Source organism: Clostridium lamae, assembly GCF_033043255.1.
In the GTDB taxonomy this organism is placed as follows: domain Bacteria; phylum Bacillota; class Clostridia; order Clostridiales; family Clostridiaceae; genus Clostridium; species Clostridium lamae.
In genome coordinates this window covers 1-44,204 of the sequence record NZ_JASCQJ010000029.1, presented here as the reverse complement: position 1 = coordinate 44,204, position 44,204 = coordinate 1, and the positions used below count along the sequence as shown (strand labels likewise).

Sequence of the window (44,204 nt, the reverse complement as noted above, 5' to 3'; positions counted from 1 at the left end):
GCGTATTCTTATTTATCCTTAATATTTTCTCTTATTAAGAAATAATTAGTAGTTAATTTGAATTAATTAAAAGAAGAACATAATATCGTAACTTATTGAATTACAATATTATGTTCTTTCTTTGATTAAATTGTAATAAAGAAACTATGATTTCAATAAAAAATATTCAAATTATTTAATATGATAGCGATGCCAAAGTTCCGTTTGTAATAATACTAGTACCACTAGTTAAACTTTTCTCTATAACTTCTCCATTAAAAGGATTAATTGTTAAACTTATTGTTCCACTTAGAATAGAAATGTTATTAAATCCAGGTGATTCAGTAAATATAAAGCTTCCTTCTTCAATATTATTAACAGTTATAGTATTTCCAACTTGAGAAACACTGCCAAATAAACCTTGTATATTTATATTACCGTGAACGATGTTTAAGGTTAGAGGAATACCTGCATTAATAGTAAAAAATGCACCATTAGATATAAAGGTAGCAGGTCCTACTAGAGTTACATTATCAATTCCACCAACAATATCTGTTAAATAGAGGCTACGAAATAAGCTATCAGTAACAGTAGCTTGTACAATATAGGTACATTTATCTGAACAAATGTCCTCATCACAAACAAATAATGAGAGAATATCTGCTCCATTATTTGCAGCTGGGTATGATAATATCCAAGGTGGTCCAATTGAAATAGCATTAGAGTTATTATTAAAAAGCTTAAATACTTGAAAGCTTATAGTTCCAATAAAATTATTATTGATTATATTACAAACAAATTCTAATAATCTTCTATTTATATTATCTACATTAATAGAAGAAATAACATAAGAGGTTCCAACTTCAGTACCATTAGGTATTAGTGCTGAACCTGTATATCCATGTTCTATATTAATATTATTAACAGTACATATGGGATTCAACTCATCTTTAAGTCCACCATATGATAATGAATTCATAAAAAGTCCTCCATTTTAAATATAGCATATAATAAACATAGCTATATTTCTAATAATTACTAATATATTATATTATGGTAATTATATTAAGTTACTATATGTTGAGTATAATAATGTATTGTTCATATAAATTGACTAATTTATAAATAATTTCTTTAGTTTCATTAAATAAAAAGTTGTACCAGCTTTATTATCTGATACAACTTTTTACAATTATAATGCTTAATTATTATATAATTATTGAATCTCTTTAATAATCTTTTCTATTTTCTCAATCTCTTTTTTAGGATTATCCCACCAGTTTTTGCTCCATATTCTAGTTATTTTCCATCCTCTAGATTCAAGATATCTTTGTCTATAAATATCTCTTTCTCTTGCAGATTTTGAGCTATGGAAAGCAGCTCCATCACATTCTATTCCTAAAATATATTGTGATTTTCTTTCATCATAAATAGCTAAGTCAATTCTATAGCCAGATACCCCAACTTGTTTATGAACATTATAGCCTTTTTCAGTTAATGCATCATAAACTTCTGCTTCAAAATCACTATCAAAGCTTTTACTATCATCATATATAATCTCTGTATCTAAAACAGTATTTAATATAGCTTCTGCTTCAGTAGTATTTCCATTTGATACAGCTCTTACATATTGCAAATACTTCTTAAATAATTTTGGTCCTTTATTTTTACTTGAGTCCACATTAAACTCTTCAGGCTCTATTGATGTTACTACATAAATCTTTTGTTTAGCTCTACTTATAGCAACATTTAATCTATTTTCTCCACCATCTTGAGATAATGATCCAAAGTTAACTGATACTCTTCCTTTTTCATTTTTAGCATAGGCTATACTAAAAATTATGATATCTCTTTCATCACCTTGTACGTTTTCTATATTCTTAACGAATAAACTAACATCTTCATCATTTTCGATTCTGTCAATTTCCTTAGTATATAACTCTCTAAACTCTTCATCATGCTGAGCCTTATCATCTAGCATCTTTTCTATACAGGATTTTTGATTTATATTGAAGGTTATTATACCAATAGTTTCATTGTTTTTTCTATTCTTTAAAATACTTTCAACTAATTCTGCAATTTTCTTTGCTTCTTCTTCATTAGATTTATTTTCCCATTTTCCATCAACCATAATTCTTTCTATAGCCTTATAATCATGTGATGTATTTAAATTAGGAGCTATTTTTAATCTTCCACCATAAAAAGCATAATTTGAAAAGTTTATTAACTCTAAATATCTTGATCTATAATGATAAGTTAAATAAACACTATCATAATTTACTTTTGCTAAATCTAATAAGCTTTCTTCTTCTAATGCTGCAGAGGATTCCTCTTCTATATCTTCATCTTCTTCATCTATATATCTATTTTTAAATAATCCATTTGGTCTAAGTTGTTTATCATCTCCAGCTACTACAACTTGTTTTCCTCTAAAAATTGAAGGTATAGCACTTTCTATATACATTTGAGAAGCTTCATCAAATATTACAATATCAAATAAGCCTTTTGTTAATGGTAAAACTTCTGATACAGTTTCTGGACTTAATAAAAAGCATGGGAAAACATCTAAAATCATATTGCTATAAGTTTCAAAGTATTTTCTTATAGGCCATAATGCTCTCTTTTTATTAGCTTGCCTTTTAAACTCTTTAAATCCAGAAAGATTGTTTATAGCTAATATCTTTCCATTCCATTTACTTAAAATTAACTTTCTAACATTTTGTCTCTTATTCTCCATCTCATTATTTATTAAAGATATATTTTCTTCAAAAGAAGTCAATAACTTTAAAGCTTCTGAAACATTTATATCCTTTTCTAGATCAAGTATATGGTTTAGTGTAGTAAACTCCAATAAGTTACTAATTCGCTCTTTCATTAAATTTATATCTTCACTAAGAGAATAATTTAATATTTTTAGTTTCAAATCATTTAAATTCTTTATTAATATTAAATCATTTTTATACTTTTCACTTAAATCTAAAGCCTCATTTATCTCATTAATATAACTATTTAAGTCATTTCCATTTAAAAGCTTTGTTATAAATAAATCATAAACTTTTTCATTTAAAGAAGTCTTTATAATCTCCATATCTTTAAACAAATTATTTATATTTTTAGTTATAGTTTTAACTTCATTTATAAGGGCTTCCTTACTAGCTTCAAATTTATTATTATTTTCTATTTCTATCTTCTTATTTTTTGAATAATTAATCCAATAAGATATACTCCACCATCTATTATCATTTAATTTATTTAATAAATGACCATTTTTTAAACTATTAATATTAACTGCTATAGCTTCAGCTTTTTTATCATTTAAATAATAATCATTTAACTTATATTCATCCATTAATTGATTATATAAGTCCATGTCTTCTGTATATTTTTCAATAATACTTTTTGAAGATAGATTTATGCCTTGAAGATTATGAGCAAGCTCTTCTTTATCAATAAAATTCATTTTTATATCTATATCATCAATAAATTCATTTTTACTCTTAAGACTTGTATATGTTATAAAGCTTTGGATAATATCATCATTTATTTGTGATATATTTTCCTTAAGATTAAAGTAAGTTTCATTATTAAAATCATTTTTCTTCCTAAATCTAAGATATTCTTCATATCTTGGATCTTCTTTTGATGTAATATGCTTAGTTTCTTCATACATTTCTTGAAGAGATAATCCAAACTCTCTTTTACTATATAAAACATTTGCTATTTTTTCTAAATCTAATATCTTATTATCTATATAATTGGAGTTGTTTAATATATTGTTTTCAAAATCTTCATTTGATATTTCTACATTTTCTAGTGAATTAGCTACTAATGAGTAAAACTTCTTTTTATCAGAATTTATATCATGAATTAAAATAGCTTTCTTATTTAATATTCCTAATCTATTATAAATAACATCTAGTGCTGCTTTCTTTTGAGAAACCATTAAAACTCTTTTATCCTTAGATAAGGCATCACCTATTATATTTACTATAGTTTCAGATTTTCCTGTACCTGGTGGCCCATAGATAACTAAATTATTAGATTTATTAACCATGTTAACAGCACTTTCTTGGCTATAATCAAGTTTAGAAATTAAATTAATATCTCTTTCCTTAAAAACTAATTTTGAATCTTCTTCACTTAATCTATCACCTTCATAATTAGTATTTAATAATCTTTCAAGTATATCTATTTCAATATCACTTTTAAGTAATTCATCATAATCATTATAAATAGAATTAGCTATAGAGAATTGTCCTATAATCATATTGTTAGTAACTTTTAAATATCCTAAATCATACTTTGGTAATGTTGTATTTGTATATTCTATAAATTTTTCAATTTCAGAATCTTTATAATCAATATATACCTTTTCCTCTTCTAACTTTTTTAATATATCTTCAATAAAGTTCTCATCTAATTTATCATACTCAGTTTCTATATTATCTAAGTTAACTCCATTAAACTTAAAGATTGCAAGTAATAAAACTTTATTTAAAAATATATTGCTTTCACTAATATTTTCAATATCGAAGGCATCACCTTTCCTATTAAATCTTATTGGGAAAAGAAATAAAGGTGATTTTATAAAAGTATCATCTTTAAGTTTACCTTCAATAAATGGATATCCTATGTATAATTCATATCTACCTGTTTCTTTATAGACATCATTAATTTCCTTATCTAGAGATTTTAATGAAACTAAATAAGAAACTATTTTATTCTTAGTATTTTCTAATTCACTTAGACGTTTTTCTTCCTTTTCATTTAGGTTTTCTTTAACTACTTTTAGTTTTGCTTCTTTTTCATTCTCTTCAATTTCTAGATTTTCAATATCTTCTGTTTCTTTTATTAACTCTTCTTTGATAGATCTTTGTATTTCTCTTCTTTTCTCATTATAAAAACTAGTATAGTCAGGTAAAAGCTTTAATTTATTTTCCTTATTTGAAATTATATATTCTTTTACTTCATTACAAATATCTTTATTAATAGTTGTAATGTTATGTATATCAAAGGCTCTCTTTTTAGGTAATTTTTTAGTAACTAAAGCTCTATTTCTACCATTTAAATTTATTAATCTATCTTTGTACTTTTCTAAAATTTCATTCAAAACTTTCACTCCTAAATAATGCTTAATGTATTAGAAATTTATTATATCACTAAAAATCAATCTATACTTTTACTTATATGAATAATAGATTATTTTATACAAGTATTTTTTATTCTTACATAAATGAAAAGAACAAATACCAATCGTACTGCCCCTTGTCTAAAGGTAAAAAAATATAACTGTAGAAGTATAAAGCTACTATCTATAATTACCAAGTAATTATAGATAGTAGCTTTTTTTAACCAATATACGAAGTATCATAATTCATTAAAAAGTCTATGCTTTTAGTTTCATATTTTTTATCAAAAACTTCTGTATAACTAGTAACAATTAATTGATCTGCATCGATATTAAATTGCACATCACCTTTTTCTTTAAACAATCCAAAAACATCTAATTCATCATATGAACTAATATATTTGTAATTTAATTTTCTAAAAAATAGATAATTTAATAATTCTTCTTTTGTTGAACATTCATTTGTAATTATCTCTAAATCATAAATATTTATTACAAGTGGTATTATAGGTATATCTTTATTAATCGTAATATAATCATATATATCAAATGGTACAAATCCAAAATTTTCTGCTGTTATACAAAAAATAAAGTAATATTTAGTTTGAGCTAATTCTACTTCTATATCTTCATTAATTAATTCTTTTATAAATATGTTTCCTTTTTGCAACCATTTGATTGACCTAATTGCTTGTTTATAGGCTATATTTATAGCTTGATTTATATCTTTTTTTAATGAATCAAAATCTCCTCTTAGTGTAGGTAGAGTTAGTATTTTACTTTTGCATTCGCAAAATATAGAAATATTTCTATCTTGAACTGTTACATCTGATTCATAAGTTTTCTTTTTAACAGGATACTTTAAAGAATGATAAATAGAATCATCATCAAAAAACTTTTTTAAATATTTCATAGTTAATGATTCAACAATATCTCCTCTATGTTTTTTATAAGCTTCTATTGTAGGCTTATCAAATATCTTTTTTGCAATAAAAGTATAGTGAAATAATTTAGGAAGATTCATTATGTTACTTTTTAGTATTGGTAAGTAAATAAAAGAGCCGAAATCAACTATAGGTTTTTCATATAAAGGATTAAATGTATTTATTTTATATTCTTTTACAGAATTATCTCCAATTTTAATACCTAAAATATTTATTATATTATCAATTTCTTCTTTGTTAAAATTATTATAGAGCTCATTTTTAGATACTCTGTATATATAGTTATTAGATACATTAAATTTTCTTTTAATAAAGTAAAATGGATTGAGTTTATTTTTTAATTCACGAAGTGCATTATTACAATATTTTATATATATATAGATAAATAATTTTTCTACACATGTATAAGTAAAACCAAGCTTGTCTTTAAATTCATTATCAAATGATGAATAAAGCATATTAGAAAAAGTAATTAATTGATATGTATATGCATCTCCTCTAGAATATATATGTTTCAATTTCATATTTAAAGTTTTTAAATGTTTTTGTTTAACATTGTCTGATGCATCTTTCAATTTTAAAGTTTCTTTTAAATTTTCATCAATAGGGGTTGTAAGTAATTTCTCACCAATCTTATATAAAGTATTACTTGAAAAAGTTCTATTGCAATTATTTTTATTATAACGAAGTAAATTTGAGCATAAAGCTTCTGCCATAGGTATTATTCTATCCTTATATTTCATTTTAGGATACATTTGCATATCAATTATAGATGACATTATATCCTCCGTATTAAATTTTGAAAAAAAATATTCTAATTCCATGTTTAACTCTCCATTACTAGTATTAATAATATTATTTACATACTAATTTCCCCAATAAAATAGTATTATCATTGTTAATCTTTTTATTTTCATCTTCTAAAGATTGTATTCTTAGTTTAAGATACTTTATCACTCTATCTTTAGACGTTTCTTTAAAAGTTTAATTTTTTGGTATTACTTTCATTTTTTTATTCTGTTTATTTATAGCTTTATTTATTGGTTCTAACAGTTCAGCCTTATAAGTATATAAAAAGGTTTTACTAACACCTGCTCTACGGTATATTTCAGCTTTTAAGATAAGATTATTTAATGCGTCATCTAATAACTCTAATTCTTTTGATACAGATAAAACTGCTTGTTTATTATATCACTTTCTTGCTTTTTTAGTCTAATAATTTCTCATGTATTAGGATTTTTGTTACGCATTATTTTACCCACTTACATAAAAGTTCTTTGAGGCTTCAAAGATTTCGCCTTCATTAATTATCTCCAAAGCAACTGTATAAACTCTAACTATTATATCAAATTCTTCTGCTTTTTCATTTGGTCTCATTCGTAAAGCATTATCATTGTTTTCGCTGTCTATAGTGTCTTTAACATCCTGTAAGTACCTCGGATATATCTTTTTCTTAACACAAGTCTTACAAAGACATATGAGGACAAGAAGGCCTTTTACATGGATGTTCACAACAACCATCACAAGTTCAAATACTCCTATAATTTTATTCTTAACCCACTTATTATCATATAAATTTTCTTCTAATAAGCTATTCTTTATATCAGTAGCATCAGATTTACTTAGTTTTTCTTTAAATTCTTTCTTCAATCTTTGTTGATAAATATTAATATATTTTTCTGTCATCACAACAGAAGAATGGCCTGAAAATTCTTTAACAGCATAAATATCTGCACCTGCATCAATCATTTCTGTTGCTACTGTATGCCTAAATTGGTGGGCTGAAATTTTATGTATACTACCATCCATATTTAATAAAGGTATCTTCTTACAAACCCTAGGAAGTATAATATCATTATTGAACTTAGTATATGAATACTATCAATAATTACTTTGCTATTAGTATCTAAAAGTTCTTTATTAAAGTGTGTGTTTACTTATCTAAATAAATATTTATATCCATCTGGTGTAGACGGTAAGTCTTTAGCTCTTTGCATCTGTCTTAAAATTGCTCTTTCAACTATATTATCACCTTTTGAGTCTCTTAAATGTTATATTGGTATTCTTAAATCCTTTGGGATTTAAGCAATACGGTGGTCTAAATAGATCATAGGATCTCCATCCAAATCATCTTGTACACATTCATTGATTTTATTTTTATGTTCAGCAATTAAGTGACAAATGTCTTCGAATCTTCTTCCTGTATATCTAATTACAATTATTAAATCCAAATATTTCGTATCAATAATAGGAGTGTTTTTATTTTATTCTAATAATTGTAAAATACTATTTTCTATATAATCATCTAATTGATTTTCAATGCTTGATGGAATAGGTCTTAGCAAAGCTTCTTCAACTTACTTTAGTGTTTTATTGTATTTAAACACAATATTTAAAATTATTAGACCACTATAAATTAAATCTAGTAAAATTTAAAACTTTTTTAGTTTAATATAGCTTTTATGTGTCTTTTAGGATTCTTATTAAAATCATTTTTGTCTATTGTTTCAATAGACTTACCATCTATTATTTTTATTATATTCTCTTCTATTATTAACTGTTTATTTTCTAACTTTAAGAACTTAATTACTTGTTTATTTTCTTTATGATAATTTTCTACTTCTATTTCTTTAAATATTCTTTTTAGTTCCCTCCATATTCTAAGTTCTTCTTTATCTTTAATAAATAACTCTGATACTGTATCAGCAGATCTTAAAAGGTATTCAGTAGTATATATTATTTTCATTACATTATTACCTTTTACTTTAATTTTATTATTTAATCTTAACCACTCATCAACAATAAATTTATAGTAAAGTTCTTCTGAATTGTCAGGTATTTCTGTAATGTCATTTCTTTTTAGCTCTTTTATTTCTTTAACTTTTCCATAATACTTTATTCCTGCTTCTTTAGTTCCAAAATGATTTATTGATTGTGCTATTGCTATATATTCTATTTTATTATCAATTATATTAATATTCTTTTTCTTTGTATGATAAAAATTATATTTTAAATTTATATCAAGTTGTTCTTTATTTTTTAATGATCCAACTAATACGTTTCTCTTAGCATATTGATCTTCATTTATATAATTTTCTTCTCCTATTGTTTTGATTGATCTTTCAAATGTAGAATATGAGGATTCATTTATTAATTCATCTAAAAACTCAGTCATGAGAGTTGTTGTAGAAGGTAAAAATGGTATTGCTCCTATATTTACTTCCTCTATACTTTTATAAAATTTATGTTCTCTAAATTCCTCTTCATTTTTATATGGAAATAATACAAAAGCTCCAAATATACAATTTTCATTTTTATAATCTATTTTATTTCTATATAAAATAGAATCCCTATATCTATGCATTGTATTAATGTCCTCTTCCTTTGGACCTACTTCACCATATTTACCTATATATTCATCTGTCGTGTCAATTTTATATTTAGCATCAAATATAAACTCATAAGATTTTTCACAGTTATCTTTATTAATAGATAGAACATTATCTGGCTTTTGGGCTACAGTTTTAGAAGTCATTATTGAATTATATGAAACTTTAAATTTTTCACCTGTATTAGGATTTTCATAAAGTAAATTTGATGTTATTCCTTTCTTTAGTGATACATATATTCCATCTCTATTTATATTTATTAAATCAGTTGATATAAGATTATACTTTTTCTTTAATAATGAATTAATCTTTATAAAGCACCAATACTCATATAATAAAGATAAGTCCTTCATTGATAATGAAAATATATTTGAATTTATTGTTAATCCTTTTTGAAGCATCAAATAATATTTAAATATGTCTCTATACCCACTAGCTATCGTTAAAACCAAAGACATAGATGCTTCATTAAATTCTTCTTTTATATCTCTTAATAAGGATGTATTAATTTTTGTACTTATTTTTCTTTTAAATAGATTTAATCTTTCTATAACTACACTATCCAAGCTTGTATTAATATTCTTGTAGCATTTAATAAAATTATCAATCTTGTTAATAATTTTAATAAGAATAAATTTTATAAATCTATTTTCCTTTGTATTAGTGGTAATTATTTTTTTAGTTTGAAGTGCTTCTGTAGGTATATATCTACCATTTACTTTTCTAATTGATTGAGGCCTCTTTTCTAGCCACTTAACAGTATCATTAGATACATTCTTTAATGATTGATAATTACAAACTCTATTTTCTTTATATAACTGATGATGAGGATTCATTATTATAATATCTATAGCTTTAATTAACTTATCAAAAACATAATTAAGAATGCTATAGAATTCTGTATTGCTAGAACTAACTTTATTATTTATTTCTGCTCCAAGGTAAGTTCTAGCTAAAAATCCATAAGATAAGTTATAAATTTCTTCACTTACATCTCTTAAAATTTCTTGATAATCTTCTTTATAGCATATTTTGCTTGGATAAACTTCTAAAGTACATTTAAATTCTTTTCTTCCATTAACTTTAATAATAATATCACTAAATCCAATATCCCCTTTAAAATTAATGATACCACTTAAGTTTTTACTTCCTCTTCTAGTTTGAGTTACCTTATTTCGAATATTTATATTTTCATGGTAGAATTCTACATCAGCTCCATTTTTACTTTCAACAATAACTTCATAATTACTATATTCTTTTAAATGTACATTTTTATTAAATTCAGTATTAATAATATTTCCATAGCTATCAATTTTAACTTCTGCCTCATTATTATAATTAATTACATCACTACTACTTTTTATGATAAAGCATACATTATCACTTTCAATAAAAATGATTTCTCTATTGCCAGAAGCTTGTGAATCCATCTCTTATGAACCTCCTTATCATATAGATAAGCTTCTTATTAGTTAATTTATAGCTACTATTTTCAACTGAATTCTCCATAGCTTTAATAACATTATTATCTAAATAATCATTATTTCTAAAATTATAATTATTAAATAATGAGAATAGTTCTTTTAATACATCTAATGTTTCATCACTACTTCCGCTAATCTTTGGAAGAATTTTTTGTGTAACACAATAATCAAAAGCTTCCTCATATGTCATTAAATTATCTCTTAATGAATAAATCATATAAAATACTATTTCATCTCTAACTCTATAACCAAAGTGCTGATTGTGACTCTCTAAAACATTATTAATATCAATTAAGTCATTTATAACTTTAGCTGCAATATCCTTATATAGTTTACATTGTGATATCTTAATAAACTCCGACTTTAATAGGTCATTATGATAAACCTTCGAAATAGGTTTTTCTATTGATTCTTCATCATCAAAGGAATAATCTAAATTCACTTCATTAAACTCAATTGTATTTGCCCTATCTAAAACCTTTTTGCTAAATGGAAAAGTAGTTTCATCCATATTAACTGTACCGATAATATATAAATTTTGAGGGATATAAACATCACCATATTTACTAATAGCAGCAGCATCTCTACCAATTTGTTCTTTGCTTAATAGATTATTAGTAATAATCTCATTATCATCATTAAATCTTCTTGTTTCAATTAATGATAAAATATCACTAAAATAATATTCAACTCTAGCTAAATTCATTTCATCTAAACAAATAAAGTATGGTACCTCTGGATTCAGCATGGCTTTATAAGCAATCTTAGAAATAATTCCTGGATTAAACTTTCCTTCAATATCTCTATAGCCTAATATATCTGTTGAATCTGACCAATCTGGCTTAACAGGAATTAAGTTGAATCTTCCATTCGATATAGTAGCACCTAAAGCATTTGCAAATAATTCAACAAGTTTGCTTTTTCCCGTACCCGATATACCTGATAAAATTATAAAAGGCTTTGTTTTCAAAGAAACATAAATATTATTAATTAATTCTAAATCATATATAAATCCATTACTTTTAATATAGTTATATATATCTTTAACTAATTCCGAAACAATAAAATTATTTATTACTTCATTATCTTTATCATAATTTTCATTTTCATCTACTATTTGTAATTCTTCATCTTCTATTCCATCTATCATTTCTCTATTAACCAATTTTAGAATAAAAGTATTTAACTCATCCCCCTTGTAAAAATCTATATATTCTTTATATTCATCTGGAATATCTTTAGGTTTTTTATTTTCTTCCTTTAAATAGTTCATTATATATCTATAACTTACCTCTAATTTAGTTCTTAAAAGTTCTAACAACGCTTTCTCAGAGTATTTTAATTGTATTGTAACTCCAGACCTCCCTTTAGATGCAGGCCATACTACTTGTCCTCTATATATTTTATCATTTATTATCAACTTTACTTTAATACTCTTCCCTTTATGTAATTCTTCCGATAAATTACTTAAAAAGACCTCATGATATCTTAATGGAATAGTCGTTCCCATATAAAAACTACTATAGTCCGTTCTCTTTCTGCCTAAGAAAGTACTATCATTAATATCAATATCACACCAAGAGTCTGATGAATTGTTATCTTTATCATTACTTATACTATCATCTTTATCATCAATATCTTCTGTTTTAGTACTAGGTGAAACTTTTCTTCCTACAATAATATTGTCATATAAGTTAACAGGATCAATAACTTCTGAATATCCCTTAGTATCTAATTCATTAATTAGTGTATTTAAGAAGTTTCTCTTTTTTTTAGCATTATCATTCACTGTAGATGAAAACTCTAATAATTCCTTAAGTGAATATTTAGTTTCGTTTCTTACCTCATATAAATCCATTAAAGGCTTATATTCTAATAATTTATTATCATTGAATATATAGAATCCAATAATATTTTTTAATTCTGAATTATCTATTTTTACTACTATATCGCTATCTTTTAGTTTTAAACTTTTATTTTCTGTTACTATGAAAATTCTACGCTCGCTGTCTTTAAAACTAACTTTTTCTATTTCTTCTAATGGTTTAACATAATCTACCTTATGAAATCCATAACCCTGTGTTTGTTTCTTAATTTTATTTAATAAATTAATATCCAAATTAAAATGTTTATATTTAATAAATGTATCTAAATTTAATGGTGGATTAAACTGTTTCACTTCATCAAATAATGCTACATTCTCATTCTCTCCATTAATGATTTTCTCACCATATCCAGTCATCTTCCATAAACAAGATATTACTTTATATCTAATTGGGAAAACATAATCACCTATAGACAGTCCATTATACCATCTACTTCCTTCAGCTCCACCAATACAGCACTTTTCTTTAATTTGATCAAATTGTCCATTTTCAAAGCTTGAACTAAACTTTCCTATAAATATACTCATATATATACCGTCCCCATATTAAAATTTATAAATATATTATACCAAAATATATAAAGTGAAAAAGCATATTTCACTTTATTATTTCCATTTCTATATCCTATTACTTCATTAGATAATCATATTTTTGAGTAATAATTAAATTCTTAAGAATAGAATTAATTCTTTATTAGTATATATAAACCAATCAATTTATTAGGAGTTAATATGTATTTGTCTTTTAATGAAATAAAGCAGAGATCAATAGATTTTTCTAACAAATGGGCAGATGCTTGTAGTGAAATTTCGGATGCTAAAAGCTTTTGGGATGACTTTTTTACAGTCTTCGGAATATCAAGAAAAAGAATTGCTTCTTTTGAATATCCTATTAGAAATAACAATAAATTAGGATATATAGATTTATTCTGGAAAGGTACATTAGTAGTAGAACATAAATCAAAAGGAAAAAGTTTAGATAAAGCTTATTCACAAGCATTATCTTATTTTTCTGGTTTAAATGATGAAGATTTACCTAAATATGTTATTGTTTCTGATTTTACTACATTTAGGGTATATAATCTTGAAAGAGATTCAACTTATTTTCAATTTGCTCTTACAGATCTATATAAAAACATTCATATTTTCTCTTTTATAACTGGATATAAAAAAATAGAATTTAAAGAAGAAGAAGATATAAATATAAATGCTGGAAAATTACTAGGGAAGCTTTATCGATATCTTAAAGAATATAATTCAGATACTAGCTCCCTAAGTATATTGCTTATAAGAATATTATTTTGCCTGTTTGCAGACCATACAGGTATTTGGCAAAAAAATCATTTTCAGTATTATATACTTCAAAATACAAAAATTGATGGAAGTGATCTTGGAGCTCACTTATTTATTATATTTGATATTTTAAACATAGATTTCGAGTTTAGACCTAATAACCTTAGTGAAGATTTAAGTTATTTCCCATATATTAATGGTGGTTTATTTAAAGATAAATTCAATATAATATTTTTTGATAAAAATGCACGAGATATTTTAATTGAATGTTGTAAGTTTAACTGGAGTGAAATATCTCCAGTGATTTTCGGAACTATATTCCAGAATGCAATGGATAGTGAAACTCGTGATAAATTAGGAATCCACTACACTTCTGAGAAAGATATTCTAAAATTACTAGATCCCTTATTTTTAACAGATTTAAGAATCAAATATAACTCATACAAATATAACAAGCAAAAACTTGAAATTTTACTTAAAGAAATACAAAACATTAAAATACTTGATCCTGCTTGCGGTTGTGGAAATTTTTTAATACTTTCATATAGACAATTAAGACTACTACAAACTGATATTCTTAAATCTATAGCATTAATTAACGGGAAATATTGTAATGAACCATACCTTCAACTTAACTTAAAAGTAATATCATATATATTAGATGTTGATTCTATGTTCGGATTTGAAATTGATGGATTAGCATCGAGAATAGCTCAAGTTGCACTATGGTTAGTTGATCATCAATTAAATACTACTATGTCACTTGAGTTTAATGAAAATTGTGTGAGATTACCACTAAAAAAGTCTCCCAATATATATAATATTAATGCTTTAAGAATTAATTGGAGTGACTATGTAGATATTAATTACATTACTTATATTGTAGGTAATCCCCCTTATATACCAGCTAATAATAGAAGTAATGAGCAAAAAAAAGACATGGATATTGTGTTCAAAGGTACAAGTTTTAGAAATTATGGAAAATTAGATTATGTATGTTCATGGTTTTGTAAAACAGCTGAACTTATCAAATATACTTCAATTAAAGCTGCTTTTATATCTACTAATTCTATTACGCAAGGAGAACAAGTTGAATATTTATGGAAGCCATTAATAAATGATGGTTTAATTATAAATTTTGCTCACAGAACCTTTGCATGGAAAAATGGATTAAGTAATGATGCTTCAGTTTTTGTTGTGATAATCGGATTTTCGTTTATGAATAATAATAATAAAGTCATTTATGAATACGATACTCCTAACGCATCTCCTCATATATTTTTTACAAAAAATATTAATCCATACCTCTTAGATAAACCTAATATAATTGTTAATTCAAGAAGAACTCCATTATCTTCTCTTACTCCTAAAGCAATTAAAGGAAGTATGCCAAATGATAAAGGGCACTTATTACTTTCAAATGATGAAAAAATATCACTATGTAATAAATTTCCTGGCATTGAAGAGTTTATAAAACCTTATTTAGGTGCATATGATATTCTAAATAATACTCAAAGATGGTGCTTATGGCTAAAAGATTATTCTATTGAAGAATTTATAAAATATAGATTTATTAAAGAACGAATTTCATTAGTTATTGATTATAGACGAGATTTATATAGGAAATCAGAAAAAGCAAATATTAAAAGAGCTCTTGAAGTTCCTTATTTATTTGAAACTACTAAACAACCGACATCTAATTACATTATTATACCAAGAGTTAGTTCAGAAAAGAGAAAGTATATTCCTATGAAAATATGTTCTAAAGAAGAAATTGTTAGTGACTCTTGTATAGCTGTATATACTGACGATAAGTATATCTTAGGAGTACTTATGTCTTCTATGCATATGGCATGGGTTCGAAATTACTGTGGGCGTTTAAAAAATGACTATAGATATTCTATTACTTTATGCTATAATACTTTTCCATTTATATTTCCTTCAGAAAATGAGAAAGTTAAAATTATTACATTAGTTGATGAAATGCTGAAAATACGTTCTAATTATCCAAAACTTTCTCTTGCTGAACTTTATAACCCTCTATATAGTCCAAAAGATTTAATTGAAATTCATAAAAAAATAGATATAGCTATTGAAAAACTTTATTTTAATAAAAGGTTTAATTCTGACGAGAAAAGAGTAGATATATTATTAGAACATTATTTTACATTATATAATTAACCTAAAAATAAAATAACATTCCTTTATAGATATGATTTGATTTAATATCTCAAATTTATCTATAAAGGAATATATTATAAAGTATATTTAGCTTCTATAGTTTATCAATAACACTAAATCCTTGATTCACAGCTATTTGATATATTGGTGCTATACTTAACTTTAATTTTTCTGAAAACCCCTCTTTTCCTTTATACTTATAAAAATCTAATGGATTTTCCAATCTTAAAATATCTACATACGGTTCTAAATCTTTTTTTCTATTATTATCACACAAAAAAGAAAAAGCTTCATACTGTATATCACAAAAATCATCTATATAATTTTCATATCTTAAAAGTTTATCATTTTTTCTACTATTTATATTTTTAAAAGTAGGTACTAAGTTCCACATTTCATCATGCATTACAAAGCTCCAAGGAATAAAATGATCTATACTCAAAACACCTAGTTCAGCGTAATTTTGCTTTGAAAACTCTCTTCCTGTATAAATTTCGTTAATTTTTCTATCCTCAATAATGTTTGTCCATATTTTTGAAGCTCTAGTTAAGTTTCGCTCTATTGGTGGATCTAACTTAAATATAATTGCCGGTACATTTGGATTTCTTTTTTGTAAAAAACAACTTAACCTATAATATATCCAAGATTTTATTACTTTGTAATTGCCTTTCATATAGATTGCCCAATCTTCATCTACAATTATTTTATCATCATTTCCTTTTATGATCTTATATAATACTCCAGGTTCACTTAAGGATAAATCTATTATTTTTTTAACTCTTTTTGACCCAGAAGTTCCTTTTATTTTGTTATCAAAAAAAGGTGTTAAGAGCATATAAGGTACATTATAGGTTAATTCTTTCATTTGCTTATTTAGAATTTTATCATCACTTTCACAAATAAAATTTAGTAATTCAGAACCGTTAATATTAGCTGATTTTTTATAGACGCTTGCTATGTAGTCTATGGATTTTATTAAATTATCAAATTGTCCAAAGTATAGTTTATATTGTAGAGTAGGATACCATGCCCCTGTTATCATTCGTGCAACTAATTTTTTAAATGTTATCTCAAGATTACCTAAATTTACTTCTTCTAGAATTCCTAATAGCCAATACATTTTATAGCTTGCAACTACTCTACTATCTTCTAATAACCTTGCAAATATTTTTGTATCTACATAAGTAGAATTAGGTAAATTATATGAAATTACTCCATTATTAATGATAATATCTTTTTCTATTATAATCTTTTCATCAATTAAATCATTTTGTATATCTCTTGTGTACATAAATTCCCTCTCCATTTGAATTTACTTTACGTTCACTAAAACTATTCCTTCTTTAAATCCACCACGTTTTTGTAGCTTTTCATTTCTTTTATTTAGTAACTCTTCTTCACTATATCCAAGTTCATTAGCTAATCCAAATAAAACTTCCATAACATCTGCTAGTTCTTCTAGGTTTTTATCTTCCATATATTCATTCACTTCTTCTAATAATTTCTTTTCTAGAAGCCCTTGTTTATCTACTCCTTTTACTATTTCTATTTCACATTCTTTACCACTTTCTTTTATTATATCTGGTATTCTATCTCTTACTAATTTATTGTATAATTTCATTTACTTAGTCCTTCCTATTCAGCTTAAAATTATGTCTATATTAATTTATTATATATAAAAAACCTATCTTTATAATAGACTTTACTCTTAAACTATAACATCCTTCTATTTTTATAAATATGTAAAACATATTAAAGTTTATTATTTCTAATATTCTGCACATGATTTTTTCTTATGTTTTTATCAGTAATATTATTCTTCTCTAATATCATACTATAATAATTAATATCTTCTTTTGTCAGAAAAACATCACTTTTACAGTATATTAAATAACTTTTTAAATCTCTCATCTTAATTATTGGTGTTTTAACTTCTAGTCTTTTTAATTCACATCTATTACTGAATACTATTAAAGAATGACAAATATCTTTTTTATATGGCAAATATGATTCTATAGCTTTAATGTGACCATAATTTTGTCTTATAGGATTAAAAAACTTACTTTTCTTATTATATATTGTTTGAGTCCAATATTTAGATCTTTCATTTCCAAAGATCCAACCACTATAGTTTTTAGTTTCTATTACAAATATTCCTTTTGGACTTATTAAGATATTATCAATTTGACTTGTGCCAAAGACACTCTTTAGTACTATATCTCTCAGCACCATTGAACCAGGAATTTCTCTTAAAATTGAATCCACGTACTTCTCGCCTTTGTTTCCCTTAATTTTGCTACTATTAGCATTTAAAAATACTAATACTACTATAATTATAATTAAATACTCCATTAACTTATCTCCTCAAAACAATTTGTTTATTCCTATATATTATACCATTTTATTACAACTGATAATACATGCTTTGTAACTTTGTTACAGTTTGATTTACATTATTATCATAAAATGGTGAATGTGACAAAATCTATAATATTAGGAGAATTATTATGCCTAAACAAACAATTAATGTCGCAAAAAAAGGTGCTGTTTATGCACCTTTCTATAATACTATTCTATTCAGTTTCATTATCATCGACTATTTTATATAGAATAACAATTCATTATAATCTATTCCATATTCATCAAAAATAATTCTTAATGTTTGGAGCTTAGATTCTGTACTTAAATTCTTTTCTATATAAACATTAGTTGCTATTTTATATGGATTTCTAAAGCCTTTAGGAACATTTGAAAATCTTTTATTTAAGTATTCTTGACTGAATTCCTTTTTAGTTAATCTAATAAATGGCATTGGATTTATTTCATATAATATTGAACAAACATTTTCATACAATTCTGTCCAGCTCTTAACCTTTATGTTTTCATCCCTAAACACAAATTTATCAACTTTTGTATTTGTAAAGTCATCTTCATCTTCTAAACTAAAAATACTGTTATTTCCATCTTGGAAACTAAAGTTACTTATAGGATATTCCCATATGTTAGTTGCTATTTTAAATAATTGATTAGCTCTAACATTTATTGTTTCTTCGTTCCATTCATTTATTTCTGTTAAGTACTTATTTAGCTTTAATCTACTATCTTTAAATCCCTTTTCCATGTCTCTTTTTTCAAGGAATGGTTTATTTCCTAAATTAGAATTATAACCTGTTAAAGTTAAATTCCCTATTGTTCCTATATATTTCGAATGGATATCAACATAATTTTCTCCTAATGAACTTTTCCATGAAGGACTTAATGATTGAGGCATAATATGCTCAATGCTTAACTTTTTATCATTAATTAGATTTTCTATATCTACTTTTTCATTGTTATCATAGTTTTCTAACTGTTCTAGCAGATAAACTTTATTTTTACTTTTCCAGCTATAAACATCACATTCTATAAAATTCAATTTAAACTCTTCTTCATTAGGGAATCTTTGAGATGCTTTTTTGTTAGCTAATATGTATTTGAATATCTCTAAATAATTCTCTTTATAGTTTGTAACTCTTTTTATCTCTTTACCTAAATTCATAAATACTTTATTTAAAGCATTTGTAGGTGCTTTACATATTATTCTTCTAAAAATATAAGATTCTATTGTTTTAAGAATTTCAATTAACTCTGACTTATTTATTTCATTATTATTATAGTCATCAATAACTTCTAATAAGAACGGATAAGATACTGTAACTTCTAATTTATTAATATTTTTAATTACTATATTAGCTTCTTTTATATCTGTATTACTTGTTATAAGTGATTTATAATATGTTGAAAATTTTAGCATATCCTTTAAACAATCTTCTATATCAGTTTTATTATCTTCAATATATCTCTTAAAACTAACATATATCTTATTGATATTAGGAATTTTATTTTCCTTCATAGTTAAATAATCTCTTATAAACTGTGTTACAGCATAATTAGTATTTTTCTCAACCTTATTCCAATAGTTATTGTATAGTTCTTCCTGCTTTTTAGATGGTTGATTCATTAAAATAAAATTTCTTACTTTATCTGCATCTGTTAAATCTAAACCAGTTGAATTAAGGCTTTCAAATATAAGTTGAGGATCATCTTCCCCATTTTTAAGTTCAATTTCTACTATTATTAGTCTTTCTATAGCTGAATAAAGTTCATCAATAGTAATTTCTCCATCAATTATTCTTTCATAGAAATATTGATAATTTAAGGTTATATTTGACTCTTCTATTAACTCTTCCTTATTAAAAAGTTTTTCAAAGGCATTTCTATCTTCTTTAATTGGCTTTAGTTTAATCTTCAATTCCTCATTACAATATTGATTTATTAAATACTGATTTAATATTTTTTCCTTAATTATAGTATTTGAGCTTAATCTTCCACTAGCTAATAAATTATAAATTGCAAGTAATAATAATGATATTGTAGTAGTTCTTTGCTGTCCATCAATTATTAAGTATTCTCTATTTCTAGCATCATCATTGTATATTGAAACTATAGTGCCAAAAAAATGTGTTTTATATTTATTTCTAATCATACTAACTAAATCATCATATAATTGTTTACATTGTTCCTTTTTCCAATCATAGTTTCTCTGATAGACTGGTATAACGAAATTAGTATCAGATGATTCTAAAAACCTTATTAAGTATTTTTCATTTGCTTTCATTTTCTATTCCCCTTTATATACCTATTAATAACTATCTATTATAATAGATAGTTGTACTAAACTAAAAAAGCATAATTTTATAATTGCTTATATATATATTATATCATAATGACATTAAATATAATAATTAATGGATAATAACACCTATTAATTCCCCTAACTACTTATATTTTAATAAAATTTAATAATCCCATCTTCTTGAACTTCATATTGAAATCCTGCATTACTTAATGTTTCTTTAACATCTTTGATATATAAATCATCTAAAGTCTTTTTCTGCCCAATAAGATTGTTTAGATATTCAGAAGCTTCCTTATTTTGATTATTAAGTACAGAATAATACTCAACACAAGTTTTTGTTATGTTAATATGCTCATCAAGCTTATTTTTTAATGTTGCGTATTCCTCTCCTTTAAATTGATTTAAATTATAATCTTTTAATTTTGTTAAATCATTTTCCAAATTAGTTTTTGTTATCTTTGAAAAGTCTTTATTTGAATATGTATTAATCATACTATTTAAAATTTCATCACTTTCTGTTACTATGCTATTAGCTGTATATAAAAAGTTATTCATAATTTCAACTTTATTATTACTTTTAGGTAAAATTGACTTAAAAACATTAGATGACTCTATGTTACTGGATTCTTTTCTTATATCTTTAGAAATCATAACACTTAAAACAAAAATCCCTAATACTATACCAACTATAGCTGCTCCAAAACCACTTAATGAGCTTGTTTTTTTATTTTTGTATCTTTCATTATCAAATTTATGTTTATCATTTGCTTTAACCATTTTTTTATCAATATAACTGTAAATATACTCATCATCTTTAGGCATAATACATCTCCCTATATTAACTAAATATGTATTTATTATACCATTTTGTTAAATATATTCCAATAAAATCACAACCCAATTTTACGTTAGTAAAGAATAACTATAGGCTATAACTTTTTACAATAAATAAGAACATATACATCCTTAACAGAAAATATATGTTCTTTGATATATGGTTCTATTATTTCTTCTTTAATTTTATCATTTGAAATACTTTTTCTAAATTCCTATTCTAAAGTAAAGGATGCAAAACTTGCGCTGCCTTGACCTGTATAAGTGAAATATAATGCTTGAATTCCATCAGGTATTACAATATCAGCTGAATATTCCTTCCATACATTTGAAAAAACAATGGATATTTTCCCAAGAGCTGGACCATTCCAGGATGTTTTTACTTCAAAGTCACCAGAAGCATATCCACGGGTTTTAATCTTAACTTTCTTGATACCTTTACAATCAAAATACTTAAAACCAGCTGTAGCAGAATCTTTCATATTAGCAATATATCCAATTTCTTCATCACCATCTTTTCCATCTTGAGTTATCTTAGGAAATTGGTTATTCATCCATGCTGAAGTAAAATCAGTATATAGTGATTCTTCTTTACAAAATAGGTTACAAGCTAAATAAGTAGGATATTCTCCACGTCCCTCCAATGGTCCATCATTGGCACCACAAGAAGTCAGTTCTACCTGTGGAATTCTTCCATCAGGCAAAATTTCAATTTTCTCCATGCAACCCTGTCTGCTGTAATTAGTTCCATTTGTATGTCTATGATAGAAAATATACCATTGTCCATTAATTTCAATTATGCTTCCATGATTATTGCCACCGTAAAACATTGGTTTTTCAGCAGGCTTGTAAGAGCTTATATGAAGGTCGCTATTACTTATAATGACTCCTCCATATTTAAAGTCCTTAGTTGGATATTTACTGGTAGCATAACATAACTCGTGCATTGAGATAGAAGAATATATAAAGTAATAAGTATCTCCATGCTTTCTAATTGATGGAGCTTCAAAAAATTCAAAACCTTCAAATCCAGTGCCTTTACCATAAGGCTCACTTGGTACAATAATTACCGGCTCTTCAATAATTGTCAGCATATCTGGCCCAAGTACTGTTGCCATAGCTCCACTTCTTGATTTGTCACCTCTTGAGCAAAAGCCAGTATATAAATAAGTCCTGTCTCCCTCTCTAAGTACCCCTGGATCAAATTGAGGTTCGTCTCCCTTCCTATTTCCAAGGTATGTCCCATCAGAGTATTGAACATATCCATAAAATTCATATTTACCAGCTGGTGTATCACATACTGCAACAGAAACAATAGAACGCTTGCTATCAACATAATATAAATAATATCTACCGTCAGTTCCTACTGCAACATCTGGAGCATATAGACAGCTATCACGGTCTTCATTATTTTCAACATCAGTAGCTTTTAAGATAACACCTTCATAACGCCAATCTGCAAGATTATCAACAGGTGCAGACCAGCACACATAATCATTTAAACAATATGCATATCCATTAAAACGATCATGAGATCCATATACATATACTCTGTTATCAAAAACATATGGTTCTCCATCAGGGATATATTCCCATGATGGCAGATAAGGATTAAAGCCTTGTTTTTTCATTTTTTACTCTCCTTTTGTGTTATATATTTGTTAGGCATCTATAAAATTCCTGAACTTTTTATTTTACTATTTTAAAGGCACTGAACTATGCAATAATAGGTATAGCGGATTATAAGAATTTATTTGAATGAAAACTCAAATTTTTGCTTACCTGTTACTTGGAATGGTCCAGGAACTGCCCTTTTACCACGTGAATTCCCAAAGAAGTCTGTATTAAAACAATATGGTGTTCCATCAGGCTTTTCAAAAAGCTGCTCTGTCTGGAATCCATAACCGAGTATATTTGTGGTGATAATATCAGCAGCATTTTCAATAAGCATTTCAGGGTTTGTTATCTCAATAATGACCAATTTCTCTTCCCTGTCAATCTTATATTCAACTCCTGAATTTTCGTATAACTTAGAACCCTTTTCCTTTTTATAGGCAAGTGCTCTATTGAAGTAAACATTATTTTCAATATATACCGCAAGTGGATCTGGATTTGAAAGGCTTGCATACGCTGGCTTTTCTTCTTCCTCCTTATTATCATCTTCCTTTTCATTCTGTTTTTGAGGCTGACCACCAGATGCCAACATTCTTCGAAGTTTATCCCACGGCTTCATATCGTCTGGGCCTGGGCAATTATTATAAACAGCCGTTCCTACAGGATATGTTAAAACCGGGCAAGCAAATGGAGTTATCTCTTCTGGTTTTAAAATATTATTACCAAAAAATGCTTCAAAATAAGGTTCGTCTGAGCGTGTATCACCATTTTCTCTAAGGAAAATATTGTTATAACAACGGTCGTCCCCACCTGTAAATCTAGTCATACCAGCAATAGAGGTGCTGTGTGGAACGTGATAAGGTGTATGCCTGTTCAATTCATTGCCTATGGATATTGTTCCTGCAAGGAGATTATGAACAAGGGCGCAGCTATGACTAAGTGTTTTGAAGGCATGACCAGAAAGTAAAATATTATGGTCTATCATTGTTGGACCATGGCTCACTTCAATTAATATATCTTCGCTGTCATTTCCAAACATAATATTATTAGAAATACGGCTTCCTTGAGCTTGCCAATCTAGCCAAACTCCCCTAAAGGAATCGTGAATCATATTGTTTCTAATAATTGTATCAATAGCTGCATGGAGTTTGATTCCTCCAACCTCTGCACCGTGAAATTCTCTTTTATATCTTATGTTGTAGATATGATTATTTTCAATTAGGCTGAAAACACATCCAAGATGTCCCACAATACCCGCTTGTCCACAATTATATATAATATTATTACGAACAATATGGCTACCTATATTGTCCTTATTCCAACCATTGTTCAGGGCTCTAAAGATAACTTCTTGTTCTCTTTGATGACCCATTTTAGTGTGAATATTAGACCATTCGTTTTGACCAGTACTTTCTTCTTTTCCAAGGCTTATTCCACTACAGCGAGATTCACTTATAATATTATTTTCAATTATCCAGCCCTTGCTCCAGTGAGGTCCAATTAATCCTTCTTGTAAAGCCGTTGGAGGTGCCCACTGAGTAGCAGCTTGTCTCATTGTAAATCCACGAACTGTTATGTAGTTACGTCCTGGATTGACAGGCCAAAAGCAGAAACGGCGCACATTTATCTCAACATTTCCTTTTGTCGGGTCTTCTCCTTGGAAATTTGCATAGATAGTGGTATTGTAGTCGTCTACATCAGCATACCAAGTATATATGGACAATTCCGGTTCTAGTGATGTTTCAGACTTTTTAGGATTACGTACTGTCTCAATAGAAGTTGCCTCATACATAGAGTGTCCATCAAGATAAACATCTCCTAAGTGAAAAACTCTATCACTTTTAAATAACCAATCTCCAAATAAAACTTCATTAAATGGATTGAAATCACCAAAAAACTTATTATCAATAACCGTTTTCCATATGTCTCCGCTTCTTTCCCATTCAGTAATAACCTCAGCACCAGTAATAATAACATTTTCGCCTTCAGCTGCCTGATATGTTATTCTTTGTGATGAAGTTCCACCACTTTTAGGGCTTACCCATTCCCTATAAATTCCCTCGTGGACAGTAATTATGTCACCTGGTTTTGCAACATAAGCTGCCTTGCCAATAGTTAAAAAGGGTTCATTCTCTGTTCCAGGATTTAAATTACTGCCTGTCTTTTTAACGTGATAATTCATGCTTCTAACCTCCTACTCAATTTATATAACTCTATCTTATATCAGTTGAGAGAAAAAACAATGTATTATATTATAATGTACTATATTATCCACCTTATTAAAGCTTAGTTTAAGATTTATTACTATGTTTTTATAAATTATTAGAAAATAAAAAGACCAAGTTATAAGCTTGGCCTAAAATTATTGTATATTTATTTTTAAATTGTGTTATAATATTAGTAAGGAAAAGGTCAAGTGTTACATTTGACCTATGGCTTATGATATGTTTAAAGAAAAAGTAGCTTTACTTTGCGAGTGTGGGCTACTTTTTTCTTTTTGTATCTTTATCCTCAGTTACAGATAATTCAGCTGTAACACCATCTATACTCTTATCAACTTTCGTTGAGAATTTCTTTCCAAATACAATAGAAACTATAGCAACTATAGTTATACTAATTATAAGCAAAGCCTGTATAAAATCTGACATAGATATCACCTTCTTTCTGTCTATAAATTGCCATAAGCAATTAGTAACACTCGACCTAAGAAAGAAGGATAACTTACCATAAGTTTCCTTACTTTACTATTATACCATATTTTTTATTCTATATTTCCTTTGTAAAGATTTTTTTCTTCAATATTAATTTTAAAGTTCTTTTCATGGATCTTAATTATTTTTTCTTCTCTATCATCAACTAAAGAAAATACTTCTCCTGTTTCTCCTGCTCTTCCAACTCTTCCTGCTCTATGTAAATAATCATTAGAATCTTCTGGTATATCTAGGTTAATAACATGAGTTACACCTTTTATATCTAGGCCTCTAGCTGCTACATCAGATGCAATTAACACTTGGATATTACCTTTTCTAAAGTTTTCTAATGCTCTTTTTCTATCTTCCATTTTATTATTACCACCAATAGCTGCTACCTTTATTTTACTAGCTGTTAGATTTTCAACTGCTGTATTTGTAGTATAACTATCATTATTGAATACTAAAATTCTTTCTGCTTTTGTTGCATTTATAAGCTTTCTTAATGTTTCAATCTTTTTTCTACTTTCAGTTTTTATGTAGTTATGATTTATATTTTCATTAACTTTATTATTTTTAACTGATATAACATTTATATCTTCTTTTAAAGTCTTAGCAATATCTAAAGTCTTACCATTTAATGTGGCTGAAAACATCATAACTTGAGTTTGCTTTTGAGTAGCTTTTATTATGTCTTTTACAACAGGAAGATTATTTTTATCTAAAAGCTTATCTACTTCATCAATTATAATAGTTTTTATAGTATGTGCTGATACTTTCTTTTTGCCTATTAATTCTAATATTCTTCCAGCAGACCCAACTATAATATGAGGTTTTGCTTTTAAACTATCTATTTGCCTTTTAATATTAGCACTACCTATTAAAGATGTAGATGTAATATCTAAAGCAGCTCCTTTTTTTAATTCATTAATTGTGTTATTTATTTGAATGGCTAATTCATGAGTTGGAGCTAGTATTATGCATTGCATTTCTTTTTTACTTGTATCAATCTTTTCTATTGTTGGTAAAAGGTAAGCTAAAGTTTTACCAGTACCTGTTTCAGATTGTCCAATTATATTTTCTCCATTAAGAGCTACAGGAATAATTTCTTTTTGAATTTCAGTAGGCTCTTTTATTCCCATAGTATTTAATCCATTGATAAGTTTTTCGTTTATTTTAAGATTTTCAAAATTCATTTGTATATCAACCTCTTTCATTAAGCTAATGCTTATTAAACTGTATCAGTAGTTTGAAATAATGTCAAAATATATAATAGTTTTTTTAGCTTTTTGTGTAATATTTTCTAAAGTAATTATAAACATATTATATTTTAAAGCTTACAATTTTAAGATTTTTTCAACAAATTTATTATTTTATTGACAATATTCTGCTAATTTTCTTTTGTTTTTAATAAATTTGTGATAAAATGTTCGAAATACATAATAACTTTATTATAAACTACATTTTAATATTTAAGTTATATAGTATAGCTCATATTTCAAAAAATATAATTGGGGGGCTGTAAAATTGAAAAATTTATTTAAAAAATGGAATGAACTAAGTATTGTTAAAAGAATACTACTCGGTTTAATTGTTGGTGTTATCCTAGCTTTAACTGTTCCTGAAAAAGGAAAAGCTATTGTTATCTTTGGGGATTTATTTGTTGGTGCTTTAAAAGCTATTGCACCTATTCTTGTATTTTTCTTAGTTATGTCTGCTATATCTCATCATAAAAGTGGACATAAAAGTAATATGAAATCTATTGTTCTACTTTATTTGCTTGGAACATTTATGGGTGGATTTATCGGAGTTTTAGCAAGCTTTATTTTTCCGGTGAATTTAACATTAGTAGCAGGAGTAGAAAGTATCACACCTCCTGGTGGAATTGTAGAAGTTCTAAAAAACCTGCTTCTTAATATTGTAGATAATCCAGTAAAAGCATTGTTTAATGCTAACTATATTGGTATATTATCTTGGGCTATAGTTCTTGGAATGGCTTTAAAAAATGCTAAGGAAGAAACTAAAACAATGATAGAAAATTTTTCAGATGCCTTATCTAAAATGGTTGGATGGGTAATTGAATTTGCACCACTAGGAATCATGGGACTTGTATTTGATGCCATTGCAACTAATGGTGTTCAAGCTTTCGTAAGCTATGGGAAATTACTTATTGTTTTAGTTGGATGTATGATATTTGTAGCACTTATTGTAAATCCAATTATAGTATATTTTAATATCCGTCAAAATCCTTATCCACTTGTTTTTAAATGTTTAAAAGAAAGTGGAATTACAGCCTTCTTTACACGTAGTTCAGCTGCAAATATTCCTGTAAATATGGATCTTTGTGAAAGATTAGGACTAGATAAAGATACTTATTCTGTATCAATTCCACTAGGAGCAACTGTAAATATGTCTGGTGCATCTGTTACAATTTCTGTATTAACACTAGCTGCTGCTCATACTCTTGGAATTCAAGTGGATATACCTACAGCATTTATACTTAGTATATTAGCAACAATAGCTGCTTGTGGTGCATCAGGAGTATCTGGTGGGTCTTTATTATTAATACCTTTAGCTTGTAGTTTATTTGGAATACCAAATGATATTGCTATGCAAGTAGTAGGTGTTGGTTTTATAATAGGTGTTTTACAAGATTCTTGCGAGACTGCACTTAATTCTTCAACAGATGCTCTCTTTACAGCAACTGCTGAATTCGCAAGAAGACGTAAAGAGGGCCAAAAAATAGTTGTACCTAAAAATTAGATTATTATATTAATTTAAAAACATATTGAACATTATTATAAAAAAGTCATGTATCAGAAGCTTTGCTAGTGATACATGACTTTACTAATAATTAATTTAAATACTTACCAAATAATTAAATAGGTAATATCTTTTAATTTTCTTTATAAAATATCTATTATTTCTTTCTTAGATTTAGCATTCAAAATACTTTTTCTAAATTCTTCATGCATTAACTTCCTTGAAAGGTTAGCTAATGCTCTTAAATGCAAATCATTTTGTTCATCATTAACAGCAATCATAAATACCATATTTACATCTTGTCCATCTATTAATTACCTCCCTGACTTCTATTTCTTTTATATATTTATTTACCTCACTTAAAGTTCCAATCCCTCTTGATTCAGCTACATTTCCACCAGTTGCTGAAGATTTCTTTAAAGCATACTCAATATTGTCTCCTTTTAACCACTCACTTAAAAATGCTGCTAAGGCAGAATCTCCTGCACAAGCAGAACTTACAAGGTTTACATTAGGTGCTGTACAGTAATATACCTTATCTCCATTATAAAAATACATTCCCTTTTCACCTAAGGTTAAAAGAATATTTTGTGCACCTTCTTCTTTTAAATGTTTTAATACTTTCATAACATCTTTCTCATTATTTATATCTAGTCCAAATATTTCTTTTACTTCTTCATTATTTGGCTTAATTAATAAAGGTTCATATTTTAATAAATACTTTAATTTTCTTGAACTTATGTCTAAAATTACTTTTATATTTCTTTTATTGCATATTTTTAATAATTCATCATAGTAATCTTCATTTATACTTTGAGGTAAACTTCCACTTATAATTAAGTAACTACAGTCCATAGAGTTTTCTATATAATTTAATAAATCATTTTGAGTTTCTTTTGGGACAAAGGGTCCTCTATTTACATATTTAAATTCCTTTTTATCTTCAGTATCTATAAAAACATTTATCCTAGTTACTTCATCAATCCAGAAAGCCTTAACTGATATGTTGATTTTTTGAAGTTCTTCAACAATATATTTACCTGTAAAACCTCCAAAAAAACCTAAAGCCTTACTTTCTACTCCATAATGCTTTAATACAAGAGATACATTTATTCCTTTTCCATTAGGGGAATATTCTATATTTCTTGTCCTATTAACTTTAAATGGTTCATAACTTTCTGCTGTATAATTCATATCAATTGCCGGATTAGTTGTTAATGTATATATCATTCTTATCTCCTCCGCTTATATTAAGGTTTTAGTAATATTTTCAACTATTCTGCTAGTACTTTTATTTCCTTATACTTATTTAAGTCTATATAAAGTTCTTCCTTATAAGGATTACGATTTGTTTTTTTAGCTTTATAAATCATGTATATTGCAACTAAAATATTAGAAATAAGTGCTAATAAACTAACAACAAATAGATAACTTTCATTATAGGTAGACGAAACAGCAAATTTACCTTTATCAATAAAAGCTGGAAAGGTTTGAGCAAACATACACCATAATGCTAAGGTTTGAGCACGATGTTGAAGCCATGCACCTTTTCCTATAGTGAATGCACATAATGTGGGTGCAAGCAATAATGCAAAGCCACAATACCATGAATGTCCTGGTAAAGCATTATAAGTATAAGCAAAATTCCATAAGTCATAAGCTATTATCCAAAACCATAGCATATCTGGCCAAAGCATGTCCTTACTTTTATCTTTAGCAGTTTTTTTACGAATACTTATACCTACCCATCCAGTAATAGTTATAATATTTAAAATTCCTGCAATTGCATTCATATAATTCCAAGGACCGCCTAATACATACATAGAGCCATCTTCTAAAATCCCTCCACCAGAATATTGAAGCGCAACTTGTATATCACGTATAACTGCTTCTAATATATTAATTGCAAGAATTAATGGTGGAAAACATAAAGCTATTTTATTATCTGCTAATCTCCATTCTTTACCTGTTCTTTTATTTCTTCCATGTAGATGCCTTATACACCAAAATCCAATACACCCTGTGCTACTGCTGAATATACTTTAGCTAAATGAAACCAATCTGTATAAGTAGTATCACTTAATACAGTAAACCATAAAATAGAAAGTGTAATTGGCAATATAACAAAACATAATAATCCACCAATTTTTGAACGTCTTGAGAATTCATTTAATATAAATAGAATTAGAAATACAGCAATCCAAATACCCCATACTGAAAAGAAGGAAGCTCCTTCTTCATAGTTAAAACTAAACATAACTTTCCCCCCAGTTATAATTTTTAACTTTCTAATAACATACTATTTCCTTTATATAACATTCTTTTCCACTTAATATCTCACAGTTTTTACTTTTGCAACTTGTACATATACCTTTGCTTAAAATTACATTAAAGACTTTATTACACTCCCTACATAATGCATTAGCTGGTAGTATTTCAATTTCTAACTTTGAACCTTCTAGTATAGTTCCTTCAATTGAAGCAGGATATAAAATTTTCATGTATTTAGGAATCATTGAAGAGAGTTCTCCTATTTGCAAAACTAAAGTCTCTATTTTTTGAACATTATTGACTTTTGCAAATTTCTCTACACTCTTAACAACTTCAATTAATACTCCAATTTCATGCATATAAACGCTCCTCCATTTACATCTTAATTTGCTTTAAATATATTTAAAGCTTTTTTAATAGCTATTTTACCTTTACGTTTAAGTACCTGCTTAACAATTACTGGCTTTAAGTTTTCAAAAGCTACACCTTCACCATCATATTTTCTCACTAGCGAAATAGCATCAAACTTACACCTTGTTACACATGACCCACAACCTACACATAGAAACTCATCTACAACAGTAGCACCACAGCTAAGACAACGTTCTGTTTCCTTTTTTATTTGTTCTTCTGTAAAGGTTCCTCGTAAATCTTTAAATGTTTCTTTTGATTCTTTTATATTTCCATGACTAGCTCTTTGTCTTGGAAGATTATCATATCCCAAAAGTTCTATATTCTCTTTATCTAATGAGTGATATTCTTTTCTATCACGGCCTATAATTAAACTTTGTCCTGGATGAACATAACGATGAATTGAAATTGCTCCTTCTTTTCCTGCTGCAATAGCATCAATAGCAAATCTTGGACCTGTAAAAGCATCACCGCCAGCAAATACATCTGGTTCTCCTGTTTGATAGGTAAAAGGATCTGCCTTTATTGTGTTATTTGGGTTAATCTCTATATTACTATCTATAATTAAATTTCCCCAATCAATAGACTGACCTACTGAAAGTAATACTGTATCTGCCTTTACAAATATTACATCTTCTTCATCATAGGATGGATTGAATTTTTCATTTTTATCAAATACTGATGTACACTTTTTAAATTCTATACCAATAACCTTTTCATCTTTCGTAACAATTCGTCTTGGTCCCCATGAATTATTTATAGAAATTCCTTCTTCTAATGTTTCTTTAATTTCCCCATTAAGAGCTGGCATTTCCTCTCTTGTTTCAAGACAGAATATACTAACTTTTTCTGATCCTAATCTTTCAGCAGTTCTTGCAACATCTATAGCAACATTGCCTCCTCCTATAACAACTACATTTCCATTAAGTTTTATATCTTCACCTAAATTCACACTTCGTAAAAAGTCTACTCCTGCTATTACTCCTTTAGCATTTTCTCCTTCAATTCCTATATTTCTACCAGATTGAGCCCCAATAGCTATATAGAAAGCTTCATATCCTTGTTCTCTTAAAGCTTTTAAAGTTATATCTTTCCCTACTTCAATTCCAGTCCTAAAATTAACACCTAATTCTCTTAGAATTTCAATTTCTGCATTTACTACATCTTTTTCTAACCTAAATGATGGAATACCAAGTGTTAACATTCCACCAAGTACATTTTGTTTTTCAAAGACTGTTACCTTATATCCCTCTATAGCTAAGAAAAATGCACAAGAAAGACCTGAAGGTCCTGCTCCTATAATAGCTATTTTTTTATTATAATCATGTTTAATTTTAGGAATATATCTATTTTCTTTATTTAAATCTTGATCTGCAATAAATTTTTTAATCTCATCTATAGCTATAGGATCATCAATATCTCCTCTTGTACATTCTGATTCACATTTTCTTGGACATATACGTCCACATACTGCTGGAAATGGATTTTCATGTTTTATTAATTCAAGAGCTTCTTTATATCTTCCTTGTGAAGCTAGTTTTATATACCCTTGGATTGCAATATGTGCAGGGCATTCTGTTTTACAAGGACTAGTTCCACTTTCAACAACATTTTTTCTATTAATTCTATAGTTTGGATTCCATTTATCTGGTCCCCATTCAGTATCTCGAGGAGTTTCAATTTTTTTAATTGGTAATGGTTTTATAGAACATAGTTTTTGACCTAATTTCAAAGCATTGACTGGACAGTTTACAACACATTCTCCACATGCAACACACTTATCTTTATTTACACTTGAAACATAATTTGAACGTACCATATCAACATTCTTAAACATTTCAGCACTTCTTAATGAAAGACAAGAGCACCCACAGCAATTACATATAGCATGAGTTTTACCTGAGCCATCAAGATTTGGAATTTGATGCATTAAACCATTTTCTTCTGCTCTATTAATTATTTCAAAAGCTTCTTCACGAGTAATTTTTCTCCCTCTTCCTGTACGAATATAGTATTCTGCAGCATGTCCCATTTGAATACACATGTCCTCTGCTAAATGACCACAGCCTTCTCCCATTACTTTTCTTGCTACACGGCATGAACAATCAGAAACGGTAAAAATATCATTGTCATTTAGATATTTTGAAACTTCCTCATAAGAAGCTTTTCTAGTTTCTCCATCAATAGCTTGCTCTATAGGTATTACACGCATTAATCCTACTCCTACCGGAAATGCTCCTGTAGTTTTAGGACCTCTTACTCTGCCATATGCTTCAAAGGCTTCTGCAATCTGAGGATATTTGTTAACGTTTTCTTTGTTGTTAACCATCATTTCCATAATTCCAGGAACCCAAGTATCATACCAATAGGTATCAACTCCATTAATATTATTTACAAAGCAAACTCCAGCTACTGCTAAATCCCATAAAAGCTTTTCTGTTTCTTTTATAGATTTACCACATAGTGGTGCTAGGTCTTTTGCTGTATACTTTGTACGTATTTTCATACAAAGTCCTACTTCTGCCATTTCATCTGTAACAACAGGTTCTAAAATCATATATTCAGGATCTTCAGGCCTTATTTCATCTTTTGACCCACGCTTTTTCCTACTAATATGATTAGCAAGATCCAATACCTTTTCCTTTATCATTTTTCTCCCCCTAATTTATTTATATTAATTTTCATTCCATTTTTCAGCTTCTTTTCTAATCCAGTCTGCAAATTTATCAATTCCTTCTCCTGTTTTTGCAGAAATAGTAATAATTTCGATTTCTGGATTTAATTCTTTTACACGCTTAATACAAGCTTCTAAATCAAAATCAAAATACTCAATTACATCTATTTTATTAATTAATAAAACATCTGCAATTGAAAACATCAAAGGATATTTTAGTGGTTTATCATCTCCTTCAGGAATACTTAAAATCATAGCATTTTTTGATGAACCAGTATCAAATTCTGCTGGACATACCAAGTTTCCTACATTTTCTAAAATGGCAAAATTAATATTATCTATTCCTAAACCTTCTAACCCTTGTTTAGTCATATCAGCATCAAGATGACACATCCCCCCTGTGTGCAACTGAATAACTTTTACTCCTGTTTTAGAAATAGTATGAGCATCAACATCTGAATCGATGTCTGCCTCCATGACCCCTATTTTCATTTCGCTTTTTAATACATTAATAGTTCTTGTAAGAGTTGATGTTTTACCTGATCCTGGCGATGACATTAAATTTAATAAAAATACTTTCTTTTCTTTAAGTTCCTCTCTCAATAAATTAGCTTGATGATCATTGTCTTTAAACACACTTTCCTTAATTTCAAGAATTCTAAAATTATCCATAAATTATTCTCCTTTTTAATCTGGTCAGACTAGTTAGATTGTACTGATAAAAATTTCACATGTATTTCTATGTAGGAACAACATATTCCTTTAATACTAATATATGCCTGATATTTACTTTAATATCTTTACTTTCATTGGTTTTCAAATTTATCTTTATAAATTAAAATGCGACCCAAAATTTTGGTCGCATTTAGGATATATTATTTATTCAATATTTTTTTGCCTTTTAACTTATTGATTTATTAACACTATCGGTTCTCTTAATTTTATCTTTTTTCTCTTTTTTGTCTATTTTAATTAATGTCAAATTATATTTTTCTCTTATTGCATTTTCCACTTCATTAGCTATTTCTTTATTTTCTTTTAGATAAATCTTTGAATTTTCTCTACCTTGTCCTATTCTTATATCATTATATGCAAACCATGATCCACTCTTATCTATTATTCCTTCATTAACTGCTATATCTAATAGATTTCCTTCCCTTGATATACCTTCATTATACATAATATCAAACTCTGCTAACTTAAACGGTGGAGCAACTTTATTCTTTGTTACCTTTATTCTTGCTCTACTGCCTACTATATTTTCACCAACTTTTATATTATCAATTTTTCTAATATCTAATCTTACTGATGAATAAAATTTAAGAGCCCTTCCTCCAGTTGTTGTTTCAGGACTCCCAAACATAACTCCTATTTTTTCTCTTAACTGATTAATAAATATTACAACACACTTAGATTTATTTATTGATGCTGTAAGTTTTCTTAGAGCTTGAGACATTAGTCTTGCTTGTAGGCCAATATGAGAAGCACCCATATCCCCTTCAATTTCTGCTCTTGGAACTAAAGCTGCTACAGAGTCAACTACTAGTACATCCATAGCATTTGATCTGACAAGTGCCTCTGTTATTTCTAGTGCTTGCTCTCCATTATCTGGTTGGCTCACTATTAAATCATCAATATTCACCCCTAAATTCTTTGCATAAGAAGGATCTAATGCATGTTCAGCATCTATAAAGGCTGCTGTTCCTCCATTTTTTTGTGCTTCTGCGATTATATGCAATGCAATGGTAGTCTTACCTGAGCTTTCAGGTCCATATATTTCTATTATTCTACCTCGTGGCACACCACCAACCCCTAAAGCTATATCTAATGCTAATGATCCTGTTGATATTGTTTCTATGTCCATTATTGTATTTGATCCAAGTTTCATAATTGAACCTTTGCCATATTGTTTTTCTATTTGTTTCATAGCAGATTCAATTGCCATAAGTTTTTCCTTATTTATATCCATATATTGTTACCTCCAATTCTTCATACTCCTTAATATAAATAAATATTATATCTATTTAAATCAAAGAAAATTTAATGCACAGTTTTGTAAACGTTTTCTAGTGCGTACTTAAAAAATTCCACATTTTTTTAATATTTACTTACATTACTATTTTAACACAAAAAAATTAATGAATGTAAGCAAAAGTTTTATAAAATCATGCTTATATTCATTATTAATCAATATTATATATATTATATTTTTATTGAGTATATATTAGGTGTATTTAAACACGCATTGATTTTATCATTGCCCTAAATACTCTTCTAAAGTTAGTCCTTCTTCTTCAATTTTTAGGGAGTGTTCAGTTCCAACATATCTTATATGCCACGGCTCATAATTATAACCAGTGATACTTTCTTTATTTTTTGGATATCTAAGTATAAATCCATACTTAGACATATTTTCATGTAACCATTCGCATTCTTTAGTATTCTCAAAATTCTCATCCATATTTGTATAGTCAGCTGCTAATATATCTACTGAAAGGCCAGTTTGATGTTCACTATATCCAGGTTTGGCTACATACTTATCAGCATACTCTCTTCCATTAGTATAAACCTCATTAATATAAACATTCTCTTGATATTCATAGGTTCTATATCCTGAAACAGCTAATAAATTTAGTCCATCTCTTTTGGCATCTTTAAACATTTCTTCTAAACTTTCATTTGCTTCTTTTCTTAATAAAATTTCTTTATTAGATTTTACTGATACAATTTCTAAATCTTCTGGTTCATATTCTCTTTCTAATCCAACATCTTTATTTACCAGTAGAATATTATTTAAATTATTATTTACATCTATTGTTTCATTTCTAGACTTAGTTTCATCTTTCAATACATTTAATTGATCATCACTTATACTTTGTTTTTTAATATATTTTCCAACTATTATTGTAGAGAAAATAAAAATTATTCCTACCAATAAAATCATTCTTCTAATTCTTCTAATCATTTTCCTTCTTCTTTCTATTCTTTTGCTTATTCCTACTTTAGCCATATTAAGCACTTCCTTTCATACTTAATATAACTTAAGAATATTTACTTATAATATACTACTTATATCAAAGTTGTAAATTATTATTTTTCTAATTTAGTATTAAGAAATATAAACTTTACTTTTCAAATCTATATCCTACTTTATATACAGTTTTTATGTTATCTTTCAAATTTAGCTTTTCTCTTAATCTTTGAACATGTATGTCAACAGTTCTAGTGCCTCCATAATAATCATATCCCCATACTTTGTCTAATATTTGCTCTCTAGATAATGCACTATTGCAATTTTTTAAGAATAGATGTAATAATTCAAATTCTTTTAAGGTTGTATCTACTTGCTTCTCATTTAACTTTATTGATCTTTTATCTATATCTATTTCAATATCATTAAACTTAATAATATTCTCATTTTTATTATACCTTCTTGCTACAGCTTCAATTCTTGCTAAAAGTTCTATACTTTCAAAAGGCTTAACTAAATAATCATCAGCACCTAAGCGTAACCCCTTCACTCTATCTAGTACTGAGTCCTTAGCTGTAATAAAAATTACAGGAACATCTTTTGTTTTCATAATGTTAATCAATTCAAACCCATCTATCTTAGGAAGCATAACATCAAGAAGAACTAAATCTATCTCATTAGAATTAAACTTTTCTTTTCCAGCTTCGCCATCTTCGGCTGTTATAACCTCGTATCCTGACAGCTCTAGATTTATTGCTATTAAATCTCTTATAGCAATATCATCTTCAACTACTAGTATTTTCATGTTCTCTCCCCATTTCATTAAATTTTTCTATAAAAACTAATAATACTATCATGTTCATAATCTACAACAAATAAACTATATTTACCCGCTGCATCTTCTTGATATATTTCCAAATTGATTAATCCATTATAATTATAGCTTATTTTTATATTTTCTTCTCTAACATCTATATTTAATTCCTCAGTTAATGGTTTAATAATATTCTTAAGTTTATCCAAGTTAATATTATCAAAATCATATTCTTCCTCAAAATCATACTCTTCATTTATTGTATTTTCTCTATAATACTTTTTCCCTATATTTATAATTTCACCTGTTTCTACTTTCATCTCACAATAATATTTTAGATTTTTATTTGCATCAATTTTTTCAATAAGACCAATAGCCCATATCATATCTTCATCTCTCTTATATATCTGAATGTCCTCATAAACTTTTTCTCTATCTAATGTTATTGAAAATCCATTTTTTAAAACTTCTAATGTTCTATTCACCGCTTCTTCTCTAGTTATATAATTATTGGGTAAACTATCATTACTATATTGTGGAATTACTTTTTCTGAATATATAATATTTTCATTATAAGAAGTGAACAATGATTTAATAATAGCTAGTAATACAAAAATTGATATAAATAATATACTTAGTCTAATTATCTTCAATTAATCATCTCCTTTAAATGTTAATACTACTTTCGTTCCATTGTTTTCTTCACTGTAAATTTCAAGTTTTATATTATTTCTGATACATATTTCATTGCATATTGATAATCCTAATCCAATGTTATTTTTTGATACCCCTCTTGATTTATCTACCATATAAAATGGCTCTTTAACCTTTTTTAAATTTTCTTTAGATATTCCTATTCCTTCGTCTATTATTTTTAATTCATATTCACCATTTTTCAAACTTTCACCATATACCCTGATTTTCTTTCCATTTTCAGATGCTTTTATTGCATTATCTAATAAATTACTTAGTAAAACTTCAATAAGTTGTTTCTCACAAAATACGTAATTATAATCCATATTTACATCTATATTTATTTCTTTACTATCTATTTTATATCTTAAATCACTTATAGATCTTAATACAGTTTCTTTAATTAAAAATCTACTTTTTTCAGCCTCATTATTCTTAATCAAGATTAATTTGACGAGAGTTGAGCTTAATTTTTCTAATCTCTTTGCTTGAGAACTTATATATTGAAGTGATTTGAATTTAATTTCTTCACTAATATTGCTTTTTTGAAGCAATTCTGAATATCCTACTATAGATGTTATTGGAGTTTTCATTTCATGAGTTAAATTATCTATAAATCTTTGCTTTTCATTACTATTTTCCTCGAGTTCATCAATTTTTTCTTCTATTACTTGCATCATAGAATTAAAATTATCAGCTAAAATTCCAAATTCATCATCTTCGGAATATTTTGCTCTTTTATTATATTCACCACTTTTTATACTATTTGAAACTTCTATTAAATTCTTGATTGGATTAGTTATAAACCTTGATATAATATACATTCCAATAGCTAGTAATACTGTAACTATACTTGTTAATATTAAAAATAATTTATAATTTGATAATCTTTCTTCGCTAATAAATGTAATATCTTTAGTTAAAACTATTTTATATTCTAAGTTATTTATCCTAATCCTTGAACTTATGAATAATAATTTTCTGCTATTTATATCTCTAATAATAAATACTTCTTCATCTAATTTCGCCTCTGCTATTTCTTGTCTTTCCTCTTTAATTTCCGTCTGAGAAATATTAATAATCTTCTTATTACTTTCACTAAATATCTCTATATTTTTTATGCTATTTCCACTATTATATACAAACTCTCTAAGGAACCCTTCAAGTATATCTATATTATAAATTTCAATAAAATCATTCATATTAGAATATATAGAATTCTTAATTCCTTCATATTCATTTAGACCAGTAGTAATTACTAGGTTTAGACCTCTATTATATATAGTTTCTATTATTACTATACCAGCTCCATTAAACAGCAAAATAAACAACAATATGGAGGATACAAATATTTTTTCCCAAATCTTCACTTTTAAATATAGCCTCCTTTTTATTATATAATCATATATAATTCCCTATATTAATCATATAAAATGAATGTTTATAAATAACATCGATTTTGTTTCAAAGTTGTATATTCTTATTATTAACTACTATTATAAACTTTAAATAGAAATTGGAGAAGATAAATAGAATACATTCCATAATCTATTTATCTTCTCCATTATAATTTCAATATACAACTATTGTCCTTTTAATAATTTATAATATCTAGGCAAATCATTTTCTATACATTTATCACATTTCTTTGCATAGCAATAATTTCTAGCATGATCTAATTTGCCATGCATTTTATTCCATATATCTCTTATATTTTCATTTAATACATTTCCAAAGGATTCTTCTACAAAGTCACAAGGGGTAAAATTCCCTTCATTATCTATATATGAATGTTGCACTCCTGCACCACATCCGTATTGATCTTTAGACTCTAAGTAAGGAAATACTGATGTTTTAGGATAAGCTTTACCTTTATTTAATTCTATATGAAGATTGATTAACTTTTTCTTTTCTTCTACTGTATATATCTCATCTTTCTTTACTAATAAAGAACCACATGGAATAGGCTCTAAAATTCTAAGTTCATTAACTCCAAGCTCCTTTAAATATTTTGCTAGATTATATATTTCTTTTGTCTCAAGCATTTCCTTAGTACATACAGTTTGTGCCATTGTGTATAGTCCTGCTTCTTTACTGTTTTTAATTGCATTAATTGAATTTTCATAAGCACCATTATATCCTCTTTTTTTATCATGATTCTCTTTATACAAGCTATCTATGCTTATTCCAACTCCAAAAAGTCCTGCTTCTTTTAGTGACTTTGCTTTTTCTAAACTTAATGAATAACCATTTGTAAATAGAATTGAAGTACTTCTATTATCTATAGTAGATATTAGCTCCTCAATGTCTTTTCTAAGAAGGGGCTCTCCTCCTGTAAGACCTATTATTCCTACTCCTAAATCTTGAAGAGATTTTATTATTAGTTTTAATTCTTCAGTAGTTAATTCCTTAGACTTATCATCCTTTTCTTTAATAAATCTTTTTGCGCTACAATGCCAGCAATTATACATACATCTGCCAGTAACAGCTATATATGTTGAAATTGGTGCGAGTCTTTTTCCTGTAGTATGATTGTGAAAAAATTCACTTTTTTCGCCTGGTACTGCATCTACAATACTTTTAAATGCCACACTATTCACTGGTGGAAGAAAAGAATTAACTATAATATCTCCATTATGGATTACTAGCCTATCGTTTTTTAGTACATTCAGTCCACATCTAATTACGTTTATAGGCTTATATTCTTCACTTTCTTTAAATCTGTTATGAATGTGAAATATATTTTTCCGTACATCTTTATTTAATATTGCTTTAATAATAGGAAATGTATTACTTACCATTTTCAAAAACCCCCCAGACATATTTATGAGTAATTGTGTTTATATTCTTATGTTTAAATAAATCTATCATTTTATCTTTAACTTTATTACTCTCCATATCTACCATAGAGTCAAAGCCAGCTAAGGCACCTGTTGATGTCACAAATTTTGTTACCTCTTCAGAACTATTAAGCCTAAATACATGTTCTCCAGATTTTACTTTATCTATAGAAAAGCCATTATCAAGAAACCATTTTTCAAATTGCTTTTCACTCTTAGGATTGGGTAACTCCTTCATAATCTTCTCTACCTTCATATAATTGTTTAATACAAGATAAGGATAAATTTTTCTTACTTCTGGCAAAGTACTTTTTAAATTTACTATAACTGCAAAATACCCACCTTTTTTTAATACTCTTGCTACTTCTTTTATAATTTCTTTTGGTTTTTGATATTTTATTGCCCAAGCACATACAACCATATTAAAACTATCATCTTCGCATGATTTCAGAAATGATAGCATGTCTTTTTCAATAAACACACTATTAAACTTACAATTATTTTTCGCTTCATTTAACATTCCTTTTGATATATCTACTAAAGTGAATTTTGCTTTATGGAAAATATTATTTAAAAATCTACTATTAAAGCCTGTCCCACAAGCTAAATCTAGTATGTTTAATTCTTTATCAGAATTACTATGAATATATTGCTTACTAATTTCCTTTAGCATCTCTTCATTATATTTATGCATTTCTTTCAAAAATACATTTTCATAATTTTTACTTACTCTATTATAAGAATTTGCTATATCACTTAAATCAGTAAATTTTCTAGTTAAAGATAACTTGCATAGCTTTACAATACCATTTATGCTTTCCATTACTACCCTCTCTTAAATTCCTATTTTGAACCTATGTATATATATTCGTATTTAGATATCTCAATTATCTCCCCATTTTTGAAATATTTATAAGCTAATCTTTTCATTTCATTTATAGTAAGCATCTCTATTCGTTCAAAACAAAGAGTTTCAAAAATAAAGATAACCTTTCCTATAAAGCTGTTTTTATCGAATTCATAAATAAGAATTCTTCCTTCTTTCTTTAATACTCTTTTACATTCTCTCAGTGTTTCTTCTTTCTTTAATATATGGTGAAAGGAATCTCTCATTATAACTAAATCTACAGAAGAATCTCTTAAACTAATGTTATCAGAATATCCATTAATGATTTTTATATCTTTAGATTTCTCTTTTGCTATCTTAGTCATGTTTATTTCAGGATCTAAAATAGTTACTTTAGCACCTAAAGAAATAAGTTCCTTTGCTAATGTTCCAGTTCCTCCGCCAATATCTAAAATTTCTAGTCCATAAATGTTTTTTAACTCTTTTATAATTAATTTATTTTTATCTAAGTGAAACTTTTTCATAAATTTATCATATTGTTTACTATAGAATTTAAATAAATAGCTCATATTTATCTCCTTAAGCTTTTACTCCTTAATATTATATTATCATAGTACTATTACAAATTTTAAACATATTTCTTAAATTTTCCTAAAATATTTATATTTATTTAGCCTATTAATCCAGTTTAGTATTATAATAAATTTAGATAACTAAATGGTAAATTATTTAAAAATTATATATTTATAATGGAGGTGAAATATGTGACTATGGATATTCAAATTACTAATAAGAATTTAATTAATCCTAAACATAAAGATGAGCATGCGCCATATGAATATTACAAGTATGAAGTTACAAAGCAAGATAAAGATAGTAAGTGTAAAGTAGCTATCTACGAAATTCCTCCCAAGAAAGCCAATTACCCATATCATTACCATCTACAAACAGAAGAAGTTTTTTATATAATTAGTGGAAGTGGTATTTTAGTAACTCCCAATGGAAATAAAACAATTTCACCTGGAGATATTATAGTTTGTCCTCCGCTAGAAAAAGGCGCTCATAAAATAATTAATTCTTCTGAAACTGAAATGCTAGTCTATATTGATTTTGATACTGTAAATTATACAGATATAGCATATTATCCTAATTCAAATAAGGTAGGAATAATCTTATCTGATAAGCCAAATGAATTTTATAAAAAAGCTACTCAGTCAATATATTATGAAGGGGAATAATTTAATTAGAGGTGTTTTATGAGTGAATTTGAAAAGATTGCTTGTCCATTTTGTGGAAGCAATAATATAAAAATTATTATTGAAAAAGAAAAAGAAGATTATGATTTAGCTAGTGGAATTATAGGCACTATATGCCTTGGTCCTATTGGACTATTATGTGGATTATGCTCTGCTGATGGAGAAAAGGAAAGAACAACATGCATATGTAATGATTGTGGAAAGAGATTTATTGATGGTAAATAAAGATAGAACATGGCTTTTTTTAATGAAACTATTCTCTAAAACTTGTCACCAAAAGAATGACAGAAGTTTTTTTATTAATAATTATCAATTTCCTATATGCGCAAGATGTACAGGCCTACTAATAGGATATATTTTAGGAATTATATGTTTATTATTTAATTTTAAACTTTCTACTCTTTTAAGTTCAATCTTTATAGTTATTATGTTTATTGATTGGTTTTTTCAACATAAAGAAATACTTTATTCCACTAATAAAAGAAGATTATTAACTGGATTACTTTGTGGATTTGGAATTATTAATATAATATCTATTAGTTTTAGTAAAATTATAATGTTATTA

General features: G+C 26.8%; 34 protein-coding genes and 1 pseudogene. 5 read left to right on the top strand and 30 right to left on the bottom strand.

Features of this window, described 5'->3' with window-relative positions; all coding sequences use genetic code 11:
* Positions 1-175: 175 nt before the first annotated feature.
* The 7 genes from QK892_RS13135 to QK892_RS13105 form a co-directional block, all read right to left on the bottom strand.
* Positions 176-958: a DUF4489 domain-containing protein gene (locus tag QK892_RS13135; protein ID WP_317273992.1), complete on the bottom strand. Its 783-nt coding sequence runs from the start codon at positions 956-958 to the stop codon at positions 176-178.
* A 237-nt stretch (positions 959-1,195) separates the two neighbouring features.
* Positions 1,196-5,089 (bottom strand): AAA domain-containing protein, encoded by a 3,894-nt coding sequence (locus QK892_RS13130; protein WP_317273991.1) that lies wholly within the window; start codon positions 5,087-5,089, stop codon positions 1,196-1,198.
* A 238-nt stretch (positions 5,090-5,327) separates the two neighbouring features.
* On the bottom strand, positions 5,328-6,875 hold the full coding sequence (locus QK892_RS13125) for a hypothetical protein (RefSeq protein WP_317273990.1): 1,548 nt from the start codon (positions 6,873-6,875) through the stop codon (positions 5,328-5,330).
* Positions 6,876-7,305: 430 nt separating this feature from the next.
* A complete protein-coding gene (locus QK892_RS13120; RefSeq protein ID WP_317273989.1) occupies positions 7,306-7,860 on the bottom strand; it encodes a site-specific integrase in 555 nt (184 codons plus the stop codon).
* A gap of 272 nt (positions 7,861-8,132) precedes the next feature.
* Complete coding sequence (locus tag QK892_RS13115; RefSeq protein WP_317273988.1) at positions 8,133-8,282, bottom strand: hypothetical protein; 150 nt, start codon at positions 8,280-8,282, stop codon at positions 8,133-8,135.
* A 212-nt stretch (positions 8,283-8,494) separates the two neighbouring features.
* A complete protein-coding gene (locus QK892_RS13110; RefSeq protein ID WP_317273987.1) occupies positions 8,495-10,870 on the bottom strand; it encodes a DUF2357 domain-containing protein in 2,376 nt (791 codons plus the stop codon).
* A complete protein-coding gene (locus QK892_RS13105) occupies positions 10,845-13,337 on the bottom strand; it encodes an McrB family protein (protein ID WP_317273986.1) in 2,493 nt (830 codons plus the stop codon). The genes QK892_RS13110 and QK892_RS13105 overlap by 26 nt, the downstream gene beginning before the upstream one ends.
* Positions 13,338-13,541: 204 nt before the next feature.
* Here QK892_RS13105 and QK892_RS13100 point away from each other — a divergent pair, with 204 nt between their 5' ends.
* A complete protein-coding gene (locus QK892_RS13100) occupies positions 13,542-16,283 on the top strand; it encodes a class I SAM-dependent DNA methyltransferase (protein WP_317273985.1) in 2,742 nt (913 codons plus the stop codon).
* Between the two features lie 94 nt (positions 16,284-16,377).
* On the opposite strand, the gene QK892_RS13095 is transcribed toward QK892_RS13100, so the two are convergent.
* From QK892_RS13095 to QK892_RS13055, 9 genes are all read right to left on the bottom strand, one after another.
* The gene (locus tag QK892_RS13095; protein WP_317273984.1) at positions 16,378-17,574 is read right to left on the bottom strand and encodes an HNH endonuclease domain-containing protein; all 1,197 of its coding nucleotides are present in this window, start codon (positions 17,572-17,574) and stop codon (positions 16,378-16,380) included.
* A gap of 21 nt (positions 17,575-17,595) precedes the next feature.
* The gene (locus QK892_RS13090; protein WP_317273983.1) at positions 17,596-17,904 is read right to left on the bottom strand and encodes a nucleoside triphosphate pyrophosphohydrolase; all 309 of its coding nucleotides are present in this window, start codon (positions 17,902-17,904) and stop codon (positions 17,596-17,598) included.
* Between the two features lie 131 nt (positions 17,905-18,035).
* The gene (locus QK892_RS13085) at positions 18,036-18,635 is read right to left on the bottom strand and encodes a nuclease-related domain-containing protein (protein WP_317273982.1); all 600 of its coding nucleotides are present in this window, start codon (positions 18,633-18,635) and stop codon (positions 18,036-18,038) included.
* 244 nt (positions 18,636-18,879) lie between these two features.
* Positions 18,880-20,940 (bottom strand): DUF262 domain-containing protein, encoded by a 2,061-nt coding sequence (locus QK892_RS13080; protein WP_317273981.1) that lies wholly within the window; start codon positions 20,938-20,940, stop codon positions 18,880-18,882.
* A 171-nt stretch (positions 20,941-21,111) separates the two neighbouring features.
* Positions 21,112-21,783, bottom strand: coding sequence for a hypothetical protein (locus QK892_RS13075; protein ID WP_317273980.1), 672 nt, complete (start codon positions 21,781-21,783; stop codon positions 21,112-21,114).
* Between the two features lie 227 nt (positions 21,784-22,010).
* Positions 22,011-23,426: a family 43 glycosylhydrolase gene (locus tag QK892_RS13070; RefSeq protein WP_317273979.1), complete on the bottom strand. Its 1,416-nt coding sequence runs from the start codon at positions 23,424-23,426 to the stop codon at positions 22,011-22,013.
* Between the two features lie 119 nt (positions 23,427-23,545).
* A complete protein-coding gene (locus tag QK892_RS13065) occupies positions 23,546-25,591 on the bottom strand; it encodes a right-handed parallel beta-helix repeat-containing protein (protein WP_317273978.1) in 2,046 nt (681 codons plus the stop codon).
* 301 nt (positions 25,592-25,892) lie between these two features.
* Positions 25,893-26,057 carry a hypothetical protein gene (locus QK892_RS13060; RefSeq protein ID WP_317273977.1) on the bottom strand — a complete coding sequence of 55 codons (165 nt, stop codon included), beginning with the start codon at positions 26,055-26,057 and terminating at the stop codon, positions 25,893-25,895.
* Between the two features lie 113 nt (positions 26,058-26,170).
* Positions 26,171-27,301, bottom strand: coding sequence for a DEAD/DEAH box helicase (locus QK892_RS13055; protein WP_449508594.1), 1,131 nt, complete (start codon positions 27,299-27,301; stop codon positions 26,171-26,173).
* A 325-nt stretch (positions 27,302-27,626) separates the two neighbouring features.
* Here QK892_RS13055 and sstT point away from each other — a divergent pair, with 325 nt between their 5' ends.
* A complete protein-coding gene (gene sstT, locus QK892_RS13050; protein ID WP_317273975.1) occupies positions 27,627-28,862 on the top strand; it encodes a serine/threonine transporter SstT in 1,236 nt (411 codons plus the stop codon).
* Between the two features lie 143 nt (positions 28,863-29,005).
* Here the strand turns inward: sstT and QK892_RS13045 are convergent, their stop codons facing one another.
* The 14 genes and pseudogenes from QK892_RS13045 to QK892_RS12980 all read right to left on the bottom strand — a co-directional run bounded on the left by QK892_RS13045 (position 29,006) and on the right by QK892_RS12980 (position 42,952).
* The gene (locus tag QK892_RS13045; protein ID WP_317273974.1) at positions 29,006-29,152 is read right to left on the bottom strand and encodes a PTS sugar transporter subunit IIA; all 147 of its coding nucleotides are present in this window, start codon (positions 29,150-29,152) and stop codon (positions 29,006-29,008) included.
* Positions 29,130-30,092, bottom strand: a complete 963-nt coding sequence (pfkB, locus tag QK892_RS13040; RefSeq protein ID WP_317273973.1) for a 1-phosphofructokinase — start codon at positions 30,090-30,092, stop codon at positions 29,130-29,132. Before pfkB ends, QK892_RS13045 begins: the two co-directional genes overlap by 23 nt.
* Before the next feature lie 44 nt (positions 30,093-30,136).
* A pseudogene (locus tag QK892_RS13035) lies at positions 30,137-31,119 on the bottom strand (DUF5692 family protein).
* A 31-nt stretch (positions 31,120-31,150) separates the two neighbouring features.
* Positions 31,151-31,492, bottom strand: a complete 342-nt coding sequence (locus tag QK892_RS13030; RefSeq protein ID WP_317273972.1) for a hydrogenase maturation nickel metallochaperone HypA/HybF — start codon at positions 31,490-31,492, stop codon at positions 31,151-31,153.
* A gap of 23 nt (positions 31,493-31,515) precedes the next feature.
* A complete protein-coding gene (locus QK892_RS13025; RefSeq protein WP_317273971.1) occupies positions 31,516-34,194 on the bottom strand; it encodes an FAD-dependent oxidoreductase in 2,679 nt (892 codons plus the stop codon).
* Between the two features lie 24 nt (positions 34,195-34,218).
* Positions 34,219-34,890 (bottom strand): hydrogenase nickel incorporation protein HypB, encoded by a 672-nt coding sequence (gene hypB, locus QK892_RS13020; RefSeq protein ID WP_317273970.1) that lies wholly within the window; start codon positions 34,888-34,890, stop codon positions 34,219-34,221.
* 229 nt (positions 34,891-35,119) lie between these two features.
* Positions 35,120-36,181: a recombinase RecA gene (gene recA / locus QK892_RS13015; protein ID WP_317273993.1), complete on the bottom strand. Its 1,062-nt coding sequence runs from the start codon at positions 36,179-36,181 to the stop codon at positions 35,120-35,122.
* 291 nt (positions 36,182-36,472) lie between these two features.
* A complete protein-coding gene (locus QK892_RS13010; protein WP_317273969.1) occupies positions 36,473-37,228 on the bottom strand; it encodes a M15 family metallopeptidase in 756 nt (251 codons plus the stop codon).
* A gap of 115 nt (positions 37,229-37,343) precedes the next feature.
* Positions 37,344-37,994: a response regulator transcription factor gene (locus QK892_RS13005; RefSeq protein ID WP_317273968.1), complete on the bottom strand. Its 651-nt coding sequence runs from the start codon at positions 37,992-37,994 to the stop codon at positions 37,344-37,346.
* Positions 37,995-38,011: 17 nt separating this feature from the next.
* On the bottom strand, positions 38,012-38,656 hold the full coding sequence (locus QK892_RS13000) for a hypothetical protein (RefSeq protein ID WP_317273967.1): 645 nt from the start codon (positions 38,654-38,656) through the stop codon (positions 38,012-38,014).
* On the bottom strand, positions 38,657-40,066 hold the full coding sequence (locus tag QK892_RS12995) for a sensor histidine kinase (protein ID WP_317273966.1): 1,410 nt from the start codon (positions 40,064-40,066) through the stop codon (positions 38,657-38,659). It lies immediately after the preceding gene.
* 213 nt (positions 40,067-40,279) lie between these two features.
* Positions 40,280-41,497, bottom strand: coding sequence for a radical SAM/SPASM domain-containing protein (locus QK892_RS12990; protein WP_317273965.1), 1,218 nt, complete (start codon positions 41,495-41,497; stop codon positions 40,280-40,282).
* The gene (locus QK892_RS12985) at positions 41,487-42,359 is read right to left on the bottom strand and encodes a class I SAM-dependent methyltransferase (protein ID WP_317273964.1); all 873 of its coding nucleotides are present in this window, start codon (positions 42,357-42,359) and stop codon (positions 41,487-41,489) included. The genes QK892_RS12990 and QK892_RS12985 overlap by 11 nt, the downstream gene beginning before the upstream one ends.
* 20 nt (positions 42,360-42,379) lie before the next feature.
* Positions 42,380-42,952, bottom strand: coding sequence for a class I SAM-dependent methyltransferase (locus tag QK892_RS12980; protein WP_317273963.1), 573 nt, complete (start codon positions 42,950-42,952; stop codon positions 42,380-42,382).
* A 201-nt stretch (positions 42,953-43,153) separates the two neighbouring features.
* On the opposite strand from QK892_RS12980, the gene QK892_RS12975 reads away from it, so the two are divergent.
* The 3 genes from QK892_RS12975 to QK892_RS12965 form a co-directional block, all read left to right on the top strand.
* Complete coding sequence (locus tag QK892_RS12975; protein WP_317273962.1) at positions 43,154-43,621, top strand: cupin domain-containing protein; 468 nt, start codon at positions 43,154-43,156, stop codon at positions 43,619-43,621.
* Positions 43,622-43,639: 18 nt separating this feature from the next.
* Positions 43,640-43,864, top strand: a complete 225-nt coding sequence (locus tag QK892_RS12970) for a hypothetical protein (protein WP_317273961.1) — start codon at positions 43,640-43,642, stop codon at positions 43,862-43,864.
* The coding region (locus QK892_RS12965) for a DUF2085 domain-containing protein (protein WP_317273960.1) at positions 43,854-44,204 on the top strand (351 nt) is incomplete at its 3' end. The genes QK892_RS12970 and QK892_RS12965, both read left to right, overlap by 11 nt.

Coding starts and splice junctions, on each gene's coding strand:
- QK892_RS13025 (WP_317273971.1), bottom strand. CDS start 34,194: ATGATAAAGGAAAAGGTATTGGATCTTGCTAATCATATTAGTAGGAAA.
- QK892_RS13080 (WP_317273981.1), bottom strand. CDS start 20,940: ATGAAAGCAAATGAAAAATACTTAATAAGGTTTTTAGAATCATCTGAT.
- QK892_RS12985 (WP_317273964.1), bottom strand. CDS start 42,359: ATGGAAAGCATAAATGGTATTGTAAAGCTATGCAAGTTATCTTTAACT.
- QK892_RS13005 (WP_317273968.1), bottom strand. CDS start 37,994: ATGAAAATACTAGTAGTTGAAGATGATATTGCTATAAGAGATTTAATA.
- hypB (WP_317273970.1), bottom strand. CDS start 34,890: ATGGATAATTTTAGAATTCTTGAAATTAAGGAAAGTGTGTTTAAAGAC.
- QK892_RS12970 (WP_317273961.1), top strand. CDS start 43,640: ATGAGTGAATTTGAAAAGATTGCTTGTCCATTTTGTGGAAGCAATAAT.
- QK892_RS13010 (WP_317273969.1), bottom strand. CDS start 37,228: ATGGCTAAAGTAGGAATAAGCAAAAGAATAGAAAGAAGAAGGAAAATG.
- QK892_RS13110 (WP_317273987.1), bottom strand. CDS start 10,870: ATGGATTCACAAGCTTCTGGCAATAGAGAAATCATTTTTATTGAAAGT.
- QK892_RS13120 (WP_317273989.1), bottom strand. CDS start 7,860: ATGGATGGTAGTATACATAAAATTTCAGCCCACCAATTTAGGCATACA.
- QK892_RS13135 (WP_317273992.1), bottom strand. CDS start 958: ATGAATTCATTATCATATGGTGGACTTAAAGATGAGTTGAATCCCATA.
- QK892_RS12990 (WP_317273965.1), bottom strand. CDS start 41,497: ATGGTAAGTAATACATTTCCTATTATTAAAGCAATATTAAATAAAGAT.
- QK892_RS13085 (WP_317273982.1), bottom strand. CDS start 18,635: ATGGAGTATTTAATTATAATTATAGTAGTATTAGTATTTTTAAATGCT.
- QK892_RS13100 (WP_317273985.1), top strand. CDS start 13,542: ATGTATTTGTCTTTTAATGAAATAAAGCAGAGATCAATAGATTTTTCT.
- QK892_RS13090 (WP_317273983.1), bottom strand. CDS start 17,904: ATGAAATTATACAATAAATTAGTAAGAGATAGAATACCAGATATAATA.
- QK892_RS13105 (WP_317273986.1), bottom strand. CDS start 13,337: ATGAGTATATTTATAGGAAAGTTTAGTTCAAGCTTTGAAAATGGACAA.
- QK892_RS13095 (WP_317273984.1), bottom strand. CDS start 17,574: ATGTACACAAGAGATATACAAAATGATTTAATTGATGAAAAGATTATA.
- QK892_RS13065 (WP_317273978.1), bottom strand. CDS start 25,591: ATGAATTATCACGTTAAAAAGACAGGCAGTAATTTAAATCCTGGAACA.
- QK892_RS13075 (WP_317273980.1), bottom strand. CDS start 21,783: ATGCCTAAAGATGATGAGTATATTTACAGTTATATTGATAAAAAAATG.
- pfkB (WP_317273973.1), bottom strand. CDS start 30,092: ATGATATATACATTAACAACTAATCCGGCAATTGATATGAATTATACA.
- QK892_RS13070 (WP_317273979.1), bottom strand. CDS start 23,426: ATGAAAAAACAAGGCTTTAATCCTTATCTGCCATCATGGGAATATATC.
- QK892_RS13125 (WP_317273990.1), bottom strand. CDS start 6,875: ATGGAATTAGAATATTTTTTTTCAAAATTTAATACGGAGGATATAATG.
- QK892_RS12975 (WP_317273962.1), top strand. CDS start 43,154: ATGGATATTCAAATTACTAATAAGAATTTAATTAATCCTAAACATAAA.
- QK892_RS13060 (WP_317273977.1), bottom strand. CDS start 26,057: ATGTCAGATTTTATACAGGCTTTGCTTATAATTAGTATAACTATAGTT.
- QK892_RS12980 (WP_317273963.1), bottom strand. CDS start 42,952: ATGAGCTATTTATTTAAATTCTATAGTAAACAATATGATAAATTTATG.
- QK892_RS13030 (WP_317273972.1), bottom strand. CDS start 31,492: ATGCATGAAATTGGAGTATTAATTGAAGTTGTTAAGAGTGTAGAGAAA.
- QK892_RS13045 (WP_317273974.1), bottom strand. CDS start 29,152: ATGGTATTTATGATTGCTGTTAATGATGAACAAAATGATTTGCATTTA.